The organism is Paraoerskovia marina (assembly GCF_900105445.1).
Classification (GTDB): domain Bacteria; phylum Actinomycetota; class Actinomycetes; order Actinomycetales; family Cellulomonadaceae; genus Paraoerskovia; species Paraoerskovia marina.
Genome location: NZ_LT629776.1, coordinates 1 through 57546 on the forward strand (window position 1 = coordinate 1; position 57546 = coordinate 57546).

At 71.5% G+C, this 57546-nt stretch carries 48 protein-coding genes, 3 pseudogenes and 2 riboswitches (1 of these 53 only partly in view); of the genes and pseudogenes, 19 read left to right on the top strand and 32 right to left on the bottom strand.

What is annotated here, in order from left to right:
• Window positions 1–204 (bottom strand): annotated as a pseudogene (locus BLU20_RS00005) (TetR/AcrR family transcriptional regulator); the annotation flags it as partial.
• A 218-nt stretch (window positions 205–422) separates the two neighbouring features.
• On the opposite strand from BLU20_RS00005, the pseudogene BLU20_RS00010 reads away from it, so the two are divergent.
• From BLU20_RS00010 to BLU20_RS00025, 4 genes and pseudogenes are all read left to right on the top strand, one after another.
• Window positions 423–1693: pseudogene (locus BLU20_RS00010) on the top strand (acetyl-CoA C-acetyltransferase); the annotation flags it as partial.
• A gap of 84 nt (window positions 1694–1777) precedes the next feature.
• Window positions 1778–3147 (top strand): annotated as a pseudogene (locus BLU20_RS00015) (3-oxoacyl-ACP reductase).
• Window positions 3144–4052 (top strand): MaoC family dehydratase, encoded by a 909-nt coding sequence (locus BLU20_RS00020; protein WP_083371096.1) that lies wholly within the window; start codon window positions 3144–3146, stop codon window positions 4050–4052. Before BLU20_RS00015 ends, BLU20_RS00020 begins: the two are co-directional and overlap by 4 nt.
• Before the next feature lie 66 nt (window positions 4053–4118).
• A complete protein-coding gene (locus BLU20_RS00025) occupies window positions 4119–4292 on the top strand; it encodes a CsbD family protein (RefSeq protein ID WP_081829562.1) in 174 nt (57 codons plus the stop codon).
• A 103-nt stretch (window positions 4293–4395) separates the two neighbouring features.
• On the opposite strand, the gene BLU20_RS00030 is transcribed toward BLU20_RS00025, so the two are convergent.
• Window positions 4396–5799 (bottom strand): aminotransferase class V-fold PLP-dependent enzyme, encoded by a 1404-nt coding sequence (locus BLU20_RS00030; protein WP_083371097.1) that lies wholly within the window; start codon window positions 5797–5799, stop codon window positions 4396–4398.
• Window positions 5800–5830: 31 nt separating this feature from the next.
• Window positions 5831–5946, bottom strand: a riboswitch (SAM riboswitch).
• Between the two features lie 112 nt (window positions 5947–6058).
• Window positions 6059–6154, top strand: a riboswitch (SAM riboswitch).
• 5 nt (window positions 6155–6159) lie between these two features.
• On the opposite strand from BLU20_RS00030, the gene BLU20_RS00035 reads away from it, so the two are divergent.
• The 3 genes from BLU20_RS00035 (at window position 6160) to BLU20_RS00045 (ending at window position 9011) form a co-directional block, all read left to right on the top strand.
• Complete coding sequence (locus tag BLU20_RS00035) at window positions 6160–6609, top strand: rhodanese-like domain-containing protein (RefSeq protein WP_083372844.1); 450 nt, start codon at window positions 6160–6162, stop codon at window positions 6607–6609.
• Entirely contained in the window at window positions 6606–7883 is a 1278-nt protein-coding gene (locus tag BLU20_RS00040) for an O-succinylhomoserine sulfhydrylase (RefSeq protein WP_083372843.1), read from the top strand. Before BLU20_RS00035 ends, BLU20_RS00040 begins: the two co-directional genes overlap by 4 nt.
• 81 nt (window positions 7884–7964) lie before the next feature.
• Window positions 7965–9011 (top strand): LLM class flavin-dependent oxidoreductase, encoded by a 1047-nt coding sequence (locus BLU20_RS00045; protein WP_083372845.1) that lies wholly within the window; start codon window positions 7965–7967, stop codon window positions 9009–9011.
• Between the two features lie 91 nt (window positions 9012–9102).
• Here BLU20_RS00045 and BLU20_RS00050 read toward each other — a convergent pair whose 3' ends face one another.
• From BLU20_RS00050 to BLU20_RS00075, 6 genes are all read right to left on the bottom strand, one after another.
• Window positions 9103–9633 carry a GNAT family N-acetyltransferase gene (locus BLU20_RS00050; protein ID WP_083371098.1) on the bottom strand — a complete coding sequence of 177 codons (531 nt, stop codon included), beginning with the start codon at window positions 9631–9633 and terminating at the stop codon, window positions 9103–9105.
• Window positions 9634–9643: 10 nt separating this feature from the next.
• Window positions 9644–10147 carry a GNAT family N-acetyltransferase gene (locus BLU20_RS00055; protein ID WP_083371099.1) on the bottom strand — a complete coding sequence of 168 codons (504 nt, stop codon included), beginning with the start codon at window positions 10145–10147 and terminating at the stop codon, window positions 9644–9646.
• A gap of 1 nt (window position 10148) precedes the next feature.
• Window positions 10149–10859, bottom strand: coding sequence for a phosphoribosylformylglycinamidine synthase subunit PurQ (purQ, locus tag BLU20_RS00060; RefSeq protein WP_083371100.1), 711 nt, complete (start codon window positions 10857–10859; stop codon window positions 10149–10151).
• Window positions 10859–11119: a phosphoribosylformylglycinamidine synthase subunit PurS gene (gene purS / locus BLU20_RS00065; protein WP_029251918.1), complete on the bottom strand. Its 261-nt coding sequence runs from the start codon at window positions 11117–11119 to the stop codon at window positions 10859–10861. Before purS ends, purQ begins: the two co-directional genes overlap by 1 nt.
• Before the next feature lie 150 nt (window positions 11120–11269).
• On the bottom strand, window positions 11270–12205 hold the full coding sequence (locus BLU20_RS00070; RefSeq protein WP_083372846.1) for a phosphoribosylaminoimidazolesuccinocarboxamide synthase: 936 nt from the start codon (window positions 12203–12205) through the stop codon (window positions 11270–11272).
• Between the two features lie 51 nt (window positions 12206–12256).
• A complete protein-coding gene (locus BLU20_RS00075; protein ID WP_157270187.1) occupies window positions 12257–14881 on the bottom strand; it encodes a substrate-binding domain-containing protein in 2625 nt (874 codons plus the stop codon).
• Window positions 14882–15019: 138 nt separating this feature from the next.
• On the opposite strand from BLU20_RS00075, the gene BLU20_RS00080 reads away from it, so the two are divergent.
• The 3 genes from BLU20_RS00080 (at window position 15020) to BLU20_RS00090 (ending at window position 20536) form a co-directional block, all read left to right on the top strand.
• On the top strand, window positions 15020–16027 hold the full coding sequence (locus tag BLU20_RS00080; RefSeq protein WP_157270189.1) for a LacI family DNA-binding transcriptional regulator: 1008 nt from the start codon (window positions 15020–15022) through the stop codon (window positions 16025–16027).
• Window positions 16028–16150: 123 nt separating this feature from the next.
• Window positions 16151–18448 carry a glycoside hydrolase family 6 protein gene (locus tag BLU20_RS00085; RefSeq protein ID WP_083371103.1) on the top strand — a complete coding sequence of 766 codons (2298 nt, stop codon included), beginning with the start codon at window positions 16151–16153 and terminating at the stop codon, window positions 18446–18448.
• Window positions 18449–18532: 84 nt separating this feature from the next.
• Entirely contained in the window at window positions 18533–20536 is a 2004-nt protein-coding gene (locus tag BLU20_RS00090; RefSeq protein WP_083371104.1) for a cellulase family glycosylhydrolase, read from the top strand.
• Between the two features lie 81 nt (window positions 20537–20617).
• On the opposite strand, the gene BLU20_RS00095 is transcribed toward BLU20_RS00090, so the two are convergent.
• Window positions 20618–20971, bottom strand: a complete 354-nt coding sequence (locus tag BLU20_RS00095) for a DsrE family protein (RefSeq protein WP_083371105.1) — start codon at window positions 20969–20971, stop codon at window positions 20618–20620.
• A 120-nt stretch (window positions 20972–21091) separates the two neighbouring features.
• Here BLU20_RS00095 and BLU20_RS00100 point away from each other — a divergent pair, with 120 nt between their 5' ends.
• Window positions 21092–21685, top strand: coding sequence for a TetR/AcrR family transcriptional regulator (locus BLU20_RS00100; RefSeq protein WP_157270191.1), 594 nt, complete (start codon window positions 21092–21094; stop codon window positions 21683–21685).
• Window positions 21686–21691: 6 nt separating this feature from the next.
• Here BLU20_RS00100 and purD read toward each other — a convergent pair whose 3' ends face one another.
• Complete coding sequence (gene purD / locus BLU20_RS00105) at window positions 21692–22990, bottom strand: phosphoribosylamine--glycine ligase (protein WP_083371106.1); 1299 nt, start codon at window positions 22988–22990, stop codon at window positions 21692–21694.
• 375 nt (window positions 22991–23365) lie between these two features.
• On the opposite strand from purD, the gene BLU20_RS00110 reads away from it, so the two are divergent.
• Window positions 23366–23665 carry a GIY-YIG nuclease family protein gene (locus tag BLU20_RS00110; RefSeq protein WP_083371107.1) on the top strand — a complete coding sequence of 100 codons (300 nt, stop codon included), beginning with the start codon at window positions 23366–23368 and terminating at the stop codon, window positions 23663–23665.
• 196 nt (window positions 23666–23861) lie between these two features.
• Here BLU20_RS00110 and BLU20_RS00115 read toward each other — a convergent pair whose 3' ends face one another.
• Both BLU20_RS00115 and BLU20_RS00120 read right to left on the bottom strand, forming a co-directional pair.
• Window positions 23862–25157 carry an adenylosuccinate synthase gene (locus tag BLU20_RS00115; protein WP_083371108.1) on the bottom strand — a complete coding sequence of 432 codons (1296 nt, stop codon included), beginning with the start codon at window positions 25155–25157 and terminating at the stop codon, window positions 23862–23864.
• Between the two features lie 115 nt (window positions 25158–25272).
• The gene (locus BLU20_RS00120; protein WP_029251907.1) at window positions 25273–25713 is read right to left on the bottom strand and encodes a DUF3151 domain-containing protein; all 441 of its coding nucleotides are present in this window, start codon (window positions 25711–25713) and stop codon (window positions 25273–25275) included.
• A 63-nt stretch (window positions 25714–25776) separates the two neighbouring features.
• Between BLU20_RS00120 and BLU20_RS00125 the strand changes: the two genes are divergently transcribed.
• A complete protein-coding gene (locus BLU20_RS00125; RefSeq protein ID WP_029251906.1) occupies window positions 25777–26139 on the top strand; it encodes an STAS domain-containing protein in 363 nt (120 codons plus the stop codon).
• Here the strand turns inward: BLU20_RS00125 and BLU20_RS00130 are convergent.
• Window positions 26127–28409: a SpoIIE family protein phosphatase gene (locus BLU20_RS00130; protein ID WP_231959239.1), complete on the bottom strand. Its 2283-nt coding sequence runs from the start codon at window positions 28407–28409 to the stop codon at window positions 26127–26129. The two genes, BLU20_RS00125 and BLU20_RS00130, sit on opposite strands and share 13 nt — an antisense overlap.
• Before the next feature lie 165 nt (window positions 28410–28574).
• Here BLU20_RS00130 and BLU20_RS00135 point away from each other — a divergent pair, with 165 nt between their 5' ends.
• Window positions 28575–28970, top strand: coding sequence for an STAS domain-containing protein (locus BLU20_RS00135; protein ID WP_043109142.1), 396 nt, complete (start codon window positions 28575–28577; stop codon window positions 28968–28970).
• A 123-nt stretch (window positions 28971–29093) separates the two neighbouring features.
• Here the strand turns inward: BLU20_RS00135 and fbaA are convergent, their stop codons facing one another.
• Window positions 29094–30113, bottom strand: coding sequence for a class II fructose-bisphosphate aldolase (gene fbaA, locus BLU20_RS00140; RefSeq protein ID WP_029251903.1), 1020 nt, complete (start codon window positions 30111–30113; stop codon window positions 29094–29096).
• A gap of 181 nt (window positions 30114–30294) precedes the next feature.
• On the bottom strand, window positions 30295–30942 hold the full coding sequence (locus BLU20_RS00145) for a TrmH family RNA methyltransferase (RefSeq protein WP_029251902.1): 648 nt from the start codon (window positions 30940–30942) through the stop codon (window positions 30295–30297).
• Window positions 30943–30972: 30 nt separating this feature from the next.
• Between BLU20_RS00145 and BLU20_RS00150 the strand changes: the two genes are divergently transcribed.
• On the top strand, window positions 30973–31755 hold the full coding sequence (locus BLU20_RS00150; protein WP_083371110.1) for an HAD-IIA family hydrolase: 783 nt from the start codon (window positions 30973–30975) through the stop codon (window positions 31753–31755).
• Between the two features lie 22 nt (window positions 31756–31777).
• Here the strand turns inward: BLU20_RS00150 and pyrE are convergent, their stop codons facing one another.
• The 3 genes from pyrE to BLU20_RS00165 form a co-directional block, all read right to left on the bottom strand.
• Window positions 31778–32359 (bottom strand): orotate phosphoribosyltransferase, encoded by a 582-nt coding sequence (gene pyrE / locus BLU20_RS00155; RefSeq protein WP_083371111.1) that lies wholly within the window; start codon window positions 32357–32359, stop codon window positions 31778–31780.
• Entirely contained in the window at window positions 32356–33636 is a 1281-nt protein-coding gene (locus BLU20_RS00160; RefSeq protein ID WP_083371112.1) for a PP2C family protein-serine/threonine phosphatase, read from the bottom strand. The genes pyrE and BLU20_RS00160 overlap by 4 nt, the downstream gene beginning before the upstream one ends.
• 82 nt (window positions 33637–33718) lie before the next feature.
• A complete protein-coding gene (locus BLU20_RS00165; RefSeq protein ID WP_083371113.1) occupies window positions 33719–34483 on the bottom strand; it encodes an SDR family NAD(P)-dependent oxidoreductase in 765 nt (254 codons plus the stop codon).
• Between the two features lie 74 nt (window positions 34484–34557).
• Here BLU20_RS00165 and BLU20_RS00170 point away from each other — a divergent pair, with 74 nt between their 5' ends.
• Both BLU20_RS00170 and BLU20_RS14255 read left to right on the top strand, forming a co-directional pair.
• The gene (locus tag BLU20_RS00170) at window positions 34558–35349 is read left to right on the top strand and encodes an exodeoxyribonuclease III (RefSeq protein ID WP_083371114.1); all 792 of its coding nucleotides are present in this window, start codon (window positions 34558–34560) and stop codon (window positions 35347–35349) included.
• Window positions 35350–35451: 102 nt separating this feature from the next.
• Window positions 35452–35991, top strand: a complete 540-nt coding sequence (locus BLU20_RS14255; RefSeq protein WP_157270195.1) for a DUF4190 domain-containing protein — start codon at window positions 35452–35454, stop codon at window positions 35989–35991.
• Between the two features lie 95 nt (window positions 35992–36086).
• Here BLU20_RS14255 and BLU20_RS00180 read toward each other — a convergent pair whose 3' ends face one another.
• The 7 genes from BLU20_RS00180 to clpB all read right to left on the bottom strand — a co-directional run bounded on the left by BLU20_RS00180 (window position 36087) and on the right by clpB (window position 48852).
• Window positions 36087–37379: a hypothetical protein gene (locus tag BLU20_RS00180; RefSeq protein ID WP_083371116.1), complete on the bottom strand. Its 1293-nt coding sequence runs from the start codon at window positions 37377–37379 to the stop codon at window positions 36087–36089.
• A gap of 134 nt (window positions 37380–37513) precedes the next feature.
• Window positions 37514–39937 (bottom strand): GH36-type glycosyl hydrolase domain-containing protein, encoded by a 2424-nt coding sequence (locus BLU20_RS00185; RefSeq protein WP_083371117.1) that lies wholly within the window; start codon window positions 39935–39937, stop codon window positions 37514–37516.
• 49 nt (window positions 39938–39986) lie between these two features.
• On the bottom strand, window positions 39987–42203 hold the full coding sequence (locus BLU20_RS00190) for an NTP transferase domain-containing protein (RefSeq protein WP_083371118.1): 2217 nt from the start codon (window positions 42201–42203) through the stop codon (window positions 39987–39989).
• Between the two features lie 205 nt (window positions 42204–42408).
• Window positions 42409–44028, bottom strand: a complete 1620-nt coding sequence (locus tag BLU20_RS00195; RefSeq protein ID WP_083371119.1) for a beta-N-acetylhexosaminidase — start codon at window positions 44026–44028, stop codon at window positions 42409–42411.
• A 50-nt stretch (window positions 44029–44078) separates the two neighbouring features.
• A complete protein-coding gene (locus BLU20_RS00200; RefSeq protein ID WP_083371120.1) occupies window positions 44079–44693 on the bottom strand; it encodes a TetR/AcrR family transcriptional regulator in 615 nt (204 codons plus the stop codon).
• A 138-nt stretch (window positions 44694–44831) separates the two neighbouring features.
• A complete protein-coding gene (locus tag BLU20_RS13855; RefSeq protein WP_172828960.1) occupies window positions 44832–45992 on the bottom strand; it encodes a CAP domain-containing protein in 1161 nt (386 codons plus the stop codon).
• A gap of 256 nt (window positions 45993–46248) precedes the next feature.
• A complete protein-coding gene (gene clpB, locus BLU20_RS00210) occupies window positions 46249–48852 on the bottom strand; it encodes an ATP-dependent chaperone ClpB (protein ID WP_083371122.1) in 2604 nt (867 codons plus the stop codon).
• Window positions 48853–49022: 170 nt separating this feature from the next.
• On the opposite strand from clpB, the gene BLU20_RS00215 reads away from it, so the two are divergent.
• Together BLU20_RS00215 and BLU20_RS00220 are read left to right on the top strand one after the other, a co-directional pair.
• Entirely contained in the window at window positions 49023–50531 is a 1509-nt protein-coding gene (locus BLU20_RS00215; RefSeq protein WP_083371123.1) for an AlkA N-terminal domain-containing protein, read from the top strand.
• Window positions 50531–51061, top strand: a complete 531-nt coding sequence (locus BLU20_RS00220) for a methylated-DNA--[protein]-cysteine S-methyltransferase (protein WP_083371124.1) — start codon at window positions 50531–50533, stop codon at window positions 51059–51061. The genes BLU20_RS00215 and BLU20_RS00220 overlap by 1 nt, the downstream gene beginning before the upstream one ends.
• 60 nt (window positions 51062–51121) lie before the next feature.
• On the opposite strand, the gene BLU20_RS00225 is transcribed toward BLU20_RS00220, so the two are convergent.
• From BLU20_RS00225 to BLU20_RS00255, 7 genes are all read right to left on the bottom strand, one after another.
• On the bottom strand, window positions 51122–52165 hold the full coding sequence (locus tag BLU20_RS00225; protein WP_083371125.1) for a cation diffusion facilitator family transporter: 1044 nt from the start codon (window positions 52163–52165) through the stop codon (window positions 51122–51124).
• A gap of 86 nt (window positions 52166–52251) precedes the next feature.
• Complete coding sequence (mnhG, locus tag BLU20_RS00230) at window positions 52252–52704, bottom strand: monovalent cation/H(+) antiporter subunit G (RefSeq protein ID WP_083371126.1); 453 nt, start codon at window positions 52702–52704, stop codon at window positions 52252–52254.
• Entirely contained in the window at window positions 52701–53093 is a 393-nt protein-coding gene (locus BLU20_RS00235) for a monovalent cation/H+ antiporter complex subunit F (protein ID WP_029251884.1), read from the bottom strand. Before BLU20_RS00235 ends, mnhG begins: the two co-directional genes overlap by 4 nt.
• Entirely contained in the window at window positions 53090–53767 is a 678-nt protein-coding gene (locus BLU20_RS00240; protein ID WP_083371127.1) for a Na+/H+ antiporter subunit E, read from the bottom strand. Before BLU20_RS00240 ends, BLU20_RS00235 begins: the two co-directional genes overlap by 4 nt.
• On the bottom strand, window positions 53764–55338 hold the full coding sequence (locus BLU20_RS00245) for a Na+/H+ antiporter subunit D (RefSeq protein WP_083371128.1): 1575 nt from the start codon (window positions 55336–55338) through the stop codon (window positions 53764–53766). The genes BLU20_RS00240 and BLU20_RS00245 overlap by 4 nt, the downstream gene beginning before the upstream one ends.
• Window positions 55335–55844, bottom strand: a complete 510-nt coding sequence (locus BLU20_RS00250; protein WP_029251881.1) for a Na(+)/H(+) antiporter subunit C — start codon at window positions 55842–55844, stop codon at window positions 55335–55337. Before BLU20_RS00250 ends, BLU20_RS00245 begins: the two co-directional genes overlap by 4 nt.
• Window positions 55841–57546, bottom strand: partial view of a Na+/H+ antiporter subunit A gene (locus BLU20_RS00255; protein ID WP_083371129.1) — the 3' portion only. It continues 1378 nt past the right edge of the window; the window shows 1706 of its 3084 coding nt (coding positions 1379–3084); its start codon lies beyond the right edge, outside the window; it ends in the stop codon at window positions 55841–55843. Before BLU20_RS00255 ends, BLU20_RS00250 begins: the two co-directional genes overlap by 4 nt.

The window sequence follows — 57546 nt, forward strand, 5'->3', positions numbered from 1 at the left end:
TGCAGGCCCACCTTGTCGTCGAAGTACCGGTAGATGATCGACTTGGATGTGCCCGAGGCGGTGGCGATCTCGTCCATCGACACGGCGGGTCCGTTCTTGTGCACGACCTTGCGCGCGGCATGGACGAGCTCGGCGGCGTGCGGCGCGGTGGTCGTCCCATCGGGTGGAGCGGCCGTCCACCGTGGCAGGCTGGTTGTTGCCCACGCGTTCCTCCTGCTGCCCGACGTCGGTGTCGTCCCTACGCTGGGCACGCAGGGAGGGAGCCTGTGACTGGGCTCACCTGGAACCGAGAGTATCAGGTACTGTGGGTCTTGGACACCTCGTGAGGCGCCATCCCGCCCCGAGGACGACAACCGACGCAAGGGAGCCCAGGCTGTGGCCACGAGCAAGAACCAAACGACACCCCGGCAGCAGAGGCCGTCATCGTCGGCGGCAACCGGATCCCCTTCGCCCGCGCGGGAGGCAAGTACTCCTCCGCGAGCAACCAGGAGATGTTCACCGCGGCGCTCGAGGGTCTCGTCGCCCGGTACGGACTGCAGGGCGAGCGCATCGGCGAGGTCGTCGGTGGCGCGGTGCTGAAGCACGCCCGGGACTTCAACCTCGTGCGCGAGTCCGTCCTCGGCTCGTCGCTCTCCTCCCAGACACCCGCGTACGACCTGCAGCAGGCGTGCGCGACCGGCCTCGAGGCCGTCGTCACGATCTCCAACAAGATCAAGCTCGGCCAGGTCGAGTCCGGCATCGCCGGCGGCACCGACACCGTCTCGGACGCCCCATCGCCGTCAGCGAGGGCCTGCGCCGTGCACTGCTCGAGGCCGGCCACGCCAAGACGCTCGGCGCACGCCTCAAGGCGTTCGCGGCCATCCGTCCCGCCGACATCGCACCGCTGACGCCGAGCACCGACGAGCCGCGCACCGGCATGTCGATGGGTGAGCACCAGGCCGTGACGACCGCGACGTGGACATCACCCGCGAGGCGCAGGACGAGATCGCGCTGGCGAGCCCACCAGCACCTCGCCGCCGCGTGGGACTCCGGGTTCTTCGACGACCTCGTCACCCCGTTCCGCGGGCTGACGCGGGACCAGAACCTGCGTGGCGACAGCACGATGGAGAAGCTCGCCGGGCTCAAGCCCGTCTTCGGCAAGAACCTCGAGGGGCACCGAGCCGACCATGACGGCAGGCAACTCGACCCCGCTGACCGACGGCGCCTCCGCCGTCCTGCTCGCCTCGCGCGAGTGGGCCGCCGAGCGCAACCTGCCCGTCCTCGCCAAGGTCGTCGACGCCGAGACCGCCGCCGTCGACTACGTGCACGGCACGAGGGCCTGCTGATGGCTCCGCCCACGCCGTCGCGCGTCTGCTCACCCGGCAGGAGCTCACGCTCCAGGACTTCGACTTCTACGAGATCCACGAGGCCTTCGCGTCGACCGTGCTCACCACGCTCGCCGCGTGGGAGGACGCCGACTACTGCCGCACCGAGCTCGGCCTCGACGCCCCCTCGGCTCGATCGACCGCGAACGCCTGAACGTCAACGGCTCGTCGGTCGCCGCGGGACACCCGTTCGCCGCCACCGCGGGCGGATCGTGGCCACCGCGGCCAAGCTGGTCGCAGAACGAGCCGCCGAGACCGGCAGGCCCGCACGCGCGCTGATCTCGGTCTGCGCCGCCGGCGGCCTCGGGGTCGCGGCGATCATCGAGTCCGCGGCCGACGGCTCGGTCTCGACAGGCTCGGTCTCGACAGGCTCGACCAGCGCGACCAGCACCACCGGAACGGAGGCGTGAAACATGGCTGACTCCTACCTCAAGGCCGTCAACTCCGGCGTCACCAAGACGCTCGCCAAGAAGCTCGGCCTGCCGCGTCCGGCCGTGCTGCGCCGCTGGGCGCCGGGCCAGCCGCTGACCACGGGCCCGGTGCTCGTCGTCGGCGGGCGCCGGGCGTGGAGGACGACGCCGACCGCGTCGCCGCCGCACTGCTCGGCTGGACCTCGACGTCCGCCAGGTGCCCGCGGGCTCGACGCCCGACCCGGCGCTGCGGTGGGGCGCGATCGTCGCCGTCATGACCGAGGCCCAGAAGCCCACCGACCTCTCCGAGACCGTGCTCGCGATCGGCGCGAACCTGCGCAACCTCGCCGGCAACGGCCGGGTCGTCACGATCTCCCGTGCCACCGTGGCCGGGGACGCCCCGCGCTCTCCGCGACCCGCAACGGCGTGGACGGGTTCCTGCGGTCGCTCGCCAAGGAGCTGCGCGGCGGGGCCACGGGCAACGGCATCCAGCTCACCGAGGCCGCGCAGGTCGGCGACCCGTCGGTGCTGGCCGCGCTGCACTTCTTCCTCTCCAGCAAGTCGGCGTTCGTCGACGGGCAGCTGCTGGAGGTCGGTGACGGCCCGTCCTGGGACGCCACGGACTTCGACTGGACTCGCCCGCTCGCCGGCCGCGTCGCCGTCGTGACGGGCGCGGCCCGCGGGATCGGGGCGGACGTCGCCCGCACCCTGGCTCGCGACGGCGCGCACGTCGTCGTCGTCGACGTCCCCGCCGCGGGTGACTCGCTCGCCCGGGTGGCCAACGAGGTCGGCGGTACCGCGCTGCAGCTCGACGTCACCGCACCCGACGCCGGCGCGCGGATCCTCGAGCACGCCCGCGCCCGCCACGGCGGCCTGCACGTCCTCGTGCACAACGCCGGGATCCTGCGGGACAAGCTGCTCGCCAACATGAAGCCGGAGAAGTGGGACGCCGTGATCGCGGTGAACCTCGACGCCCAGCTGCGCATCAACGAGTACCTGCTCGGGGCGAACGGCTTCTCCGAGAACCCCACATCGTCTCGCTCGCCTCGACGTCCGGGATCGCCGGGAACCGCGGGCAGACGAACTACGGGTTCTCGAAGGCCGGTGTCATCGGGCACACGCGTGCGACTGCACCGCTGATCGCCGCGGTCGGCGGCACGGCCAACGCCGTCGCCCCGGGGTTCATCGAGACCGACATGACGGCCTCCATCCCCGCGATCGCACGGCAGGTGGCGCGTCGCGCGTCCTCGCTGCAGCAGGGCGGTCAGCCGATCGACGTCGCGGAGGCCATCGCGTTCCTCGCGTCGCCGGGCTCGACGGGCGTCAACGGCCAGGTGCTCCGCGTGTGCGGGCAGAACCTGGTGGGCCAGTGACCGTCGAGGAGCTCGGGCAGATCCCACCGCTCGGCGGGTCGTTCGTCCGTGGCGCGTCCGGCTCGGGCGTCGCCGCGGCGCGGCGCGTGCTGCCCGGGTCGGACGCGCCGCAGACCACCACGCTGCCGGACACCACGCTGCGGGTGGCCGAGGTCTCCACTTCGGGCGACGACGTCGCGCGCCGCCTGGCCGAGTACGAGCGGCTGGTCGGCGAGCGCCCGAGCGAGACGATGCCTGCCGGGTTCCTTCACGTGCTCGGGTTCCCGCTCGCGACGGCCCTGATGGTGCGGCCCGAGTTCCCTCTGCCGCTGCTCGGCATGGTCCACGTCGAGAACCACGTCAGCCTTTTCCGTCCCGTCGAGCTCGGCGAGTCGGTGACGGTGACGGCCCGGGCGGAGGGCCTGCGCGGTCACCGTCGCGGGACCCAGGTCGACCTGGTCACCGACGTGACGGTCATCGGGGACGACTCCCCCGCGTACACGGGCGTCTCGACGTACCTGGCCAAGGGTGTCCACCTCGCCCCGGCTCCCGAGGAGACGGAGCGACCCGAGTTCGTCCCGCCGCTCCCCACGGCACGGTGGCGGCTCGACGCCCGGGTCGGCAAGGCGTACGCGACGGTCTCGGGCGACCGGAACCCCATCCACGTCTCGGTGCTCGGCGCCAAGGCCTTCGGGTTTCCCCGCACCATCGCCCACGGCATGTACACGGCGGCGCGCGCCCTGGCGCAGGTCGGGCCGGCGCGGGGCGACGCCTACGACTGGGACGTGCAGTTCGCCCGTCCGGTCGTGCTGCCCGGCGTCGTGGACGTCTCCGTCCGGCCGGGCACCGAGGGCGTGTGGTCCATCACCGGATGGAATGCGCGCAAGCGTCTGCTGCACCTCAACGGGTCGGTGACACCACGCTGACGGTCTCGGCGTGCGAGTTCCGTACGACCTCCTTACGGTCGGTCTCACCGACGAAAGGAGCAGCACATGGGTATCGGCGACAAGATCTCGAACGCAGCAGAAGACGCTCAGGGCAAGATCAAGGAGGGCGCCGGCAAGGCGTCCGACAACGAGCGTCTTGAGGCCGAGGGCAAGGCCGACCAGGCCTCCTCCGACGTCAAGCAGGCAGGCGAGAAGGCCAAGGACGCCTTCAAGCACTGACGCTGACCACGACGGCCCCCACCCGCTGCGGGTGGGGGCCGTCGTGCTGCCAGGTGAGGGTGCGAGGCCGGGCGGCGCCGGACCGTCGTCTCGCCGCTCGCGGCTACTCCGGCAGCGGGCCGCATCCGGCGGACTCGGCGACGAAGCCGGCCGCTGCCGTGGCGAAGAGACCGGAGAGCCCGGAGCCGGCGGGCACGGGACGAGGGTCGTCGACGACGGTCCAGCAGCCGTCCACGACGGTGTACTCCACCTGCGTGCCCTGGGCGACGAACGTCTCGAGGGCACGGATCAGGCGCTCGACCTCCTCACCCGCGGTACCGACACCGACCGAGGCGCGAATGGCCCCGCCGGTCAGCCCGAGCCGTGAGAGCAGCGGGTGGGCGCAGAACCGTCCGTCACGCACACCGATGCCGTGCTCGGCCGAGAGGTAGGCGGCCACGAAGCCTGGGTCGTGCCCCTCGACGGCGAACGTCACGACACCGACCGGGTCCTCGGCGTCGGGCCAGAGGCTGACGACCTCGACCCCCTCGATCGCCGACAGGCCGTCGACGAGGCGCCGTCGCAGCACGGCCTCGTGCTCGGCGAGCTCGGCCGGGTCGACCGCCGCGAGCGCGTCGCAGGCCGCCGCGAGCGCCACGGCGCCGATGACGTTGGGCGACCCTGCCTCGTGGCGGGCCGGTGCGGACTGCCACCGGGTCTCGTCGAGCCCGACCTGACGCACGGCCCCGCCACCGGCCAGGTAGGGCGTGCCCGAGTCGAGCCAGTCGCGGCGGCCGACGAGCGCGCCCGCGCCGAACGGCGCATAGGTCTTGTGGCCGGAGAACGCGATCCAGTCGGCGCCGCTCCGGGCGAGCGAGACCCTGCGGTGCGGGACCAGCTGGGCGCCGTCGAGGACGACCCGGGCTCCGGCGTCGTGCGCGATCTTGACGACGTCCGCGAGGGGCAGAGACTCCCCCGTGACGTTCGACGCCGCGGTGACGGCGAGCAGGACGTAGGGGGTCCGCGCGAGCTCGGCGCGCAGGGCCGCGAGCGTGCCGGAGACCGTCGGTGCGGCGGTCAGCACCGTCGCGCTCCCGCGCTGCCAGGGCAGCAGGTTGGCGTGGTGCTCGAGGTCGAGCACCAGGACCCGACCCGGCAGGCCGTCGGGCCCCGCGGGGACGCAGCCGGCGAGCAGGTTCAACGAGTCGGTGGTGTTGCGCGTGACGACCGTGACGTCGTCCGGCCGTGCGCCGACGAAGTCGCCGATGGTGCGCCGGGAGGCCTCGTACAGGGCGGTCGAGACCTGCGAGAGGTACCCCGCACCGCGGTGCACGCTCGCGTACAGCGGCAGCACCTCGGCGACGCGCTCGGCGACGCTCGCCAGGGCGGGGGCCGAGGCGGCGACGTCGAGGTTGGCGTACCGGATCGGGGCGGCACCGACCCGCGGGACGAGGGTCTCGGCGCCGGTGACGGGGAGCACGGGGTCCAGGTGGTCACAGACCGTGGTCCCGAGAGTTGGTGCGCTCACTGCAGTCCTCCAAGATCCGGGACGCCGCGGCGTCCCACGCTTGCCGCGCACCACCTGGTGAACGGCCGGGTCGTCACCCGGGGCACCCCACCGTGGGAGGAGGGTTGCCGGCCAGCAAACCGGGGTTTCGCGCTGGCACTCATGACCTGCCTCCAAGAATGGCGAGCCGGTCCGGGCCTGTCAAAAGCCGATCTCGCATCGTGGGCATCAATTCTGAGACGGCGTGTTGACGCCCGTCCGCCGTGACGTACGATCCCTCCAACCATCCAGAGCGGCTGAGTGACTTGGCACGATGACGCCGCAGCAACCCCCCTGGCCCTCAGGGCGCGGGTGCTACCGCCACGACCGATGGAGGAGCTCATGAGCACCCCGGACATCCGACCCGCCGACGGCTTTGCCGGTCACATCACCCCCCAGGACGCGTGGGAGATCCTCGCCACCGACGAGCGTGCGGTGCTCGTCGACGTCCGCACCGAGGGCGAGTGGCGCACGATCGGCGTCGCCGACGTCTCCTCGCTCGACAAGGAGACCGTGTACACCCCCTGGGTCACCCAGCTCGGCCCGAACCCGCACTTCCTCGACCCCATCCTCGAGGCCGGCGTGACGCCGGGCGACGGGCGCACCCTCGTGTTCCTCTGCCGGTCGGGCAACCGCTCGATCGGTGCCGCCGCCGCCGCGACCGCGGCCGGTCTCGGCCCCGCGTACAACGTGCTCGAGGGCTTCGAGGGCGACGCCGACGCGCTCGGCGTCCGCAACCAGAACGGGTGGCGCGTCGCCGGCCTGCCGAGCACCACGTGGACCTCCGCATGAGCGCGCCCTACGGGTCCGTCGCGGGCCCCTCGGGCCCCGGCGAGGTGCCCGGAGGCCGTGCGCGCGGGCCTCTGCCCGCGAGCGCCCGTCCGGCGACGCTCGCCGTGCGCGGCGGGCACCGCCGCTCCGAGTTCGGCGAGACCAGCGAGGCGCTGTTCCTCACCCAGGGCTACGCCTACGAGTCAGCCGCCGAGGCCGAGGCCGCGTTCACCGGCGACGCCGACCGCTTCATCTACTCCCGGTACGGCAACCCGACGGTGCACACGTTCGAGGAGCGGATGCGCCTGATGGAGGGGGCCGAGGCCTGCTTCGCCACGGCGACGGGGATGTCGGCCGTCTTCACGTCGCTCGCGGCGATCGTCGGCCAGGGATCGCGCATCGTCGCGGCCCGCGCCCTCTTCGGCTCGACCCTCGTCATCTTCGACGAGATCTTCGCGCGCTGGGGTGTGCAGACCGACTACGTCGACGGTCACGTCCTCTCCCAGTGGGAGGAGGCGCTGTCCACGCCGGCGGACGTCGTCTTCTTCGAGACCCCGTCCAACCCGATGCAGGACATCGTCGACGTCCGTGCGGTCTGCGACCTCGCGCACCGTGCGGGTGCGCTCGTCGTCCTCGACAACGTGTTCGCGACACCGCTGATGCAGAAGCCGCTCGAGCTCGGTGCCGACGCCGTGGTGTACTCCGCGACGAAGCACATCGACGGCCAGGGACGTGTTCTCGGCGGGGCGATCCTCGGGTCGTCGGACTACATCGACGGCCCCGTGAAGACGATGATCCGCAACACCGGCCCGTCGCTGTCGCCGTTCAACGCCTGGACGCTGCTCAAGGGCCTCGAGACCCTCGACGTCCGGGTCCGCGCGCAGAACGCCGCCGCTCACCGGCTCGCCGAGCAGCTCGAGTCGCTCCCCGGGATCGCGGCCGTGCGTTACCCGTTCCTCGACTCACACCCGCAGGCCGACCTGGCCCGCGCGCAGCAGACCGGCGGCGGGACGGTCGTCACCTTCGACCTGGACGTCCCCGCCGGCACGGACCCCGAGACGGCGAAGAAGCGGTCGTTCCAGTTCCTCGACGCACTCCGCGTCGTCGACATCTCGAACAACCTCGGCGACACGAAGTCCCTGATCACGCACCCGGCGACGACGACGCACCGCAAGCTCGGACCGGACGGCCGCGCGGCCGTCGGAATCGCCGAGACGACGGTTCGTCTCTCGGTCGGGCTCGAGGACCCCGCGGACCTGATCGAGGACGTCGAGCAGGCGCTCGCCGCGGGCTGACGCGATCGCCGCCCCGGGGGGCCGCGCGAACGTGACGGACGAGACGGAACATCGGTGCCGGACGCGGCGTTGTACCCGGCGATGACTACCACGCCGCGCCTCTCCGTCCTCGACCTCGTCCCCGTCCGCACGGGCCAGTCCAGCGCGGAGGCGATCCACGCCTCGCTGTCGCTCGTCCAGCTCGCCGACCGTCTCGGGTTCGAGCGCTACTGGTTCGCCGAGCACCACAACATGCCGGCTGTGGCGGCGTCGACGCCCCCGGTGATGATTGCCGCGGCCGCCTCGCGCACCGAGCGCATCCGCGTCGGCTCGGGCGGCGTCATGCTGCCGAACCACTCCCCGCTGGTGGTCGCCGAACAGTTCGCGGCCCTGGAGGCGATCGCCCCCGGGCGGATTGACCTCGGCATCGGGCGGGCACCAGGCTCCGACCCCGTGGTGACGTACCTGCTGCGGGCCACCGGGCCGACGTCGGACGTCGAGAAGTTCCCTGAGCACGTCGACCAGATCCTCGCCCTCACCTCGCCCGACGGCGCGAGCCTCCGCCTGGGCGACGGCAAGGACTACCACGTGCGCGCGACCCCGGCCGCGACGAGCGCACCGACGGTCTGGCTGCTCGGGTCGAGCGACTACTCGGCTCGTCTGGCCGCCGAGCAGGGACTGCCCTACGCGTTCGCGTCGCACTTCTCGGGCCAGGGCATCGACGGCGCGCTCCGCCTCTACCGCGAGAACTACCGGCCGAGCGAGGCCTTCCCCCGCCCGACGACGTTCCTGACGTTCAACGTCTCCGTCGCCGACGACTCCGACGAGGCGCACGCACGCGCGCTCCCGCAGCTCCGCTCGATGGCCCGTCTGGTGACCGGCAAGCCGATGGGCCCCCAGGAGACCGTCGAGCAGGCGCAGGCCGCCCCGCTCGACGCGGCCGGCGAGCAGGCGATCGCGGCGATGCGCGACCGCTGGGTGATCGGCACGCCGGCCGAGGCCGCCGGCCGTCTGCGCGGCCTGGCCGACCGGTACGAGGTCGACGAGCTCATGCTCGTGCCCGTCTCCGGATCGCGCGAGTCCGACCCCATGGACGCCGCTCCGGGTCGGGCAGCGACCCTCGAGCTGTTGGCCGACGCGCTGCGCTGAGCACGGTCGGGCCGGTCAGGGCAGGGGCCGCACGGGCTCCTCGGGGCTGGTCGTCCTGGAGCGTGTCGACGAACCCTCGCACCGGATCCGGTCAGAGAGGTTTGGCGAAGCAGAGCGCCGGACCGTACATGTCGTACGGCGGCGCGGAGAAGCGGTCGTAGGGCGGGTACGGCTCGACGGGGCGAAATCCGTGCCGACGATACGTGGCGATCGCCTCGGGCTGCGACGGTCCCGTGCCCAGGACGAGGGACTTCGCCCCGCGATCTCGTGCCGTGCCGACCAGGTGCGCCAGGAGCATCGAGGCCACCCCACGTCGTCGGGCACCGGCCCGGACGAAGACCCGGGTCACCTCGAGCGCTCCCTCGGGAGCACCGACCTCGGGCGTGCGCAGCGCGGCATGCCCGGCGGGTCGGCCGTCGACGTCCGCGACCAGGGTGAGGAGAACGGCCCGACCGGTCGCGGCGTCGTCGGCGTCCCAGGCGGGCCGGCTCGCGAGATGTCCGAACAGGAGCGGGTAGAGGCGGAGATCGCTCTGCTCGGTGAACTCACGTCGCAGGCCGACGGCCTCGGGTGCGCCCCACGGGACGGCGCGAATCTCGGTCGTGCCGCCCGGCTTCAGCACGCCGTCCTCGTCACAGCTGCTTGGCGAAGCAGAGTGCGTCGCCGAACGAGTCGTACGGCGGGTACGGCGTGATCGGTGCGTACCCGAGGTTCACGTACGCGGCCGCGGCGTCCAGCTGGAGCGGACCGGTCCCGAGGACGACGGACGCGAACCCCTGCTCGCGGGCAGCGCTCTCGGCGGTCTCGACGAGCCGGGTGGCGACGCCCGACCGTCGCGCCCGGTCCCGGACGTAGACTTTGGCGAGCTCGACCGACCCGGCGGGTGCGCCGTCATCCGGGGCCCGGAGCGCCGCGTGCCCGACCGGGACCCCGTCGCGGAGCGCGACCAGCGTCAGCACGACGGACCGCCCGATCGCCGCGTCGTCGGCGTCCCACACGTCGCGGGGCGCGAGATGGCCGAACCCGTCAGGGTAGAGCCGCAGGTTCGTCCGCTCGAAGAACTCCCGACGCAGCTCCACCGCCAGCGGGTTGGACCACGCGACCTCGCGGATCCGTGTCCCCGGGTCCGTGACCACGTCAGGCGTGGACGAGCGAGCTCAGGATCGAGGTGAAGAAGCCGAGCCCGTCGACCCCGGCGCGCGCGCCGTCGTCGGAGTCCGGGCCGAAGCCCTTCTCGACGGCGTGCTCCGGGTGCGGCATGAGTCCGACGACGTTGCCCGCGGCGTTCGTGACCCCGGCGATGTCGCGGCGCGACCCGTTCGGGTTGCCACCGAGGTAGCGGAACGCCACCCGGCCCTCGGCCTCGAGCTCGTCCAGCGTGCGCTCGTCGGCGACGTACTGGCCGTCCTGGTTCTTCAGGGGCACCGTGATCGTCTGGCCCGCTGTGTAGTCGCGCGTCCACGCGGTCTCGGCGTTCTCGACGCGCAGCTGCTGGTCACGGCACACGAAGTGCAGGTGGTCGTTCTTGATCATCGACCCCGGCAGCAGGTGCGCCTCGGTCAGGACCTGGAAGCCGTTGCAGATGCCGAGGACGGGCAGACCGCCCTTCGCGGCGTCCACGAGGATGTCCATCATGGGTGCGAAGCGGCTAATCGCCCCGGCGCGCAGGTAGTCGCCGTACGAGAACCCTCCGGGGAGCACGACGGCGTCCACACCCTGCAGGTCGGCGTCGCCGTGCCAGAGGGAGACCGGCTCGCCGCCGGCCAGTCGCACAGCACGCGCCGCGTCCCGGTCGTCGAGCGTGCCCGGGAACGTGACCACGCCGATGCGGGCGGAGTCGAGAGCCATCAGGCGGTCTCCTCCGAGGCGTCGGCCACCCGGACGACGTCCTCGATGATCGGGTTGGAGAGCAGCGTCTCGGCCGCCTCGCGCGCGGCGGCGAGGACCTCGGGCGTCACGGCACCCTCGACCTCGAGCTCGAACCGCTTGCCCTGACGGGCCCCGGTGAACTGGGTGAATCCGAGGCGCGGCAGCGCCCCGACGACAGCCTTGCCCTGCGGGTCCAGGATCTCGGGCTTCGGCATGACCTCGACGACGACGCGTCCCACGGTGGCTCCTCGAGCGCTCGGGATGGTGGCGCCTGGCCGCGGACTCCACCACGGGGGCGGGCCGGACCACGACACCGGGATTCCGCGCACATCCTACCGGCCCCGCGTCGTCGTCCCGCTCGCGTCTCACTCACCGTCGACGGCGGTGGGTCAGGACAGACGCGAGCCCGTCAGACGCTCGTAGGCCTCGAGGTAGCGGTCGCGCGTGCGGTCGACGACATCGTCCGGCAGCGTCGGCGCGGGCGCGTCCGAGGCCTTGTCCCAGCCTGAGGCCGGCGACGTCAGCCAGTCGCGGACGTACTGCTTGTCAAAGCTCGGCTGGGCGCGACCGGGCTCCCACAGGTCCGCCGGCCAGAATCGCGAGGAGTCGGGCGTGAGCACCTCGTCGCCGAGCGTGATCGCGCCGCTCGTGGGGTCGATGCCGAACTCGAGCTTGGTGTCGGCGAGGATCACGCCGCGCTCGCGGGCGATCTGCTCGGCCCGGGCGTAGACGGCGAGGGTGAGCTCGCGCAGCCGGGCCGCGACGTCGTCGCCGACCGTGGCCGCGACCTGCTCGAACGTCACGTTCTCGTCGTGGTCGCCCAGCTCGGCCTTGGTGGCCGGCGTGAAGATCGGCTCCGGCAGCCGCGACCCGTCGACGAGACCCGACGGCAGCGGCACGCCGCAGACGTTCTGGCCCGCGCGGTACTCAACCAGCCCCGAACCCGTGAGGTACCCGCGGACCACGCACTCGACCGGGAACATGTCGAGGCGGCGGCAGATCATGGCCCGCCCCGCGACGTCGGACGGCACGAGCCCGTCCCCCGGCTCGACCGTGACGTCCGTCGAGACCACGTGGTTGGGCACCACGTCGGCGAGCTGGTCGAACCACCACAGGCTGAGCTGCGTCAGCACGGTCCCCTTGTCCGGGATGCCCGGGCGCAGGAGGTGGTCGTAGGCGCTGACCCGGTCGCTCGCGACGACGAGGACGACGTCCCCCAGCGGGTGCACGCCGCCGTAGCTCGGCAGGTCGGGCTCGTAGAGGTCACGGACCTTGCCCGAGTAGACGTGGCGCCAGCCGGGCAGTTCCGCGGATTCGGCGGGCATGTTCAGGGACGCTGCAGAGTTCACGCCCCCAGTTTCCCACCACCGCGGGCGTCAGGACTCACGACGACGGTGCCTGAGACGGGCGCGCTCCTGCGACAGGCCCGCGCGCAGCTCGCGGAGCACCTCCTCCGCCGTGGTGTACGGCATCAGCGACGTCACCGACGCGCACTGCGCGTCGTCGCCGAGGAGCTGCTGGAGGGCGGCGGCACGCCGGGCCCTCGACCCGGGCGAGTCTCCGTCCATCAGCACGAGCAGCTCACGGTCGCGCACGCACAGGCTGTCCCCGGGCTCGAGCACCGAGCGCACGACGGAGCGCGTCACGTCGCTCGCCTCGGGGACGTCGACCGCGACGACGCCGGAGTCGTAGGCCGCAGGACCACGGGCCCGCCCGATGGCCCCGTCGAGCCGGTCGGCGAAGAGCTCGGGGTGCACGGTCCCCGTACGCGGGTCCACGAGAGCCCGGCTCCGGAGCTCCGCCTCGCGACGCTTCGCATCCGAGTTGTCGACGAGGATGCCCACCATCCGGGCCCTCCGGCCGGCGTCGTCGTCGACCGTCCTGGCCCGGCACAGCATCCACCGGTACTCCCCGTCCGCCCCTCGCAGGCGGTGCTCCAGGACCAGCGGGTCGCGGTCCCCGGCCAGCTGGGCCGCGATCGCGATCTGCACCTCGCGCAGGTCCTCCGGATGGACACGCCCGGTCCACTCGTCGATGCGCTGCCCGACCTCGTCGTCCGTGTGGCCCAGCAGGGCCTTCCACCGGGCCGAGTAGAAGACGACGCCGGAGACGACGTCCCAGTCCCACGTCCCCTCCAGCGCCGCGTCCGCGGCCAGCGCGTACCGCTCCGCGGAGGCCCGGACCTCGAGCGCGAGCCGCCGCTCCCGGTCGGCGGCCCTCTCCAGCGCGGCCTGCTGCTCGCGGGACGCCGCGGCCTTCTCCTCACGGTCCAGCGCGACCGCCAGCATCACCGCCCAGTGGTCGAACTTGTCCCGGGCGCTGGTGGCGCGGGTGTCGACCGCGCCGTCGATCATCAGCACGCCCCAGTTGCTCGACTCGAAGGTCACGGGGATGACGAACGTGATCGGCGCACCTGCGGCCTCGGTCCCCACGAGAGCCGGCGGAGGGAATGCCGACCGCGGGATCCGGCGGCCGATCATCGGCCGCGCCTCCGGCGTCGTGAGGGTGGTCCCGACGACCTCCAGCTCGCGACCACCGCCCGCACCCTGGCGTCCCGCGGTGTCGGCCCACAGCGCCAGGGTCGCCGCGCCACGGTGGCCGCGCGGCATCCAGTCGAGTCCGCGCAGCTCGTCGCGGTCGGCGTGCATGAGGTCGAGGTCGAGCTCGTACTGATCGGCGATCATCCGTTCGAGCCGGCCGGAGCGGTGAAGACTCACCTGGGCACACCCGGTGGTCACGGCCGTGACGAGGTCCGTCCCGACCGCACGGACGGCCCGGACACGAGCTGCCGAGGCCCGCGTCGGGCGCGGCGCACGGACCCGGTCGGCGACCGCGTCCTCCACCGCGCGGATCGCGGGGATCAACCGCTCCAACGCCTCGGGATGGGGTCGCAGGGCCGCCGTGGCGTCCGCGATCGCCTGGAGTGCCCGCGCCCCGGGTGCCCGGTCGGACGCACCGCGGTCGAGGACCTCGCAGACCGCGTCGTGCCAGGCGTCGACGGTCGGGACCACACGGCCGGACGTGGACTCGCCGTCCCCGGAGACCCCGAAGATCGAGCGGGCGGTCGTGAGCAGGCGCTCGCGGGGGCAGGCTTCGCCCTCCTCGGCCCGGTCGGCGCCGCGTCCGCCACCGAGGCATCCGCAGGACTCTCGGGTGACCAGCGTGGCGGCGCAGTGAAAGTCGCCGCGGACGTCCTCGCCCCCGATCCTCGCGAGCAGGAGGCGCGCCGCCAGCGCGCCGACGCGGTCGTGGTGCGGCTCGACCGTCGCCAGACGCGGTCGGACGCGCGCTCCCGAGTCGGAGTGGTCGAAGCCGACGACGGCCTGGTCCCGCGGAAGACTCAGCCCCTGCGCCCGCAACGCGGCCGAGAACCCGACGGCGTTGCGGTCGGTCGCGGCGACGACCGCCGTCGTGGGGAGGCCTGCCTCCACCGCGAGCCGACCCGCCACGGCCGCGCTGACCTCCTGGTTGTCGGCCGTGCGGTAGAGCCAGGCATCGGTGGGAGCGATCCCATGCGCACGAAGCGTCGAGCGGTAGGACTCGTACCGCTCGACGATGTCCGGCTGGAGCAGGCTTCCGACGAACCCGATCCGTTCGTGACCGTGGCCGATCAGGTGCTCGACGGCCAGCCGCACGCCCCCGGTGTTGTCGGGGGTGACCACCGGGGCCGAGACCCCCTCGGCGCGCTCGCTGAGCAGCACGAGCGGCACGCCCGACGCCTCGACGGCGCGCAACGTCTCGTGGTCGACGGCCGACGTGACGGCGACCACGCCGTCGAAGCGGTCGAGGCCCACGGGGTACCGCGCCGTCGGGCGTTCCGGGAACTCGTCCCGCTCGAGGTCCGAGGGGTAGGTCTGCACCGCCACGACGCGATGCCCGCCCTCGCGGGCGCTCTGCGCGATCCCGCTCAGGAGACAGCCGAAGTAGTACCCGCCGACGACCGGTGAGAGGACACCGAGCGTCCATGGGCCGCCACCCCTCGACCTGCGCGTGCTCGCCATCGCCACGCCCCCGTCCACGTCGTCGTCAACGTCCGTACCGCTATACAAGCCTGCCGATGCGGTGCATGCTTCGTGACCGTGGTCACTTCATCTCGCCCGAATCGTCCGCTTGCTACCGGTCGTCCGACCATAGCCGACGTGGCGCGCGTCGCAGGGGTCTCGACCGCGGTGGTCTCGTACGCCGTCAACGGACGTCCAGGAGTCTCGGGCGCGACCCGCGACAGAGTGCTCCGGGTCGCGGACCAGCTCGGGTGGCGGCCGCACGCCGCGGCGCAGTCGCTGCGTGCCCGGTCCGAGGTCGTGGCGATGCTCGTGACCACACGGCCGCACCCGCCGTCGACTCACCTGTTCGAGCTCGTGGTCGGTGCGCAGCAGGTGCTCAACCGGGCCGGGGTCGAGCTGGCGCTCCACCTCGAAGCCACGCACGCCGAGGCCGGTGCCGCCGCGACGCGCTGGTGGGCGGAGCGCCGCTTCGACGCCTTCGTCATCCCGGACGTGACCGACGACGACGCCCGGGTCAGCGCGCTCCGCCGGCGGCACGCGCCGGTCGTGCTCGTCGGCGGGGGCAAGCCGTCGCCGTCCGTCGCCGTCGTCGACGCAGGCAACGACGGGTTCGTCGAGGCCGTGGAGCTGCTGCACGCCCTCGGACACCGGCGGATCGGATACGTCGGCGGCAGCGAGGCGTTGCGCTCGACCGCCCGTCGGATCCGGGTCCTGCGCCGCGTGGTCGAGTCCGCCGAGGGCGAGTTCTTCGTCGCGACCGGGGACGGTGACGACGGCACCGCGACCGTGATCCACCGGATGCTCTCCGCCGACGACGCCCCCACGGCCCTGGTGACCGACGACGACCACGGTGCGCTGATCGCGCTCGACACGGCTCGGCGCCTGGGCCTCCGGGTCCCGTGGGACCTCTCGGTGATCGCAGGGTCGGACTCCACGATGTGCCAGCTGGCCGAGCCGCCGATCACCGCACTCCCGTTCCCCGGGGCTGTGCTGGGCGCCGCGATCGGCGCCGCGACACTGGGGCTGCTCGGTGCGGCCCCGGCGACGCCGGACGACGCCGCGCCCGTACTCGACGCACGGACCCCGGCACCGCCGCAGGTGATCCTGCGGGCGACGACCGCACCACCCCCGAGAAGTACCTAATCGATTAGGTCTATTTCACCCGGGTGAGACTCGTGTCACGTTGCACGGGTCGCTGCGGACGAACCCGCGGCGGTGCGTGCCCCGGGACTCCGGGGTACGGACGCTCGACCCCGGGAGGACCTCGTGTCACGTTCCCCTCAACGACTGCGCAAGGGCGCGTCAGTCGTCGCGACCGCCGCGCTCATCGGCGCCGGCGCGTTCGCAACCCAATCCGCCGCGGCAGCCGAGCCGCGCGTCGACAACCCGTTCGTCGGGGCGACGCAGTACGTCAACCCGTTCTGGTCCGAGGCCGTGGTCGACGCCGCGGCCGAGGTCGACGACAGCGCGCTCGCGAGCGACATGCTCGCCGTCTCGACCCAGCCGACCTCCGTCTGGATGGACCGGATCAGCGCGATCGCCGGCAACGCCGACGGCCCCGGCCTGAAGTTCCACCTCGACGAGGCGCTCGCCCAGAAGGAGCCGGGCGTCCCGATGGTCTTCAACCTGGTCGTCTACGACCTGCCGGGGCGCGACTGCTTCGCGCTCGCGTCGAACGGCGAGCTGCCCGCCACGCCCGCGGGCATGGAGCGGTACAAGACCGAGTACGTCGACGAGATCGTCGACCTGCTCGACCAGCCCGAGTACGAGGACCTGCGGATCGTCGCGACGATCGAGCCGGACTCGCTGCCCAACATGGTCACCAACTCCAACCACCAGCCCTGCCAGGTCGCGGCGCCGTACTACCGGGAGGGGATCGCGTACACGCTCGACGCCCTGCACGACGTCGGCAACGTGTACTCGTACCTCGACGCCGCCCACGCCGGATGGCTCGGGTGGGACAACAACGCCCAGGGGTCGGCCCAGGAGTTCGCCGAGGTCGTCGAGTCCACGGACGCCGGGTGGACCTCGATCGCCGGCTTCGTGACCAACACGGCCAACTCGACGCCGCTCGACGAGCCCTTCATCACGTCCGACGTCAGCCTCGGCAACCTGCCGATCCGATCCGCCGACTTCTACGAGTGGAACCCCGACTTCGACGAGCTCGACTGGACCGCGCACCTCTACGACCTGATGGTCGCGCAGGGCGCACCGGCCGACATCGGCATGCTGATCGACACCTCCCGCAACGGGTGGGGCGGCCCGGACCGGCCCACGGTCGCGAGCTCGTCGACGGACATCTCCACCTACGTCGAGGAGTCCCGCGTCGACCGCCGCACGCACCGCGGCGCCTGGTGCAACCCTGCGGGTGCCGGCCTCGGCGAGCGCCCCACGGTCGCCCCTGAGGGCTACGACGAGTCGCACCTCGACGCGTTCGTCTGGGTCAAGCCTCCGGGCGAGTCGGACGGCTCGTCCGAGGAGATCCCGAACGACGAGGGCAAGTCCCTCGACCGGATGTGCGACCCGACCTACTCGGGCCCGCAGGTCGGTGGCAACCTGACCGGCGCGCTCCCCGGCGCACCGCTGTCCGGCAAGTGGTTCCAGGCACAGTTCAAGATGCTCGTCGCCAACGCCTACCCGGCGATCGGTGACGAGGGCCCCGTCGACCCCGACACCGAGGCCCCGACCGCCCCGACCGGCCTGACGGCCGGTGCCACCACGGCAACGTCCGTCGCCCTGAGCTGGGACGCGTCGTCCGACGACACGGCCGTCACCGGCTACGAGGTGCTCGTCGACGGGACCGTCGCCGCGACCAGCTCGAGCACGTCGACCACGCTGACCGGTCTGTCCGCGGACACCTCGTACGAGGTCGCGGTCCGAGCCCGGGACGCTGCGGGCAACCGCTCCATCGCCTCGACCGCCGTGACGATCACGACCGACGAGGCAGCCTCCGGCACCGACACGACGGCACCGACCGTCCCCGCCGGTCTGGGCGCGAGCGACGTCACGGCCTCCGCCGCCACCCTCAGCTGGTCCGCGTCGTCGGACGACACAGGCGTGGCCGGGTACGAGATCCTGCGCGACGGCGCCGTCGTCGCCACGGTGACGACCACGTCGTACACCGACACGGGCCTCTCGGCGGACACCGCGTACTCCTACGCCGTCCGTGCCTCCGACGCCGCGGGCAACACGTCGGCTGCGTCGGCCGCCGTGTCCGTGACCACCGACGCTGCTCCTCCGGCCGGTGCCTGCACCGTGTCCTACGCCGCGCCCAACGCCTGGAACGACGGTCTGACGGCCAACGTCACGGTGACCAACACCTCCGGGTCCGCGGTCTCCGGCTGGGAGGTCGGGTTCACGCTCCCGGCCGGCCAGACGATCTCCAACGGATGGTCCGGACAGTTCACGACGTCCGGCAGCGACGTGACCGTCGGCGCCATGCCGTGGAACGGCACCTTGCCCGCCGGCGGGTCCGTGTCGTTCGGGTACAACGCGAGCCACGGTGGCTCGCCGACGGCCCCGACGGGCTGGACGCTCAACGGGAACGAGTGCACCACGCTCTGACCCTTCGTCGGTGCGGCGCCGGGCACCCGGCGCCGCACCTTCCCGCACACGACGACGTGTGCACGACACCCCAGGAGAACTGACGTGAGAACACCCCACACACTTCGGCGTGCCACCCTCGGGCGCGCCGCTCTCGCCACCGCGGCGACGCTCGCGCTCGCGGCCACGGGCCTGCCGGCCGCCTACGCGACCACCTCGGCCCCGGCCGCCGCGCCGTCGGCCCTGGCCTCCTCGCCCGCCACCGACGGCGACGACTGGCTGACCACCGACGGCAACAAGGTGGTGGACGCCGACGGCAAGGAGGTCTGGATGACCGGTGCCAACTGGTTCGGCTTCAACGCCACGGAGCGCGTCTTCCACGGCCTGTGGTCCGGCAACATCGAGACGATCACGAAGGAGATGGCGGAGCGCGGCATCAACCTCGTCCGCGTCCCCGTCTCGACGGAGCTGCTCGTCGAGTGGAAGAACGGCGAGACCGTCGTCCCGAACGTCAACACGGCGTCGAACCCCGAGCTGGTCGGGATGAACAACAAGGAGGTCTTCGACTACTGGCTCGAGCTCTGCGAGAAGTACGGGCTGAAGGTCCTCGTCGACGTCCACAGCGCCGAGGCCGACAACTCCGGCCACTTCGCACCCATGTGGTACACCGACTCGGTCAGCACCGAGGACTTCTACGCCGGCTGGGAGTGGCTGGCGCAGGAGTACAAGGACAACGACACGATCGTCGCGGCGGACCTCGAGAACGAGCCGCACGGCACCCAGAAGCAGGACCCGCGCGCCAAGTGGGACGACTCGACCGACCCGGACAACTGGAAGCACGTCGCCGAGACCGCGGCCGAGAAGATCCTCGCGATCAACCCGAACCTGCTGATCCTCGTCGAGGGGAACGAGGCCTACCCGCGTGACGGGGAGAACTGGGAGTCGCAGGACGAGGACGACTACTACTTCAACTGGTGGGGCGGGAACCTGCGGGGCGCCGCGGACCACCCGGTGGAGGTCGCCGGAGACCTGAACGACCAGATCATGTACTCCCCGCACGACTACGGGCCCCTCGTCTTCGAGCAGGAGTGGTTCGAGGGTGACGACTGGGACCGCGACTCGCTCGAGGCGGACGTCTGGGACCCGAACTGGCTCTACCTCCACAAGGAGAACACCTCGCCGCTCCTGATCGGTGAGTGGGGCGGCTTCTTGGACGGCGACAAGAACGAGAAGTGGATGCTCGCGCTCCAGGAGACGATCGTCGACTACGAGCTCCACCACACGTTCTGGTGCATCAACCCGAACTCCGGCGACACCGGCGGCCTGCTCCTGAACGACTGGGCGACCTGGGACGAGGAGAAGTACGCGATCCTCGAGCCGACGCTCTGGCAGGAGGACGGCAAGTTCGTCTCCCTCGACCACCAGGTGCCCCTCGGCGGCGTCGACTCGACGACGGGCATCTCCGTGAGCGACGTCGCGGGCGGGTCGTCCGGCATGCCGGACACCACGGCACCGACCGTCCCGCAGGACCTTGCTGCGAGCGACGTCACGAGCACGACGGCGGAGCTCACCTGGAGCGCCTCGACGGACGACGTCCGTGTCACGCGGTACGAGGTCCTCGACAGCGCCGGGACCGTGGTCGGGACGCCCTCCGGCACCTCCTTCACGGTCGACGGGCTGACGCCGGAGACCGAGTCGTCGTTCTCGGTCCGGGCACGGGACGCCGCCGGCAACCGGTCTGCACCGTCCGACGCCGTCACCGTCACGACGCTCGCCGGGCCGCCCGAGCCCGAGGGTGGCTGCACCGTGGAGTTCGACGCGAGCAACCGGTGGTCGTCCGGCTACACGGCAGACATCCAGGTGCAGAACGACGGCGACGCGGCCTGGTCGGCGTGGGAGCTCGAGTTCGAGGCTCCGGCCGGCCAGTCGCTGGCCAACGGGTGGTCCGCGACGTGGACGCAGACCGGCTCGACGCTGTCGGCGACCTCGATGCCGTGGAACGGCACCGTGGCTGCGGGCGGGAGCGTGAACCTCGGCGTCCAGATCAACGGTGGTGCGGGCACGCCCGACGCCTTCACCGTCAACGGCGAGGCCTGCAGCATCGGGTAGCACCGCCACCGTCGTGGAGCACCCCTGACACGACGACGGCCACCTCGCGCCTGCGAGGTGGCCGTCGTCGTCCGCGGCGGATCAGAAGGTCAGGACCGTGCGCCCCTCGACGACGAGGTTGCGGATGCTCGCGTGGCCGTTGTTGTCGGTCAGGAGCGGGTAGCCCGCGGCGACGATCGCGTCCTCGGACTTGTGCGCCTTGGCGCAGAAGCCGCAGGCACCTGCGACCTGGTCGCGCAGAGACTCGAGGAGCCCGTGGAGCTTGTTGTCCTCCGCGGTCATCGCCGCGATGGAGTCGACGCCGGAGCCGTCGAAGACGATCTTGACGTCGTCACCCGCCTGGACGAACTCCTGGGCGGTGCCCAGCGCGCGGTAGACGGCGGCGCTGTCGTTGGCGATGTCGGTGAAGATCACAATGGCGGCAGAGTGCGTCATGGTCGTCCCTTCCTCTCGGCCGACCCCTGGTGGGTCGGTCACGATCGATGGAACAGACAGACTGGTCTGTCTATTCCCCCATCAAGGCCTCTACGCCGCGGCGGCGGTATCGTCGCCGTCGTGAGCACCCCGCAGACCCTCCCCGCGCCCGGCGTCCGCTCACGACTCCTCGCGGCCGCCGACGAGCTCTTCTACGCCGAGGGCATCCACGCGGTCGGCATCGACCGCGTCATCGCGGAGGCGGGCGCCGCCAAGGCCTCCCTCTACCACCACTTCGGTGGCAAGGACGGGCTCGTGGTGGCGTACCTGGACGCCCGCAGCGAGCGGTTTCACGCCGGGCTCGGCGCACGGCTCTCCGACGCGGGCGGACCCGCTCGCGCCCGCATCGGACGTGTCTTCGACGGACTGTGGGAGAGCGCGTCGGGCACCTCGTTCCACGGCTGCCCGTTCATCAATGCGGCCGCCGAGTACCCGACCGCGGACCACCCGGTCCGCCACGCCGTCCGACGGCACCGCGAGCGCTTCGCCTCCACGCTCGGCGAGCAGCTCCAACTCGGCGGGACGCAGGCCGACCCTGCGCTCGTCACCGCCCTCGCGCTGGCGTACGACGGTGCGATGGTCACCGCCCAGGTCGAGTCACCGAGGTCGGCCCGCGCAGGCACCGAGGCGATCCTCGACGCGCTGCTCGGCAAGGCGTCGACCACCGCGCGCTGACGAGCCCTACGGTGCGGCGACCTCGCCCGCGGCCGCCTTCGCGGCGATGTCAGTGCGGTGCTGGGAGTCGGCGAGGCCGATCAGCGCCACGCCCGCGTACGCGCGCTCCCGGGCGGCGTCGAGGTCCCGGCCCTGCCCGACGACCGACAGGACCCGGCCGCCCGCACTCACCAGCGGGTGCTCGGGGCTGACCGAGGTGCCGGCATGCAGGACGTGGACACCCTCGAGCGCCTCCGCCTCCGCGACACCCGTGATCGGGTCGCCCTTGCGCGGGCTCGCCGGGTAGCCCTCTGCCGCGACGACGACGGTGACGGCCACGTCGTCGGACCACCGCAGACGCGGCAGGCCGGCCAGCTCGCCCCGCGCGGCCGTCAGCATGACCGCGGAGAGCGGGGTCTGCAGGCGGGAGAGGACGACCTGCGTCTCAGGGTCGCCGAAGCGTGCGTTGAACTCGACCACGCGCGTGCCGCGGCTCGTCAGCGCGAGACCCACGTAGAGGATCCCGGAGAACGGCGTGCCACGCCGGGCCATCTCGTCGACCGTCGGCTGCGCGACACGCTCCACGACCTCGTCCACGAGACCCTCAGGGGCCCAGTCGAGCGGGCTGTAGGCGCCCATGCCCCCGGTGTTGGGACCCTCGTCGCCGTCGAGCGCTCGCTTGAAGTCCTGGGCCGGCGACAGCGGCACCACCGTCTCGCCGTCGCAGACGCAGAAGAGCGAGACCTCGGGTCCGTCGAGGTACTCCTCGATGACGACCCGCCCGCCCGCACCGCGCGCCTCGAAGCACTCTGCGGCATGAGCCAGCGCCTCGCCACGGTCGGAGGTGACGACGACGCCCTTGCCCGCCGCGAGCCCGTCGTCCTTGACGACGTACGGAGCACCGAAGGCGTCGAGCGCCTCGGCGACCTGGTCCAGGGAGGTGCACACGTGCGCCATCGCGGTAGGGACGGACGCCGCAGCCATCACGTCCTTCGCGAACGCCTTCGAGCCCTCGAGCTGCGCGGCAGCAGCACTCGGCCCGAAGACCGGGACCCCCGCGGCGCGCACGTCGTCCGCGACACCGGCGACCAGCGGCGCCTCGGGGCCGACGACGACGAGGTCCACCTGCAGCGAGCCTGCGAGGGTCGCCACGGCCGCACCGTCGAGCGGGTCCACCCCGTGGAGCGTCGCGTGCTCCGCGATGCCGGGGTTGCCCGGGGCGGCGTGCAGCTCATGTGCATCACCCCCGGCCCCGTCCTGCTCGTGCGCGAGGGCGTGGACGATGGCGTGCTCGCGGGCACCGGTTCCGACGACGAGGATCTTCACGGGCGACGAGTCTACCGATCCCCGCGCGCCGGTTTTCGACATGCTCAACCCGCGTCGGTCGAGCCCGTCGAGACCACGTCGGTCGAGCTTGTCGAGACGCGGATTGCTTCGACAAGCTCAACCACCGTCCGCCGGTCGAGCTTGTCGAGACCCCGCACCCGAACGCAGTCGAGACCCCGTCGGTCGAGCCCGTCGAGACCCGGATGGTTTCGACAAGCTCAACCACCGGTCGTCGGTCGAGCTTGTCGAGACCCCGCACCCGAACGCAGTCGAGACCCCGTTCCAGGGCTGCATGCCACCTGTGGACAACCTTCGTCGTCCACACCCTCAGCAAGACGCCGGGATCGACCGCGACTCCTGAGCAACGATGCTGAGATGCCCCACACGTACATCCTCGAGTGCGCCGACGGCTCCTTCTACGTCGGCAGCACGGTCGACCTTCCACGACGCCTCGCGCAGCACCAGAGCGGCGACGGCGCGCAGTACACCCGACGCAGACGCCCCGTCCGGCTCGTCTACAGCGCCGAGTTCGACCGCGTCGACGAGGCGTACGCCTGGGAGAAGCAGGTCCAGGGCTGGGGTCGAGCGAAACGGATCGCGCTCATCGAGGGCAGGTTCGCCGACCTCCCGGGGCTGGCGCGGTCTCGACAAGCTCGACCGACGACCGGTGGTTGAGCCCGTCGAAACCACACCGGTCTCGACAAGCTCGACCAGCGACCGGTGGTTGAGCCCGTCGAAACCACACCGGTCTCGACGAGCTCGACCAGCGACCGGTGGTTGAGCCTGTCGAAACCACACCGGTCTCGACAAGCTCGACCAGCGACAGGCTCGACCGGCGGTGGTCTCGACAGGCTCGACCGACGCGGAAGCGCTACGCGCGCCCGTGGATCAGGTCGTGAATCGGGATGATCTCGTCGCGGCGCGGGCCGACGCCGATGGCGGAGATCCGGCTGCCCGACATCTCCTCCAGGGCGTGCACGTACTTCTGCGCGTTGACGGGAAGTTCGTCGAACGAGCGGCAGTGCGAGATGTCCTCCCACCAGCCGTCGAACTCCTCGTAGATCGGCTTCGCGTGGTGGAACGCGGTCTGGTCGATCGGCATCTCGTCGTAGCGCACGCCGTCGACGTCGTAGGCGACGCAGACCGGGACCTTCTCCATGCCGGTGAGCACGTCGAGCTTGGTCAGCACGATGTCGGTCAGGCCGTTGATCCGCGAGGAGTATCGGGCGATCACGGAGTCGTACCAGCCGCAGCGGCGCGCGCGACCGGTGGTGACACCGAACTCGCCGCCGGCCTTCTGCAGGTAGGCACCCTTGTCGTCGAAGAGCTCGGTGGGGAACGGGCCCTCGCCCACCCTGGTGGTGTACGCCTTGATGACGCCGATCACCGAGTCGACACGGGTCGGGCCCATGCCCGAGCCGGTGACCGCGCCGCCGGCGGTGGCGTTCGACGAGGTGACGAACGGGTACGTGCCGTGGTCGACGTCGAGCATCGTGGCCTGGCCACCCTCGAAGAGGACGGTCTTGCCGGCGTCGAGTGCCTGGTTGAGCACGAGACCGGTGTCGGCGACCATCGGCTTGAGCCGCTCCGCGTGGACGAGCAGCTCGTCGAGCGTCTCCTGGACACCGATCTCACGACGGTTGAAGACCTTCACGAGCATGTGGTTCTTCTGGTCGAGCGCGCCCTCGATCTTCTCGGCGAGGATCTTCTCGTCGAAGAGGTCCGTCATGCGCAGCCCGACACGGTTGATCTTGTCGGCGTACGCGGGGCCGATCCCGCGGCCCGTGGTCCCGATGCGGCGCTTGCCGAGGAACCGCTCGGAGACCTTGTCCATCGTGCGGTGGTAGCCGGCGATGACGTGCGCGCCCTGGGAGACGAGGAGGCGGGAGACGTCGACGCCGCGCTCGATCAGTGCGTCGAGCTCCTCGAAGAGCACCTCGATGTCGACGACGACACCGTTGCCGATGACGGGCGTCACGCCGGGCGAGAGGATGCCCGAGGGCAGGAGGTGCAGGGCGTACTTCTCGTCGCCGATGACGACGGTGTGCCCGGCGTTGTTGCCGCCGTTGAACTTCACGACGTAGTCGACGCGAGAGCCGAGGAGGTCGGTCGCCTTCCCCTTCCCCTCGTCACCCCACTGCGCTCCGACGAGCACGACGGCTGGCATACGATCCCTGCTTTCAGTTCTCCGGTGGTGCGGGGTTGCTCCCGCAAAGAGTCACGACCCGCGCGGGCGGGCCGACGAAAGTCTACTCGTCGGGGCCGCCCGCGGTCGTGGTGGGTTAAACGAGGGTGCGGACCTCGTCCTCAGATGTCCCCGAGTTGGTCAAGAACTCCTGGCACCGTGTCGCCTCCGCGTCCTCGCCGATCTCCTCGGCGGCGTCGGCCAGCGCGAGGAGCGCGCGCAGGAATCCCTGGTTCGCGGTGTGGTCGGCCGGGATCGGGCCCTGGCCGCGCCATCCGGCCCCGCGAAGCGCGTCGAGCCCGCGGTGGTACCCGGTCCGGGCGAACGCGTACGCGGTGACGGGGTCCTCAGCGTCGAGCGCACGCTCGGCGAGCACCGCCCACACGTACGACGACGCGGGGTACCGACGCGCGACGTCGTCGAGCGACGCTCCGTCGATCAGAGCGGCACGCGCCGGGACGTCCGGGTGGGAGTCGGGCAGGCGCACCGGGTCGGGGCCGAGCAGGTTGCGGGAGGCGGGGCTGTTTGCAGTGGTCATTGCCCCATCGTCGCAGGCATGTCGGCTGCGCGGCACGGCGCGAGGTTGTCTAGAGTGCTAGGCATGATCGAGATCGCAACGTCGCCGGCGACGACCACGCTCGTCATCACGGGGGACCTGGATCTCGTCGAGCGTGACCAGTTCCCGGAGATCGCCGCCCGGGTGGTCGGCCTTCGACGCCAGCTCCTGGTGATCGACATGTGCCGGGTCACGTTCATGGACTCGACCGGCGCGGCCTTCCTGATCTCGCTCGCCGACTCGGGGCGCAAGCGCGGCGGGGCGACGGTGCTGCGCGGGTGTGACGACCGTGACCTGTTCGTGCTCGAGGTGTGCGGCGCCCTGGACCTGTTCCGGATCGACTCCGAGCACCACTGCTCGTCGGCGACGACGACTCCCCCGCGGGACGAGTTCCCTCAGTCGTCCTGAGGCTCGACCGGGGTCGGGCCGCTCGCCGGGTCGCTCTGCGCGGGCTTGCCGGACCCGAAGTCCGGCAGCCCCTCGGTGCGCATCGTCGCCCAGACGATCTTGCCGGCCGACGACGGACGCCAGCCCCACTCGGCCAGGCGCTCCACGATCTGGATCCCGAACCCGCCGACACGGTTGGCGTGACCGTCGGTGGAGACGGGCGGCGCGGGGTTGGAGTCCTCGATCTCGATCCGTAGCCCGTCCGGGGTGTCGAAGAGCCGGAGCGCGATGTGACCCCACCCGTGCACGACCCCGTTGGCCACGAGCTCCGAGACCACGAGCTCCGCACTGACCGGACTGCCCAGTCCCCAGGCGGCGCACGTGCGCGCGACGGCGTGACGCGCACGACCGATCGAGGCCGGCTCGCTCGGCAGGAGCCACCGACGGCTGCGCGGGCTCGAGGAGTCGCCCGACCGGGTCGTCTCAGAGCCGGGGATGCGGACGACGACGAGCGCGACGTCGTCCTCGGGCGCCTCGGCCAGGCGGGAGAGCAGCTCCTCGCCGATCCCCGCGGCGTCGTGCGCCTCGATCGTGGCCGCCGTCTCGACGAGCGTGTCGAGACCGACCCGCAGAGATCGGTCCCGTCGCTCGATCAGTCCGTCGGTGTAGAAGAGCAGCGTGTCCCCGGGCTGCACGTCGACCGGCGCGGTCTCCCGCGGCGAGGAGCCGAACCCGACCAGGGGGCCACCCCCGTCGTCGAGCATGATGACCTCGCCGTCGCGGACCCGCAGCGGCGGGAGGTGACCAGCGCGCGAGTACTCGAACGTCCAGCGCTCCGGGATCGCGACGTCGGCCTCCTCGTCGTGCGAGGCGGCGTGCCGCTTGAAGGTGGCGTACACGAGACTCGCGGACCGCGGGATCCTCATGCCCGAGACGAGCGCGTCGACGCGGTCCAGGACCGGTCCCGGGGTCGTGCGCTCGTAGGCGTAGGCGCGCGCGACCGAACGGAGCTGTCCCATGGTGGCCGCTGCCTCGACGTCGTGCCCCACGACGTCGCCGACGACGACCCCGACGACGTCCTGCGTCACCTGCAGGATGTCGTACCAGTCGCCGCCCACCTGTGCGTGGTCGGAGTTCGGTGCGTAGTACGTCCAGACGTCGAGCCCGGAGACGTCCGCCTGCTCCGGGAGCATCGAGCGCTGCAGCGTCTCGGCCAGGCGGTGCTCGCGGGCGTAGAGCCGGGCGTTGTCGATCGCGAGGCCGGCGCGGCGGGCCGTCACGCCGAGGACCGTGCGCACGTCTCCGGAGCGCTGGTCCTCGTCGTCGAACGGGATCGCGACGAGCAGACCGAGGACGCGCCGTCGGCCCGGGACGGCGTGCACCGCCACCGACCGGTCGAGCAGGTGATGCCCTGCGTGCTCCTCGAGGTCCTCCGCGAGCCAGCGCGACGCAGATCCTCGCGGGTAGTCGCCGTGCGGGTCGAACGTCAGGACGCCCTCGAACGTGCCGTTCAGAAGTTCTTGGACGGAGTCCTCGACGTCCGCCAGCAGGTTCTGGGCCCCGCTGCCCGGCCGCAGTGCATCGCCGAGGGCGTCGGTCTCCCCCGTCTCCGGGTGCGACTGCCGGCCGCCGCGCCGCTTGCTCGTGCGCCGCATGTGCATGTGTCCGCGGCCCGAGGGCGGGGCGGTCACGTCGAGCCGGTCGGCGAGGACGAGCCCGCCGTCGTTCATGTAGATGCCGGCCCAGGCGACGACGCGGCCGGTGAGCTGGTCGGCCAGCTCACGCATCGCGTACGGGCTCTCGACCTCGGAGAGCACCTCGGTCACGCGCGAGATGGTGTGCAGCGCGGTGCGCTCACGCCGCGCGTCCTCGAGCGACACGCGCTGGGCTCGTTCGCGGCGGACGTGTGCGGAGACGTCCTGCAGGACCGCCACCCAGTACGCGTCGTCGACGCCGCCGGCGGCGATCGGGTCCAGACTGACCTGCGTCCACACCTGGCGGGACCGGCGGCTCGTGTGCAGGGTGACCTGGACGGACCGGCCCGCCTCCAGGGCGGAGACGACCGTGACGTCCTGGTCGGTCTCGACACGCTCGAGGGCGAAGTCGACCGCCGGGCGGCCGATCACCTCGGACGCCGGAGCGTTCACGTACTCGCAGAAGGCGTCGTTGACCCAGAGGATCCGTGCCTCGTCGAGCCACGGTCCGGCGATGCACATCGCGACGCTGGAGGACGCGAGTGCGGCGGCGCGGGCCTCCGCCGGGAGCGAGAGCTCCCCGCCGGGGCTCGGCACGGGACCAGGAAGAAAGGGACGAACGGCAGATTCAGCCGTCGATCTGTCAGACATGACCGCCCTGTCCTCTCTGTTCACCCGCGCGTTGCTGTCGCAAGGTGCCATTCAACCGTAGATTAGTCCCCCAGGAGACCCCGACACCGGGGTCACGTCGAGAGGAGCACCGTGTCCGACGGTCCCAACACCGCACCCGGCGCACTAACGGACGGGGCCGGCACGCAGCCGGGCGACCCCGCGAGCGTCCACGTCATCGTCGGGACGAACCGTGCGCGGATCGTCCTGTCCGGGGAGATCGACGCCGATCTCGGGGCTGACCTCGCCGAGGCCACTTCGCACGCCGAGGCTGCCGGCCTGCCCGTCGAGATCGACGCGCACCACGTCACCTTCATGGATTCCTCCGGAGTCGCCTTCCTCGCGCGCCTCGCGTCCCGGAACCCGCACCCCGTCCGCGTCCTGCGGGCACCCCCGACGGTCCGGTTCCTGCTCGAGGTGACCCGCATCGGCGAGCTGCTGGAGATCATCGACGAGGACCCCGGGTTCGAGGTCAACGAAGACCGCTGAGGCGGGCCCGACCGCGGCGCAGCGTCGCGCCCGCACCCCGAAGAACACCTCTCGACCCTGCCGCAGACGACACGAGGGCCCCGCACCGGTCGGTGCGGGGCCCTCGTGCGACTCAGGGAGTCGTCACATCTTGTTGCCGGCCGAGCGCAGCTGCTGCGCGGCCTCGACGATGCGGGCGGCCATGCCGGCCTCTGCCTTCTTGCCCCAGGCGCGCGGGTCGTAGGCCTTCTTGTTCCCGACCTCGCCGTCGACCTTCAGGACGCCGTCGTAGTTCTCGAACATGTGGCTGACGACGGGACGCGTGTAGGCGTACTGCGTGTCGGTGTCGATGTTCATCTTGATGACGCCGTTGTCCACAGCCTCGGAGATCTCCTCGGCCGTCGAGCCGGAGCCACCGTGGAACACGAGGTCGAACGGGTTCTCCTTGCCGATCTTGGCGCCGACACCGTCCTGGATCTCCTTGAGGAGGGCCGGACGCAGCTTGACGGCACCCGGCTTGTAGACGCCGTGCACGTTGCCGAAGGTCAGCGCGGTCAGGTAGCGACCGTTCTCGCCGGCACCGAGGGCCTCGACCGTGGCGAGGCCGTCCTCGACGGACGTGTAGAGCTTCTCGTTGATCTCGGCCTCGTGGCCGTCCTCCTCGCCACCGACGACGCCGACCTCGATCTCGAGGATCGTGTTGGCGGCGACGGAGAGCTGCAGGAGCTCCTTCGCGATGACCAGGTTCTCGTCCAGCGGGATGTTCGAGCCGTCGAACATGTGCGACTGGAAGGTCGGGAGCTGGCCGTCCTTGACCTGCTGCGCCTCCAGCTCGAGGAGCGGGCGGACCCAGCTGTCGAGGTTCTGCTTGGTGCAGTGGTCGGTGTGCAGCGCGATGTTGACGCCGTAGTGCTTCGCGACCTCGTGGGCGTAGGCGGCGAGCGCCAGCGTGCCGGAGACGCGGTTCTTGATCGTCGAGCCGGAGGCGTACTCGGCGCCACCGACGGAGACCTGGATGATGCCGTCCGACTCCGCCTCGGCGAAGCCCTGGATGGCGGCGGTGATGGTCTGCGACGAGGTGATGTTCACGGCGGGGTAGGCGAACGAGCCTGCCTTCGCCCGGTTGATCATCTCGGCGTAGACCTCGGGGGTTGCGATAGGCATCTGCAGATCTCCAAACGACGGGAGGGGGCGCGGGTGCCAACGGCGGGGCGTGAGCACCCAGGGGTTCGTTCATCATTCTGCCATGCCAGGCCCACGTGTCGGCATCCGTCCGGCGCTCGGACGGATTGCTCCCACCGCGACCGATTCGCGTTGTTTCGGACTCCCGACGACGCGGCTCGCGCTACGGGGAGGGGTGCGGGACGTGCTGCAGCACCCAGCTGTGCATCGCGATCGCCCCGGCCGCGCCGGCGTTGATCGAGCGTGTGGAGCCGTACTGGGTGATGTGCACGACGACGTCGCACGCCTCCTGCATCGGGGGCGTCAGCCCCGTGGACTCCTGGCCGAGCACGAGCACGCAGCGCTCGGGCCAGACGAAGCCCTCCATCGGCACCGAACCGGGCACGTTGTCGACGCCGACGACCGCGAGGCCCTCCCCGCGAGCCCGCTCCACGAACCCCTCGACGTCCGGGTGGTGCTCGACGTGCAGGTAGCGGTCGGTCACCATCGCCCCGCGCCGGTTCCACCGACGTCGTCCGACGACGTGCACCCCGGCCACGTTGAAGGCGTTCGCCGTCCGCACGACGGAGCCGATGTTGAAGTCGTGCGCCCAGTTCTCGATGGCGACGTGCAGCGGGTGGCGCCGCGTGTCGAGCTCGGCGACGATCGCCTCGACGCTCCAGTACCGGAACTCGTCCGGGACGTTGCGACGGTCGCCCTCGGCCAGCAGCTCGGCGTCGTACCGCGGGTCGTCCGGCCACGCCGCCTCTCCGCCGGGCCACGGGCCCACCCCGACCAGGTCTTCACGTGGTGTTGGATCGACGTCGGCCATGCGGACATTGTCCCCGAGTAGTCTGAAGTCATGACAGAGCCGCATCGCGAGATCACCAGCTGGCTGACCGACATGGACGGCGTGCTCGTCCACGAGGGGCACGCCATCCCCGGCGCGCCCGAGTTCATCCGGGCCCTGCGCGACGCAGAACGACCCTTCCTGATCCTCACGAACAACTCGATCTTCACGGCGCGCGACCTCAGGGCGCGCCTCGCCTCGTCGGGCATCGACGTTCCCGAGGAGTCCATCTGGACCTCGGCCCTGGCCACCGCGCAGTTCCTCGCCGACCAGAACCCCGGCGGTTCCGCCTACGCGATCGGCGAGGCCGGGCTGACGACGGCCTTGTACGAGGCGGGGTACACGCTGACCGAGTCCGACCCGGACTACGTGGTGCTGGGCGAGACCCGCACCTACTCGTTCGAGGCGATCACCAAGGCGGTCCGCCTCATCAAGGGCGGATCGCGGTTCATCTGCACCAACCCGGACACGACCGGCCCCTCCGTCGAGGGCCCGCTGCCCGCGACCGGCGCCGTGGCCGCGATGATCACCGCGGCCACCCAGCGCGACCCCTACTTCGTCGGCAAGCCCAACCCGATGATGTTCCGCTCGGCCCTGAACCGGATCGACGCCCACTCGGAGCACACCGCGATGGTGGGCGACCGGATGGACACCGACGTCGTCGCGGGGATCGAGGCGGGGCTCTACACCTACCTGGTGCTGACCGGCTCGACGAAGATCGAGGACGTCGACACCTACCCGTTCCGTCCGAGCGAGGTCAAGGACTCCGTCGCCGACCTCGTCGACCTGGTCTGAGTCGACCTGGTCTGAGTCCGGCTCAGGCGAGCCCGAGGTCCTGCAGGTCGAACAGGTAGCGGTACGGCACGCCGAGCGCCTCGATCTTCTCCCCGGCGCCCGTGGCACGGTCGACGATCGTCGCGCAGGCCACCACCTCGGCACCCGCCTCCCGGCACGCCTCGATCGCCGCGATCGGCGATCCACCCGTCGTCGTGGTGTCCTCGAGGACGACGACGCGGCGTCCCGCGATGTCGGGCCCCTCGACCTGGCGCTGCATGCCGTGCGCCTTGGCGGCCTTGCGGACCACGAACGCGTCGAGGTCCAGGCCGCGCGAGGCGAACGCGTGCAGCAGCGCCGTGGCGATCGGGTCGGCACCGAGGGTCAGACCGCCCGCCGCCTCGACGTCGGCCGGTCCGAATCCCCACTCCTCCAGCGCGTCGAGCATCACGTGCCCGATCAGCGGTGCTGCACGGTGGTGGAGCGTCGTCCGGCGCAGGTCGACGTAGTAGTCGGCCTCCTTGCCGGAGGAGAGCGTCACCTTGCCATGCACGACGGCGAGGTCGCGGATGAGCTCACGGAGCTGTTCGCGGGGCGTGGGGCCGAAGGAGTCTGCGTTCGTCACGAGGCCAGGGTATCGGTGCCCGGAGGGTCGACGCGGAGGACGACCAGCGCGACGTCGTCGTCCTCGAGCTCCGGCAGGCAGGCGGTGAGGACCGCGTCGGAGAGGCGTCGCGGGGACGCGTCGTCGAGCCGGGCGACGACGTCGCACAGTCGGCCCAGCGAGTCGGTGATCATCTCTCCGCGGCGTTCGATCAACCCGTCGGTGAACACGAGGATGCTGTCACCCGGCCCGAGCCGGAGACGTCCGCTCTCACGCGCCGTCGGCAGGCGGAGGCCGAGCAGTGCCCCGACCGGTGCGTCGACGAGGTGCGTGGGACCCGCCGCCCGGTGGACCACCGGGGGCAGCGACCCGGCGCGCGCGCAGAGCACGTCGCGGTGTCCGCCGGCCTCCTCGGGGCCGACCGCGACCACGCTCACGGCGGTGAGGTCGCCGAGGTGCAGCCCGGCGGCGATCTTCTCGGCCCGGTCGAGGATCTCGCCGGGCGGCCCCGCGGAGTCGTAGGCGACCGTCCGTAGCACCCCGCGCAGCTGTGCCATCGAGACCGCGGCGACCATGTCGTGGCCCATCACGTCGCCGACGACGACGATCGTCCAGCCGTCCGCACGGACGACGACGTCGTACCAGTCGCCGCCGAGGTTCGAGTCGGCCGGCGCGGGCCGGTACCGCACGTCGACGGACAGGCCCGGAGTCGGCGGCGGCTCGGTCAGCACGGAGTCCTGGAGCTGGAGGGTGACCTGGCGCTCCCGCGCGACCTTGCGGCCGATCTCCTCGACCGAGCTCCGGATCGCCAAGGCGCGGGGGACGGAGTTTTCGGCGGGGACCTCCTCGATCTCCGCGGGCCGGAAGATCGACGTGACGTCCTCGAGGCGGAGCACGACGTGCGAGACCTCGTAGGACTTCGTGTGGACCGGCATCGCGGTGGGGAGGATGTATCGCTCCCGGTGCGAGCCGTCCGGCCCGACGACGTCGAGCTTGTGGGGTTCGACGATCTCGTACCGGCCCGACTGGACGACGCGCTTGATGGCGGCGACGACCGTGTCGACGCTCTGTGGTGTCGCCAGTCGCTGAGCAGGGTCGATGTCCAGGAGGTGGCGCCCGATCAGCACCGACCTCGGCAGGCCCCGGCTCTCGACGTACGCGTCGTTGACCTCGAGGACCACGAGGTCCCGCGAGAGGACCATCTTGGGTGCGACGAGGGAGGCGAAGACCGCGTGATAGTCGACCTCGGCAGCCGCTCCGGAGGGCAAGATGCGCGCGTCCTGCACATCACGACCCATGCGCCGAAACCTACCAACCGGTTGCTCGAGAGCGGTCTCGACGCCCAGCCGTCGAACGTGTCGGTCTTACGGGCTGAGCAATCTATCGTCGACGGGCCCGACCCGACGAGATCCCGCGCACCGCACCGCGCGGCAGCATGCGGAGCAGTCCGGCCGCCAGCGAGTACCGGATCGAGGGGGTCGAGATCACCGCGCCGCGCCGGACGTCGGCGAGCGCCCGCGCGACGACGGCGTCGGGCCGCAACCAGACGACCTCGGGGTAGGCGTCCATCCGCATCTTCGCGCGCTCGTGGAACTCGGTGTGCACGAACCCGGGGCAGAGCACCGTCGCCGACACCCCCGAGCCCGCGAGCTCGACGGCGAGCCCCTCCGTGAACGTCCGCACCCAGGCCTTGTGCGCGGAGTACGTGCCGCTCGTCATCAGCGCCGCCACGGACCCGACGTTCAGGACCGCGCCGCGTCCGTGCTCGACCATCTGCTCGGCAGCGGCCCGCGACAGCACCATCACCGCACGCACCATCACGTCCAGCGCCGCCAGCTCCTCGTCGACATCGCCGGTCACGAACCGCTGGTGCAGCCCGTAGCCGGCGTTGTTGACGAGCAGGCCGACGCGGCGCTCCGTCGCCCGCAGCCGGTCCGCGACCCGCTCGACGTCCTCGGCGACCGACAGGTCGGCCGGCAGCACCTCGACGTGCACGCCCGCCGCGGCGTAGAGCTGCGCAGCAAGGCGCTCAAGCCGCTCGACGTCGCGCGCCACCAGCACCAGGTCGTGCCGCGCCGCGGCGAGCTGCCACGCGAACTCCAGGCCGAGGCCGGCGCTCGCGCCGGTGATCAATGCTGTCCCCATGGACCACAGCGTACGGGTGAGACGACGGCAAGCGGAACGTCCGCCGTCGTGCGTCGCCCGGATACGCTGGGCCAATGCGCATCGCCACCTGGAACGTGAACTCCGTCCGCACCCGCGCCGAGCGCGTCGTCGCCTGGCTCGAGCGGACGGGGACGGACGTCCTCGCCATCCAGGAGACCAAGTGCAAGGAGGAGCAGTTCCCGCACGCGGTCTTCGAGGCCGCCGGGTACGAGGTGGCGGTCGTCGGCCTCAACCAGTGGAACGGCGTCGCGATCGCGTCCCGCGTGGGGATCGACGACGTCGAACGCGGCTTCCTCGGCCAGCCGGGCTTTGGCGACCCGGAGGTCGTCGAGCCGCGCGCGATCGGCGCGACCTGCGGCGGTGTGCGCGTCTGGTCGCTCTACGTGCCGAACGGGCGCGAGCTCGACCACCCGCACTACGCCTACAAGCTGCGCTGGCTCGAGGCCCTGCAGCGCGAGGCCACCGAGTGGGTCGCGGCGTCCCCCGACCTGCCGCTCGCCCTCATGGGCGACTGGAACGTCGTCCCCTTCGACACCGACGTCTGGGACGTCGCGGCGTTCGCCGGCAAGACCCACGTCTCCCCCGCCGAGCGGGACGCGTTCGCCGCGTTCGCGGACGCGGGTCTCACCGAGGTCAGCCGTGAGCACCTGCCGGCCGAGAACACCTACACCTACTGGGACTACCAGCAGCTCGCGTTCCCCAAGAACAAGGGCATGCGGATCGACTTCGCCTACGCCTCCCCCGCGCTGCGCGCCCGTGTCGACTCCGTGACGATCGACCGCGACGAGCGCAAGGGCAAGGGGGCCTCCGACCACGTGCCGGTGATCCTCGACCTCGCCGACTGACCCGCCCCAGACTCCAGCGTCGCGCCACCGCGCGATCGCGGGTCTCCGCCACGTCGCGAAACAGCCAAGGACACGGTCGGCGCCCGTGGCTACATTGACGCCATGAGCAACCCGTACGAGCCGCCGCAGCCCGACGACGCCAACCGACGGCCGGACCCGACCGAGCCTCCGCCGTCGCCCGGGTCCACACCGCCCGCGTCGCCCCCGCCCGGGGGTGCCCCGGGCTACGGGACTCCACCGCCGCCGTCGGGAACCCCCGGGCATCAGGCTCCGCCGCCGTACTCGCAGCCAGGAACTCCCCCGCCCTACGCCGGGGCGCCCTACGGGAGCGCCCCGTACGCACAGCCCTCCTACGGCACGGCCCCCGCCCCGCAGAAGACCAACGGGATGGCGATCGCCTCGCTCGCGACCTCGGTCGCCGGGTTCGTCATGCTCTGCGGCATCCCCTGCCCGGTGGGACTCGTCCTCGGGATCGTCGCCCTGCGACAGGTCAAGGAACGCGGGGAGCAGGGCCGCGGGATGGCACTCGGAGGCGTGATCGTCGGCGCGATCGGCACGGCGTTCCTGGTCTTCGCGGTGATCTTCTTCCTCTTCGTCATCGGCGTCGCGTCGACGGACACCGGATACTCGAGCACCTACTGACACGACTCCACAGCTCGCGCGCTACGGCACCGCGAATACCTCCGCAGCCTCGGCGAGGACCTCGGTGGGCATCCGGGCCGTCGCCAGGCCGATGCTCAGAGGGTGGGGACCGCCAGCGCGCGTGCGACCTGGCGGAGCCCGGCAGGGCGGTACGTCGTGCCACAGATCTGCGACCCGTCCGCGAGCATCAGCCACACCTGCCGCGGCCTCATCAGGCGGGGAACGCCGAGGACGACAGCTGCGACCTCGGCACCGGGCACGGTCAGGTCCGCGGAAGCCCCCGCGGGACGGAGGACAAGGCAGTCACCGACGGCGGCGACCGTCACCTCCCCGGGAGGGGCCGTCGTCGGACCGAGAGGTGCGACGTCGTCGGGCACGAGGTCGACCAGCTCCGCAGCACCCGTCGCAGCCAGGTCCGCGGCACGACGCGACGCGCGTGACGCCGCACGACGACGGTGGGTGACGACCAGGACGACCCACGGCACCAGGACCACCGGCGCCGAGATCACCAGCACGAGCACCGACGACGTGACGATGCCGGGAACGGCGACGAGGACCAGCGGGAGGGTCGCAAGCGGCCAGCACACGCTCCCCGGGCGCACGACGGGAAGCGCGCCGATCCCGTGCACCGAGCGCCATGCACGCCACCGGACCACGTCGTCGGCAATCAGCTCGCGCACGCGCTGGGCGTCGACGAACCGGCGCCAGTACCGAACGGACCCGCTCGCGGTGGCGAGGAGCAGGAGCCCCGGGGCGAGAGCGCCCCGCCAGTCGGTCAAGCCGCCCTCGGCCGCGGCCGCGAGCAGCACGGCGCCGAAGATCGCCGCGAACGGATACACGACGAGTCGCGCGAGCTGGCCCGGGCTCATGGGGTCGATCTTCCACCCGTCCCGGGACGTGGAGGAGACGACCTCCGCGTCCGGCCAGCGGCGCGTCCGGAACGGGCTCGACGCGTCCGCCGCCGGATCACCCGCGGGAAGGTCCTGCACGCCCGGGAGGTGCAGCGACCGTGCCCACCGACCGCGCGCCCGGCGCACCGCGGTCCAGCGACGGCGGTAGGCCAACCATCCGCCGGCGAGCAGCACGAGAAGCACCACGAACGGCACGAGCCCCGCGACGGAACCCCGACCGTCGGACACCTCTTGTGCCTCGCGGCCGAGGAGGGCGAGGAAGAGCATCCCCGCGCCGACGAAGAGGCCTGAGACGAGCAGGCGGAGGAGTCCCTCGTCGCGGCGAGCGAGCACGTTCATCGCCGCGACATGCTGGTCGACGGCCTCGGCGAAGGTGCCGGGCCGCACGCCGGGGCCGTCGAGCGGGTCGGCGAGCACCGTGCCGAGGTCAACCTTCACCTCGTCGATGAACGCGTCGTCGATGCTGGTGCCTGCCATTGACCAGCCCCCCGTGCTCTCACGACGCATGATCCTGGCATGCAGCACTCCCCCGGTTCCAACGGGTATCGCACCGTGGATCCGGGGGAGCGCAGCGGAACGAACGGGTCTGCGTCGTCCCGTCGAGGTGGGGTTCAGCCCAGGGTGACGACGACCTTCACCTCGGCGCCCTCAGGCTGCGCGGGGATCGGCAGGTCGGCCGGGTGGTCGACGCCGTCGATCGTCACCGAGGCGACGCCCTTCGAGACGTGGTCGGGGTTCTTGACCTCGATCTCGTAGACGGCGCCGCGCCACTCACGACGCACCTCGAACCCGTCCCAGTCCTTCGGGATCGCGGGGTCGACGATCAGGCCGTCGAGCGCGAGGCGGATGCCGAGGATGTACTTGGTCGCGGCCGTGTACATCCACCCGGCGGTCCCGGTGAGCCACGGGTTCTGTGCCTTGCCGAAGTCCTCGTGGTCGCGGCCGTAGAGGAACTGCACGTAGGCGTACGGCTCGGCTCCACGGACCTCGATGTTGTCGTTCTGGTTGTACGGCAGGATCGAGTCGTAGAAAGCGACGGCCTCGTCGCCTCGTCCGAGCATGGCCTCGGCGATGATCGGCCACGCGTTCGGGTGGCTGAAGATCGACGCGTTCTCCTTGATACCCGGGTAGACGCGCGTCAGGAAGCCGACGGTGTCGTCGATCTCCGTGAACGCCGGCCAGGCGAGGTGGTTGCCGTACTCGGAGCCGAGCAGCTCACGGACGGAGTCCATCGACTGCTCACCGCGCTCCTGGCTGGTGATCCCGGCGATGACGGGCCATGCCTGGTGCTCGAGGAAGATCTTGCCCTGCTTGTTCTCGTTCGAGCCGACCTTGACGCCGTCGCGGGTGTAGCCGCGGACCCACCACTTGCCGTCCCACAGCTCACGGTCGGCGACGGCGGTGATCCGGGCCAGCTCCGCCTCGTACTTCTCGACGTCCTCGGTCCGGCCCAGCGGGCGCGCGATCTCGAGGAACGCGCGGATGGCCCAGGCGTGCAGGAAGGTCACGAGCGCCGTCTGCCCGCCACCGAGGTTGAGGCAGTCGTTCCAGTCGGCGCGGAGCCCGAGCGCGACGCCGTTCTCACCGACCTGCTCCGTGGAGAAGTCGAGCGCCCGCTTGAGGTGCTCGTACACCGTGGCGGGGGTGCCCTCGGCGAACGGGATCTCCTCGTCGAGGAAGTCGAGCCGCCCGGTCTCCTTGACGTACTCCACGACCGACGGCACGAGCCACAGGTGGTCGTCCGAGCAGGTGTCCTCGAGGCCGTGGATCAGGTCCGCGGTGCTCGGCGTCGGCACGATCGTCGGCGAGGGGACGTCCGGGAGCTTCGGGGCGTCCGGGTCGAACGCCTTCGGGTCGAACAGGTGCAGCCCGTACCCGGCCTCGGTCTGCGCCCGCAGGAGCTCGACGATGCGCTGGTGCGTCTTGGTCGGGTTGGAGTGGATGACGCTCATGACGTCCTGGGCGGTGTCCCGGTATCCCAGGCCCGCACGACCGCCGACCTCGACGAACGACGCGAACCGCGACCACACGACGCAGGTCTCCGCCTGGAGCAGCGTCCAGGTGTTGATCATCGTGTTCATGCCCTCGTGGGGCGTGCGGATGCGGAGCTTGTCCTGCTTGTCGGTCCAGTGCTTGCGCAGGCGGGCGCGCTCGGCGTCGACCGTCGCGAGGTCGGCGTACTTGGCCTGCATGGCGCGCCCGGCCTCGTCCCGCGAGCCGTAGCCCAGCAGGTAGACGACGCGCTTGGTCTCCCCCGGCTGCAGCGTGATCTTGTGCTGCAGCGAGCCGCAGTGGTTCTGCGTGGTCCCGGACTTGTTCGACCCCTCGCCGCGCTCGATCGCGATCGGGTTCGACTCCGACCGGTAGGAGCCGATGAAGTTGTCGCGCAGGGAGTCGTAGGACGACGGTGTCTCGCTGGAGGCGAAGTAGTGGTGCGTCCAGGGCTCGTAGTAGAAGTCGTACTCGATGATCCCGTCCTCGTACGAGGAGCCGGACGCGTAGAGCGACATCTGCAGGTTCTGGTTGTCGATCGTGATCGTGTGGAAGCTGAACTCCACGTACGACCCGACGGTCAGCGTCCGTACCTCGTCCGAGGTGTTGGTGACCTTCACGTCCCAGAGCTCGACGTCGTCGTCCAGCGGGATGACGATGGTCTGCTCGGCCTCGATGCCCTTGTACTTCGCCTCGAACGTCGAGTACCCGAGTCCGTGGCGCGTGGTGTACTCGGCCCCGTCCTCGTGACCGTCGGCCTTCAGCGGCTTGCCGACCGGCTGCCAGGAGACGGACCAGAAGTCGCCGTCGGCGTCGTCGCGCAGGTAGACGTAGTGGCCCGGTCGGTCCAGCGGGACCCCGTTGGGACGGAAGCGGGAGATCCGCCCGTACTGGGAGGACTTGTAGTACGAGTACCCGCCGCCGTTGTGAGACAGGACGGTACAGAAGTCCTTCGTGCCCAGGTAGTTCGTCCACGAGACCGGGACGTCCGGTCGGTCGATGACGTACTCGTCGCGGTCGGTGTCGAAATGGCCGTAGCGCATCGGGGGTGGTTCCTGTCTCTCAGTTCGGGGCGTGCTCGGCGAGTACGGGTCAGATGCCGGCGGTGACGAAGGTCTTGAGCCAGTCGAGCAGCTCGGTCGCCTTCTCCGGCGAGTCGGCCTCGACGAACATCCGCAGCACCGGCTCGGTGCCGGAGAAGCGCAGCAGGGCCCAGTTGTCGTTCTCCAGCAGGATCTTGGTGCCGTCGAGGTGCGAGACGCTGACCACCGGGTACTCGCCGATGTGCGTCAGGGGCTCGGCCTCGAGACGGCGCGGCACCGCGATCCGCATCTCAGGGGTGGCGGGGACCCCGGCCTCGAGCGTGTAGAGGCGGCCGGTGATCTCGTAGATCATCTCGCGCAGCTCGGAGATCCGCTTGCCCGTGCGGGCCAGCATCTCGACCACGAGCGCGCACGCGAAGATGCCGTCCTTGCCGAGGATCCAGCCGCGGATCGTCAGACCGCCCGACGACTCGCCGCCGAGGACGGCTCCGATCTTGTCCATCCCGGCGGTGACGTGCTTGAAGCCGACGCGGCACTCGAACGACTCCTCGCCGAAGTGCGCGGCGAGCCGGTCGAGCAGGTGCGTGGTCGCGAGGTTGCGGACGACGCCGCCCTTCTCGCCGCGGACCTCGTGCAGGTACCAGTAGAGGAGGAGCAGGAGGTCGTTGCTCGAGATGTACTCGCCGGTCTCGTCGACGATGCCGATCCGGTCGGAGTCGCCGTCGGTCGCCATGCCGAGGTCGTAGCGACCGCCGCCCGACTCGATCATCGAGATCAGCGTGGACAGTCGCTGCAGGTCCGGGGCCGGCGCGATCCCGCCGAACAGCGGGTTGTGCGCGGCGTGGATGAACTCGGCGCGCACGCGCATGTCGTTGAGGATCGTGCCGAGCGTGCCCTGGCTGGTGCCGTACATCGGGTCGACGATCACGCGCAGGTCCGAGCCCCGCACGGACTCGACGTCGACGATCTTCTCGATCGCGTCCACGTAGGGCTCGGTGAGCACGCGGTCCGTGATCATGCCGGTACGGCGCGCCAGGTCGATGTCGAGGGTGATGACGTCGTCCACGGACAGAGCGTTGGCCTCGTCCTGATAGCGGTCGGTCTCCTCGTCCAGCGGCAGCGACCCGTCGCGGCGGAACACCTTCATGCCGTTCCACTCCGGCGGGTTGTGCGACGACGTGATGATGATGCCGTAGGCCGCGTCGAGGTACGGGGCGGCGAACGTCACGAGCGGTGTCGGGACGTCGTCGGGCAGGAGCGTGACGGGGATGTTGTTCCCGGCGAACACCTCGGCTGCGGCCTCGGCCGACTCGCGCGAGAGGAAGCGGCGGTCGCCGCCGATGACGACGCCGTTGGTCTCGAGTCCCTGGCGCACGACCTCGTTCGCGACGGCCTGGCACAGGCGACGGACGTTCGCGAGCGTGTAGCCCTCGCCGATGACGGCGCGCCACCCGCCGGTGCCGAAGACGATCTTGGTGTCGGTGTTCTTCTTGGGGATGAAGAGCCGCTTGAGGACGACGTCGGCCGCCTCCGCGAGCTCGTCCTCCGAGTTGACGCCGCGCACCTCGTCGGTGTCGTAGATGCGGTAGCTGGAGATCTTCCGGTCGGCGCCGATCACGCGACGCGCGACCTCGGTGAGGCGGTGCTCGCCCTCGGCCGCCAGCGCCTCGATCTGCGAGAACAGCAGCCCCGGGGCGGCGACGTAGGCGCCGACGTTGACCTCGGTGAGCCGACCCTCGGTCGCGGTGCGGTCCTCCTGCTCGAGGATGGCGCTGATCGCATGGTCGGTGGTGCGCTCGATGCGGCCGTACCCGGGCTCGGGGTTCTCGACGACGGCGGTCAGGAGCGAGAGGTCGGCGCCGGTCAGCGTGTGGCGGGTGAGCAGGCCCCGCAGCGACTGGGCGCGCAGGAGAGGCGTGTCCGCGTAGGTGACCAGCACGGCGGCGTCGCCCGCCTGGTCGCCGAGCGCATGCCCGATCGCGGTTCGTGCGGCGAGGGCGGCGTCGCCGGTCCCCCGGGGGCTGAGCTGCGTGACGTACGTGAGGTCGTCGCCCAGAAGGCCTGGAATCTCTGTCTCGTCGGGTGAGATGACGACGACGATCCGGTCGGCCGGGATGACCTTGCGGACGTTGACGAGCGCGAGCTCGACGACCGTCGAGTCACCGAGCGGGTGGGTCAGGAGCGCGCGGGACTGCTCGTCGTGGCCCGCGGCGAGCACGACCGCCGCACGCGCGCTCTGCGTTGTTACCTGCTGCGACCGGGTCATGTGCCGTCCTCGGTGTCGGTGACGCGTCCGGCACGACCGGGCAGACCGTGCCTCCTCGGGCCATCGTAACGCTTTAGGCCACCGTCCTTGCAAAGTACGGGCGGTGAACTTTTGCGAACCCTCCTGGCCGATGACGCGACGCAGCGCCCGTGCTTACCCCGTGGAGGCCTGCACCCTGGTCAGGGTGTCGACGCAGGCCCCTCCGCTACAGGGCCCTGAACCAGTCGTGCCCGCGCGTCTCCCAGGCAGGGGCGACCGCCGCGACGCGGGTCGCGTGGTCGGCGTACGACGACGCCCCGGCGGGCGACCAGGCCCGTTCGGCCAGGCCGGCGAGCCTCGGCAGGAGCAACAGGTCGAGGTCCCGCGCGTCGGTGACCGACTCGCACCAGATCGCCGCCTCGACGCCGGCGACGGCCTCGGCGGGCAGTGCGTGGACGGCCGTCGACGGCTCCCAGGAGTAGAAGTCCTCCACGGTGCCGGGGGCGTAGGCAGGAAGTCCGAGCCGTGCGCGGTCCGCCTCCTGCGCCGGGTCGTCCGAGGGTGCCGAGTACTGGCGGTCGAGATAGGCGTGCGCCGTCGGCGAGACGATCGCCCGGGTGCCCTGGTCCAGCGTGCGCCCGACGTCGGCCGGCGCCTTGGAGAACATCTCGACCAGCACGTCGAGCAGTGCCGGGTCGACGTGGTCGAACTGGCTGCGGTCCACCGTCGTCCCGTCCGTAGGCACGAAGTCGATCCAGTGCTGGGCGAGCGCATCCGGACCCAGAAGCCCGCGGGACGCCTCCTGCCAACCGACCACGCGCCGCCCGCGGGCCACGACCTCGGAGGCGAAGCGGGTCACGAAGGCTGCGTGGACGTCGTCGGGCATCCCGACCGCCTCGTCACCACCGATGTGGACGTACCGGGACGGGAAGACGTCGACGACCGTGTCGAGGACGTCTGAGAGCACGGCCCACGTGGCCTCGAGGTCGGGGTCGAGGGTCGATTGTCCTGCCTCCCCGTCGGCACGCTCCCCCGCGGTGGCGGGTCGATCCCCGAGGAGCTCGGGGTAGGCGGCGAGCATCGCCGCCGAGTGCCCTGGCACGTCGATCTCGGGGACGATCGCGACCCGCCGGGCGGCGGCGTACCGGACGAGGCCCCGCAGGTCCTCGACGGTGTAGAAGCCTCCGCGCCGGTCCCCCACCGCGCCGCGGGCACCGACCTCGGTCAGCGCCGGACGTGCCGGGACCTCGATCCGCCAGCCCTGGTCGTCCGTCAGGTGCAGGTGCAGCACGTTCATCCGGTGCATCGCGAGCAGGTCGATCACCCGGCGGACGGTCGCGACGTCGTGGAAGGTCCGCACGACGTCGAACGAGAGCCCGCGCCAGGCGTAGCGCGGGGAGTCGACGACGCGGACGGCCCCCAGGGTGCGCGCACCCGTCTCAGGGTCCGCAGGGGCGGCGACCAGCAGCTGGCGCAGCACCGTGAGGCCCCGGAGCACACCCTCGGCTCCGCGCCCGCGCACACGCACACCGTCGTCGGTGACCGCGAGTGCGTAGGACTCGCTCACGGCGGCCCGCCCGTCCGCCCGGACACCCTGCGGAACCCCGAGGGCCGCGAGCTCGGGGTCGTCGACCGCCACCTCGCACACGATCGCGCCGGCGTGCACGGCGCCGGACCCGGACGTCACGTCGAGACGCAGACCCGTCTCGACGGCGAGGTCGTCGGCGAACACGTGCGCCATGGCCGCGGCCAGAGGGTCCGTGACGACGACGGGCGTCGCGTCCGACAGCACGAAGGAACCGTCGGCCTCGGTGACGGACAGCGGGAGCGGGACGACAGGGAACATGACAGCCTCTCAGACGATTTTCGGGACGACCACGGGAGCGGGGTCGTCGTTCAGACCTCGACGCGGCCCAGGAGCCACAGGTGTGCGCGCAGCGCCGCGGCCATGTCGACACGCTCGTCGGGGCGGTCACGGTCCATCAACCACTGCACCTGGAGCCCGTCCATCAGCGCGACGATCGAACGCGCTGTCGCTCCCATGTCGGTCGACGCGGGCAGGCGGTCGTCGTCGACCATCCGGGCGAGCTCCTCGGAGATCCGCTCGATCAGGCTCTGGTACCGCTGCTGGAAGTAGGCGTGCGCCGGGTGATCGGGAACGGTCGCCTCGATCGAGAGCATCGCGTAGAGCTCGATCATCCCCGGCTGCGACTGGTTCCGCTGGACCATCTGGACGAGGGCGGCGAAGAACCCGACCCCCTCCGACCGGTCCTCCGCGAGCCGGACCTCGTCGAGCTCGTCCCGGTGCTCGAGCACCGCCGCGAGCAGCGTCTCCTTGGTCGGGAAGTGGTGCAGGAGCCCCGGGTGCGAGATACCGACGCGCGAGGAGATCTCCCGCAGAGACGCCGCGCGGTAGCCCACCTCCCCGAAGAGACCTGTGGCTGCTTCGATGATCTCGAGGCGCTTGCGCCGACCCTTCGCATACCCGCGCACGGGCGCGACCTCCGACATCGAACTCCTTCGCGACACATGACCGGTGCGCGACGAGTTGAGACTGACGCGTCGTTTGTGACGATATCGCGACCAACCTACCCCGTCGCCACGAGAAAGCGACCATCCGGTAGGTGCGAGACGATCGCGGGCAGCACCCTAGTAGCCGAACTCCTGCGCCCAGTAGACGCCCGTCTGCCCCACACCGATCGTCCGGAACGAGCAGTTCACGATGTTGGCCCGGTGACCCGCGCTCGCCATCCACTCCTTCATCACCTGGGTCGCGCTCGTCTGGCCGCGGGCCAGGTTCTCGCCGCCCGGGGCCGAGTACCCGGCCGCGCGGATCCGCTGGTCGAACGTCCGTCCGTCCAGGCTGGTGTGCGAGAAGTAGCCGTTGGCCGCCATGTCGTTCACGTGGCCCTGCGCCGCGGCGCTCAGCGCGCCGTTCGAGCTCACGGGTCCGCACCCTGCCTGGGCCCGGTACCAGTTGGTCTGCTGCACGATCCCGCCCGACGGTGCTGACGGGGCAGCGGGTTCCGTCGCCGGCGCGGACGACGACGTGGACCCGGACGACGGGGAGCCTCCCGAGTTCGCCGAACCGCCCGACGAGCCCCCCGACGAACCCGTCGATGCACGAGCACGGGGTGCCTGGTTCAGCGCCGCCATCGTGGCCGAACCGGCGACGCCGTCGGCAGACAACCCGTACGCGGCCTGAAACTGGCGCAGCGCGGCGTCCGTGCCCGCCCCGAAGTCCCCGTCCGCGTAGAGGTTCCAGCCGTGGGCCTGGAGCCGCTGCTGGACCGCGACGACCGCCGCGCCCGTCGAACCCCGACGGGGAGGGCCGGAGCTCAGGTCATCCTTCGGCTCGGACCCCTGCTCCGACGCCGACTCCTTGCCAGAGTTGCCGTTCGACGGTCCGTCGTCGCTCTCCTGCGCGGCAGCCGCCTTCTCGGCGGCAGCGTCCGCCTGAGCCTTCTTCTTCGCCGCAGCCTTCTCCTTCGCCTTCGTCTCTGCCGCAGCCTTCGCTTCTGCCTCGGTTTCCGCCTTCTCGGCAGCGGCGCGCTGGATCTCCTCCAGCTCTTCCTGGCGCTCGATCTCGGCAGCGATCTCCCGACCGTGCTCGCGGCGCTCGGCCGCCGACGCGAAGACTGCCTCCGCCTCGGGCGTGGAGTGCGCGGCCGGAACCCCCGGGATCTCGACGACGGGCGCGCCGGCACCCGCGTCGACGGCCGCAGTGCCGCTCACGAGGAGCGCGACGACCCCGATGGAGAGCCACGCGCGGTGGCGCGTGTGCTGCACAGGCAGGTGCTCAGAACTCATCCTCGACCCCCGGATTGCCGCTATGACCCGGTGTGATCACCGGACCGCCACGACTCACGCTATGGAGGGTCGGAACGTTTCGCCTGTTGAGATGTTGACTTTTCTCCCGGTTGCGTGCTACCGGAGAATGACGTACTGCGCCGGTGCCGGAGACACGCCGAGCACGCGGTGATGTCTCCCGACCCGCGAGGGAGGAGACACATCACCGCGTGCTCGACGGCGCAGCGTGGCCGGCCGGTGCTGACCACGCCCGAGATCAGACGACGCTGAGCGCCAGACCGGGCTCGTCGCCGTCGGACGGACGGTCGACACGGACCGTCGACCCGTCCGGGACCTGGCCGGCGAGCAGGAGCCGTGCGAGCCGGTCGCCGATCTCGCGCTGCACCAGGCGACGCAGCGGCCGCGCACCGTAGGCGGGGTCGAACCCCTCGAGCGCGAGCCATTCCCGCGCGTCGTCGGTGACGTCGAGCGTGATCCGGCGGTCGGCCAGCCGTGCTGCGAGCGCCGACACCTGGATCTCGACGATCCGACCGAGCTCGGTGATGTTCAGCGGGTCGAAGATCACGACGTCGTCGAGCCGGTTGAGGAACTCCGGCTTGAACGAGGCACGGACCGCGGTCATGACGGACTCCCGCTTGACGCTCTCGTCCAGGGTCGGGTCCACGAGGAACTGCGATCCGAGGTTCGAGGTCAGCACGAGGATGACGTTACGGAAGTCCACCGTGCGGCCCTGACCGTCGGTCAGACGGCCGTCGTCGAGCACCTGGAGCAGGATGTCGAACACCTCGGGGTGGGCCTTCTCGACCTCGTCGAGGAGCACCACGGAGTACGGACGACGCCGCACGGCCTCGGTGAGCTGGCCACCCTCCTCGTACCCGACGTACCCCGGGGGCGCGCCGACGAGCCGTGCCACGGAGTGCTTCTCCGCGTACTCGGACATGTCGATGCGCACCATGGCGCGCTCGTCGTCGAACAGGAAGTCGGCGAGCGACTTGGCGAGCTCGGTCTTGCCGACCCCGGTGGGCCCGAGGAACAGGAACGATCCCGTGGGGCGGTCAGGGTCGGCCACGCCGGCCCGCGAGCGCCGCACCGCGTCCGAGACGGAGGCGACGGCGGCCCGCTGACCGATCAGCCGGTCGGCGATCACGTCCTCCATGTGCAGGAGCTTCTCGGACTCGCCCTGGAGCATGCGCCCGGCGGGGATGCCGGTCCAGGACGAGACGACCTCCGCGATCTCGTCGGCGCCGACCTTCTCGGCGACCATCGGGTCCTGCGCCTCGCTCGCGTCCTTGGTGGCCTCCTCGTGCTCAGCCTCGGCGAGCTGACGCTCGACCTGGGGAATCTCGCCGTACAGCAGGCGTGCGGCGCTCTCCAGGTCGTTCTCGCGCTGGAACCGCTCGGCCTCGGTGCGGAGCTCGTCGATCCGCGCACGCAGCTCACCGATGCGGTTGTGCCCCGCCTTCTCCTGCTCCCACCGGGCCGTCAGCCCCGCGAGCTCCTCGCGACGGTCCGCGAGGTCGGCGCGCAGCTTCTCGAGACGGTCGACCGAGGCGTCGTCGTCGGACTCCTTGAGGACGACCTCCTCCATCTCCAGGCGCGTGACGGCACGCTGGAGCTCGTCGATCTCGATCGGCGAGGAGTCCATCTCCATCCGCAGGCGGGACGCGGCCTCGTCGACGAGGTCGATGGCCTTGTCGGGCAGCTGGCGGCTGGTGATGTAGCGGTCGGAGAGTGCCGCGGCGGCCACGAGCGCGGAGTCGGCGATCGTCACCTTGTGGTGCGCCTCGTACCGCTCCTTGAGGCCGCGCAGGATCGCGACGGTGTCCTCGACGGTCGGCTCGCCGACGTAGACCTGCTGGAAACGGCGCTCCAGCGCGGGGTCCTTCTCCACGTGCTCGCGGTACTCGTCGAGGGTGGTCGCACCGACGAGGCGTAGCTCGCCGCGCGCGAGCATGGGCTTGAGCATGTTGCCCGCGTCCATCGCGCCCTCACCACCGGCGCCTGCCCCGACGACGGTGTGGAGCTCGTCGATGAAGGTGACCACCTCGCCGTCGGACGCCGTGATCTCCTCCAGCACCGCCTTCAGACGCTCCTCGAACTCGCCGCGGTACTTGGCACCCGCGACCATCGCCGCCAGGTCGAGCGAGATCAGCCTCTTGCCCTGGAGCGACGTCGGGACGTCGCCCGCGACGATGCGCTGGGCCAGCCCCTCGACGACGGCGGTCTTGCCGACGCCCGGGTCACCGATCAGGACGGGGTTGTTCTTGGTCCGGCGGCTGAGCACCTGGACGACGCGGCGGATCTCGGCGTCGCGGCCGATCACCGGGTCGAGACGGCCCTCCCGCGCACGGGCGGTCAGGTCGAGCCCGTACTGCTCCAGCGCCTTGTACGTCCCTTCGGGGTTGGGGCTGGTCACCCGCCCGTTGCCGCGGACCGACGGCAGCGCGGAGCGCAGCGAGTCCGCCGACGCGCCGGCGTCCGCCAGGATCTGCGCCGCCGGGGACGAACCGGCCGCCAGGCCGATCAGGAGGTGCTCGGTGGAGACGTACTCGTCACCGAGGGCCTCAGCCTCCTTCTGCGCGAGGTCCAGTGCGGCAGAGGTGCCGCGGGACGCCGTCGGCTGCGCGACCGCCGACCCGCTCGCGGCCGGGAGCGCGACGAGCTGGGCGCGCACCTTCTGGCCGATCGCCTGCGTGTCCGCGCCGACGGCGTCGAGCAGTCCGCGGGCCACACCGGTGTCCTGCGCGAGCAACGACCCCAAGAGATGGACGGGCTCGAGCTGGGGGTTCTGGGCGGCCGACGCACTCTGGATCGCGTCGCCGATCGCCTGCTGGGACATGGTGGTGAACTTTGCGTCCATGAGTACTCGCTTTCGTCGCAGGGAGTCTCGGCTGGATGCGCGAGACCGTCTGGTGGCGTCAACCTCGACAAAGTTGAGTCTATTCCGCTCAACCCTGGATCGGCCACTCGGTCACGGCGAGGTCCGATTCCCGCTAGCGCCCGCACCGCTCAGGGGCACACGATGGAGCCGTGACCATCCAGACCACCGGCGTACCGACGTCGTTCGACGAGCGCTACCGCGCCATCGCCGCGCGCGACCGCCGGTTCGACGGTCAGTTCATCACCGCCGTGCGCAGCACCGGCATCTACTGCCGCCCCTCCTGCCCGGCGCGGACACCGAGGCCGGAGAACGTCACCTTCTACCGCACCTCCGCCGCCGCGCACGAGGCGGGCTACCGCGCCTGCAGGCGATGCCTGCCGGAGGCCGTCCCCGGCACGCCCGACTGGAACATCACCCACGACGTCGCCGCCCGTGCGATGCGGCTGATCACCGACGGCGTCGTCGACCGGGACGGCGTCGGCGGCCTCGCCGCACGCCTCGGGTACTCCGAGCGCCACCTGGGCCGGCTCCTGCACGCCGAGCTCGGCGCCGGACCCCTCGCACTCGCGCGTGCCGCCCGCGCGCAGACCGCCCGCGCCCTTGTCACTGGCACTGACCTCCCTCTCGCCGACGTCGCGTTCGCCGCCGGATTCGGCAGCATTCGACAGTTCAACGACACCGTCGCCGAGGTGTACGGGCTCACGCCGACGGCGCTGCGCGCGACGCGCCGTCGTGCGGAATCACCCGGGCGGCACGACGGCGGGACGAACCTCACCCTGAACCTCCCCGTCCGCGAGCCGTACGACGACGGGGTGTTCGGCTTCCTGGCGGCGCGCGCCGTCGACGGCGTCGAGACGGTCGTCGGCAAGCCCGGCGGGCCGTGGGAGTACAGCCGGGCTCTCGCCCTGCCCCACGGCGACGGGCTCGCGACGGCGCGCTGGGACGGTCGGTTCAGCGTACGGCTCGCGCTCACCTCGCTGGCCGACCTCCCGGTCGCCGTCGCGCGCCTGCGCCGACTCTTCGACCTGGACGCCGACCCCGCGGCGGTCGACGCCGTGCTCGCCGCCGACCCCGCCCTCGCACCGCGCGTGGCCGCCGTGCCCGGGATCCGCGTACCCGGCGCGGTCGACCCGCACGAGATCGTGATCCGCGCGATGGTCGGCCAGCAGATTAGTGTCGCCGCTGCACGCACGCACCTCGGCCGCCTCGCCGAGCTGGGTGCGCCGCTCGACCCACCCGCAGCACGCGACGCGCCCGACACCGCGCCGAGGCCGGCCCGGCAGTTCCCGACGGCCGCCGCGATCGCCGAGCACGGCCGCGACCACCTCCGGGGCCCACGGCGACGGATCGAGTCCGTCGTCGCCGTCGCGGGCGCACTGGCCGACGGATCGCTTGTCGTCGGACCCGCCGAGGATCCTGCCGAGCTGCGTGCCGCCCTGCTCGCCCAGCCCGGGATCGGGCCGTGGACGGCCGACTACGTCGCGATGCGCGTCCTCGGCGACCCCGACGTCCTGCTCCCCCGCGACGTCGCCCTGGCCGCAGGCGCCAGTGCGCTCGGGCTGCTGCCGCTCACCCCCGAATCCACCGCGCACTGGTCGCCGTGGCGCTCCTACGCCGCGCTCCACCTCTGGCGCACCCCGACCCGGAAGGCCTTCTGATGACCACCGCCGCCGCCACCGCCTGCACCCTCGACACCCCGGACGGACCGTTCAGCGTCGTCACGCGCGCCGACGGCGCCGTCCTCGCCTCCGGATGGACCGACGACGTCGGCTCCCTCGTCGCGCTGATCCACCCGACCCTGCGCCCAGCCGAGGTCCGGCCAGCGCGGGAGGACGATCCCGCCGTCGGGCATGCCGTCTCCGCCGTCCGCGCGTACTACGCGGGCGACATCGCCGCACCGGGCCGGGTCGCCGTCGTGCAGGTCTCGGGCCCCTTCCGCGAGGCCGCCTGGGAGACGCTGCGCGACGTCGAGCCCGGTGCACCCGTGACGTACACCGAGTACGCCGAGCGGTCGGGGCGTCCGGCGGCGGTCCGCGCGGCCGCCGGGGCTTGCGCGATGAACGCCGCCGCGCTGTTCGTCCCCTGCCACCGCGTCCTGCGCAGCGACGGCTCGCTCGGAGGGTTCCGGTACGGACTCGCGATCAAGGAGTCGCTGCTCGCCCGCGAGGCCACCGATCGCCCGGCGTGACCCAACGCACCGCCGGGCACGGGGCGGACGGCACGGCCGTGCTCGGCGTGGTCGTGCGTGTCAGGTGGTCGGGAGCGACGGGTCGTCGGGCAACGAGAGCGTCAGCACGCACCCGGCGACGAGCGGCCGGCCCACGATCTGCCGTTCCAGCTCCGCGAGCCGCCGCGCGACGTCCGACTCGGCGTCGTCCCCGGTCAGGTCCACGGCCGCGACCAGGTAGACCGACCGCGGCCCCACGTACTCAACCCGCAGGTACGTGACGCGCAGGACGCCCGGCAGCCGTGTCAACGACTCGGTGACGTCCGTCCGCACCCGCGGATCGACTCCCTCACCGACGAGGAAGCGTCGGTTACGGTCGATCAGCACCACCGAGACGACCGCCAGCAGCACACCGACGGCGATCGACCCGATCGCGTCCGGGATCGGAGAGCCCGTGATCTGATGGGCGAGGATCCCGGCGAACGCGATCAAGAGACCCGCGAGCGCTGCCGCATCCTCCGCGAAGACCGCCCGGACGGTCGGGTCCGAGGTCCTCAGGACGTGCGCGGCGACCGACCTGTCCGCGGACTTCGCCTCCCGCCGCACCTGGCGGAACGCCTGCAGGAACGAGATGCCCTCGAGGACGAACGCGACCGCGAGCACGGCGTAGGCGATGCCGTAGTCGCCCGCCGGCTCCGGGTGCACGAGCTCCTGGATGCCGTGCGTGATGGAGACGCCCGCACCGACCGCGAACAGCCCGATCGCCGCGAACATCGACCAGACGTAGGCCTCGCGGCCGTAGCCGAGCGGGTGCTCGCGGTCGGCAGGACGGCGTGCGCGCTTGTCCGCGACGAGGAGGAACACCTCGTTGCCCGTGTCCGCCCACGAGTGGACCGCCTCGGCCACCATCGAGGCCGACCCCGTGACGACGGCGGCGGCCGACTTGGCGATCGCGATCAGCAGGTTCGCGCCGAACGCGATGAGCACGGTGAGCGTGCTCTCCGACGACTCGCCGGCCTCCACGACCCGGGGACTCGGAGCGGCAGTGGCGGGCGGGCCGCCTGCGGTCGAGCCGGCCGCTGTCGATCCGGGGAGGGCCGAGCCGTGCTCGGTGTCGTCGCTCATCCGTCTGGTCTACCACGCCACCGACGCCGAGGTAGGTCGGTGCGCGCGAGGTCGACCCTGCCAGGGTCGACCTCGCGTGGGAAGCCCTACCTCGCGGAGTCGGGGGGCGCGGAGTCGGGGGCGTCCGAGTCGGGCGTCGCGGCGTCGGACGCTGAACCGTCGGCTGCGCCGTCCTCCACGACCACCGCCTCGCGTGCCGCGGCCTCGTCCGTCGAGAGATCGTCGATCTCGAGCTTCGACGTGTCGACCTTGCCGGTGCGGAAACCCGCACGCCCGACCATGTGGGCCGCCACCGGCGCGGTGAACAGCTGGAAGATCACGACCAGCAGGAGCATCCCGGCCGTCGACCACGAGCCGAGCCGCAGACCGACACCCGCGAGCAGCAGGATCAGACCGAGCACCTGGGGCTTCGTCGCCGCGTGCATCCGACCAAGCAGCGTGTCGAACCGCGCGACGCCCAGACCGGCGACGAACACGAGGAACGCACCGAGAAGCAGGAGCACCGCCGCGACGACGTCGCGCACCACCTCGGCCGTCATCGGACCACCCCGTCCGGTCGGCCGCCGTCCTGGTCGGAGTCACGGAGCATCTCGCGCTCTCGCTCCTGCTCGGCCATCCGCTCCGCGTCCTCGGCGGCGATCTCCTCGGCGGTCCGCACCCGGCCCTCTCCCTGCGGCTCGACCGCGGCGAACCGCGAGATCGTGACGGAGCTGACGAACCCGACGAGGGAGAGCACGACCAGCAGCGGGACGGTCTCCACACGCTGCGAGTACGCCGCCTCGATGGCGATCGCTCCGACGAGGGCTGCCGTGAAGACGTCGAGCCCGACGGTGCGGTCGAGCATCGACGGGCCGCGCTCGACGCGGACGAGGGCGAGGACCGCGCCGACGGCGATCAACGTGACGCAGACGATCGCGACGATGGTCATCGGCTCTCCTCCGGTGGGTTCTCGGTCTCGACAGGCTCGACCGGCGTTCCCGGCTCGGCCCTGGTCTCGACAGGCTCGACCGGCGCTCCTGACTCGACCGGCGCTCCCGGCTCGACCGGCGAGGGCCCGAGCCCCGCCGCCTCGAGCTCGTCCGTCGAGGCGAGCGCCCGAAGCACACGCTCCTCGATCTCGGCGACGTGCGCCCGGACGGCGTCCGCACCGCCCGAGGACCTGAGGTCGAGGACGTGCACGTAGAGGGTCCCGGTGAGCCGGTGCGCCTCGACGATGACGGTTCCGGGGACGAGGGAGACGAGGAGGCTGGCGATGGTCAGGTACAGGTCTCCGGCGTTCCGCATGGGCACGCGCACGACGGCGCCGCGCGGCTGCCAGTTGAGTCGCAGCGCCTGGACGGCGACCTGGGCGGAGGCGGTGACGAGGTCGCGGGCGAAGAAGCCGAGCAGTCGGAGCAGGGCCAGGGGCCGGACGCGTCCGCGGTACTCGATCGACGGGAGCGGGAGGGCGACGACCACGAAGATCCCGAGCGCGGCACCTGCGAGCACGTTGGCCCAGGAGAGGTCGCCCCAGAGCAGCACCCAGACGAGCGTGAGCCACAGGACGGCGGGCCACTGCCGCGCGGCGGTGCCCAGCCGGATCTTGCGTGCGTGCGCGATCATCCCTCGCCTCCGATCTCGACGGTGTCGTCGGCGTCGGGGTCGTCCGAGACCCCGTCACCGCGGGTCGCGCCGTCGGGGAAGACCGCCTCGACGTAGGTGTACCCGTCGGTGAGGGTGTCGGCGGCCCGGTCGGTGTACCCGTAGAGCGGACCGGCGACGAGCGTCAGGCCGACGCCGAGCGTGACGATCCCGGCCGTGGGCCCGACCATGCCGCGCGGGAGACGGACGGGCTGGATGTCCTCGGGCGCCGTCTGCCAGAAAGCCTTGTTCCACGCCTTGACGATGGCGTACAGGGTCAGGAGCGACGTGAGCACGCTGCCCGCGACGAGGATCCAGGTCAGGACGGTGCCCTGCCGGACTCCTTCCTCGATCAGACCGACCTTGCCGAGGAATCCGGAGAGCGGCGGGATCCCGGCGAGGTTCATGGCCGGGATGAAGAAGAGGATCGCGAGGCCGGGGGCGATCCGGGCGAGCCCTCCGAGCCGGTCGAGCGACGTCGTGCCGCCCACCCGCTCCACGAGCCCGACGACGAGGAACAGCGTGGTCTGCACGGTGATGTGGTGGACGACGTAGAAGATCGCCGCCGAGTACCCCGCGGTGGTGCCCATCGCGATGCCGAACACCATGAAGCCGATGTGGCTGACGAGCGTGAAGGAGAGCAGTCGCTTGATGTCGTCCTGCGCGACGGCACCGAGGATCCCGACGAGCATCGTCGCGAGCCCGAGCACCATCAGCACGTCGTCGGCACGTCCGTCGGGGAAGAGCAGCGTCTGCGTGCGAATGATCGCGTAGATGCCGACTTTGGTGAGCAGGCCGGCGAACACGGCCGTGACCGGGGCGGGCGCGGTCGGGTACGAGTCGGGCAGCCACGCCGAGAGCGGGAAGATCGCGGCCTTGATGCCGAACGCGAGCAGCAGCAGGATGTGGATGACGAGCTGGACGCCGGGGTCGACGTCGGGAAGCCGGATCGCGAGCTGGGCCAGGTTCACCGTGCCGGTCGCGGCGTACGTGAGGGCCACGGCCACGAGGAAGATGATCGAGGAGAGCAGGGCGACGACGACGTAGACGGCGCCGGCGCGGATCCGTTCCGCGGTCCCGCCGAGGGTCAGGAGCACGTAGCTCGCCACGAGCAGGATCTCGAACCCGACGTAGAGGTTGAAGAGGTCTCCCGCGAGGAACGCGTTGGACACCCCCGCGGCGAGCACGAGGTACGTCGGGTGGTAGATCGCGACGGGCGTCGCCTCGTCCCCGTCGGCCACACCCTGGCCGAGCGAGTACAGGAGGACGACGAGCATGACGACGCTCGAGACGAGGAGCATCAGGGCGCTGAGCCGGTCGGCCACGAGGTCGATCCCGACGGGCGCGGCCCAGCCACCGACGTTCACGACGACGGGCCCGGAGTCCGCGGCGACGACCAGCCCGACGGCGGCGGCCACCATCAGGGAGAGCGTCGTGACGGAGATGATGCGCTGGGCGCGCGGGTAGCGCCAGAGCGCGAGGGTCAGGCCTGCCGCGAAGAGCGGAAGGACGACGGGCAGCGGGACGAGGGTCTGTGCGGAGTAGTCGATCATCGGTCGCCCTCCCGTCCGAGCCGGCTGGTCTCGTCGCGCACCTCGGGGGCCTCGTCGTCGAGCGTGTCGGTGGCCTCGGCGTCCTCGTCGGCGTACGACGGCGCGTTCTCGGCCGCGCGGCGTGCGATCCGTCGGTCCTCGAGGTCGTCCTGGACCTCGTCGTGACCGTTGAGCTGCCAGGACCGGTAGGCCATCGCCAGGACGAAGGCGGTCAGGCCGAGCGTGATGACGACGGCGGTGAGGATCATCGCCTGGACGAGAGGGTCGCTCATCTCGTCCTCGGGGGTGATGCCGACGATCGGTGCGCCGCCTGCGCGCCCGCCGGCGACGAGCAGCATCAGGTTCACGCCGTTGCCGACGAGGATGAACCCGATGAGGATCCGCGTGAGGCTGCGCTCCAGCAGGAGGTAGATCCCGCCGGTGAAGAGCACCCCGATCGCGAGCACGAGCGCGAGGCTGGGGACGGTGGAGAGCCCCTCGGTCGGGGAGACGTCGGCGAGGTTCATCGCTCTCCTCCTGCCTCGACGCTGTCGGGCTCGAGCGCCACGAGCGGGTTGGACGAGTCGTCGTCGATCCCCTCGGCCTGGCGGTCGACCTCCGCGCCGAGGGACCGAAGGATGTCGAGGACGAGGCCGATGACCAGGAGGAACACTCCGATGTCGAAGAAGAGCGACGTGACCAGGTGGACGTCGCCGATCACGGGGACGTGGATGTCGATGATCACCGACTGCAGGACCTCGCCCCCGAGGAGCAGGGCCAGGAGCCCCACGCCGGCCGAGAGGAAGAGGCCCGTGCCCAGCAGGAGGCCGGGATGCACGGGGGCGGCCTCACCGAGCTCGTAGCGTCCGCCGGCGAGGTACCGCACGAGCAGCGCGATGCCGACGAGCAGACCCGCGGCGAACCCTCCGCCGGGGCTGTTGTGCCCCGAGAAGAGCAGGAAGAGGGCGAAGATGATCATCGAGTGGAAGACGAGGCGGGTGACGACCTCGAAGATGACGGAGCGCCGTTGCGGCGCGAGCGTCCCCTCGGCCATCAGCCAGGAGCGCATCTCCGGCTCCGCGGACGCGGCACCGCCGACCGAGCTCGGCTCCTGCGGGGCGCTGAGGCGACCGAGCCGCAGCTCGCGGCCCGTGTCGGGGGCGTCGGCCCAGACGCGGGGGCGGCCCGGGTCGGGCGGCGCGCTGCGCATCCGGGGGATCTCGCCGCTGCGCCGGCGCAGAAACACCAGGGACGCGACACCTGTGGCCGCCACGAGGAGGACGGAGATCTCGCCCACGGTGTCCCAGGCGCGGATGTCGACGAGCGTCACGTTGACGATGTTCTTCCCGCCGCCGAAGTTCTCGGCCTCGGACGGGAAGTCCACCGAGACGGGGACTGCGGTGCGCGCGAGCGGGGCGATCACGGCGAAGATCATCATGACCACCCCGACCCCGAGGCCGATCGCGAGCCGCACCCACCGGCTTCCCGCGAGCGGACGGTCGGAGAAGTACGGCGGCAGGCGGCGCATCACCAGCACCATGACAGCGAGGGTCACGGTCTCGACGAGGACCTGCGTCATCGCGAGGTCCGGGGCGCCGTGCAGGAGGAAGAGGGCGGCCATCGCGTACCCGACGCCCCCGGCGAGGAGCACCGCCTTCAGACGACGACGGGCGCGGACGGTCAGGATCGTCGCGACGGTGATGATGCCGACGACGACGAGCTGGGCGGGCCGGTCCCACGCCCGCAGCTCGAGCGGGTCTGGCCACGCGAAGAACGCCGCGACGCCCGGCACGAGGATGAGGACGACGAGGATCGCGCCGAGGTAGAACGGCAACGACCCGCGCTGGGTCATGGCGGTGACGTCGGCGGCGAGGTCGTCGAGCCGCCGCATGGTGCGCCGGTAGACCTGGTCGGCCTCGGGGACGTTCCAGGTCGCGGCCTGCAGCCGCTCGAACGTGCCGCGCCACCAGAACAGCAGCGCCCCTCCGGTGAGGATGATCGCGCTGAGGACCACGGGCGCCCCGAACCCCGCCCACAGCACGAGGTGGCCCTCTTCTCCGGCCGGGTACGTCTCCGCGTAGGGCGCGAGCAGCTTGTCGCCGACCTGGGGCATCAGTCCGAGCACGAGCCCGAGCACGGCCAGCACCACGGGCGAGACGGCGAGCAGGGCGGGGGGACGGTTCACCGTCGCGGGGTCCACCGGGGCGAGGTCCTCCGCGCCGGAGTGCG

Coding starts and splice junctions, on each gene's coding strand:
- BLU20_RS00025 (WP_081829562.1), top strand. CDS start 4,119: ATGGGTATCGGCGACAAGATCTCGAACGCAGCAGAAGACGCTCAGGGC.
- BLU20_RS00035 (WP_083372844.1), top strand. CDS start 6,160: ATGAGCACCCCGGACATCCGACCCGCCGACGGCTTTGCCGGTCACATC.
- BLU20_RS00040 (WP_083372843.1), top strand. CDS start 6,606: ATGAGCGCGCCCTACGGGTCCGTCGCGGGCCCCTCGGGCCCCGGCGAG.
- BLU20_RS00045 (WP_083372845.1), top strand. CDS start 7,965: ATGACTACCACGCCGCGCCTCTCCGTCCTCGACCTCGTCCCCGTCCGC.
- purQ (WP_083371100.1), bottom strand. CDS start 10,859: ATGGCTCTCGACTCCGCCCGCATCGGCGTGGTCACGTTCCCGGGCACG.
- BLU20_RS00070 (WP_083372846.1), bottom strand. CDS start 12,205: ATGCCCGCCGAATCCGCGGAACTGCCCGGCTGGCGCCACGTCTACTCG.
- BLU20_RS00075 (WP_157270187.1), bottom strand. CDS start 14,881: ATGGCGAGCACGCGCAGGTCGAGGGGTGGCGGCCCATGGACGCTCGGT.
- BLU20_RS00095 (WP_083371105.1), bottom strand. CDS start 20,971: ATGACGCACTCTGCCGCCATTGTGATCTTCACCGACATCGCCAACGAC.
- BLU20_RS00110 (WP_083371107.1), top strand. CDS start 23,366: ATGCCCCACACGTACATCCTCGAGTGCGCCGACGGCTCCTTCTACGTC.
- BLU20_RS00115 (WP_083371108.1), bottom strand. CDS start 25,157: ATGCCAGCCGTCGTGCTCGTCGGAGCGCAGTGGGGTGACGAGGGGAAG.
- BLU20_RS00120 (WP_029251907.1), bottom strand. CDS start 25,713: ATGACCACTGCAAACAGCCCCGCCTCCCGCAACCTGCTCGGCCCCGAC.
- BLU20_RS00125 (WP_029251906.1), top strand. CDS start 25,777: ATGATCGAGATCGCAACGTCGCCGGCGACGACCACGCTCGTCATCACG.
- fbaA (WP_029251903.1), bottom strand. CDS start 30,113: ATGCCTATCGCAACCCCCGAGGTCTACGCCGAGATGATCAACCGGGCG.
- BLU20_RS00145 (WP_029251902.1), bottom strand. CDS start 30,942: ATGGCCGACGTCGATCCAACACCACGTGAAGACCTGGTCGGGGTGGGC.
- BLU20_RS00150 (WP_083371110.1), top strand. CDS start 30,973: ATGACAGAGCCGCATCGCGAGATCACCAGCTGGCTGACCGACATGGAC.
- BLU20_RS00160 (WP_083371112.1), bottom strand. CDS start 33,636: ATGGGTCGTGATGTGCAGGACGCGCGCATCTTGCCCTCCGGAGCGGCT.
- BLU20_RS00165 (WP_083371113.1), bottom strand. CDS start 34,483: ATGGGGACAGCATTGATCACCGGCGCGAGCGCCGGCCTCGGCCTGGAG.
- BLU20_RS00170 (WP_083371114.1), top strand. CDS start 34,558: ATGCGCATCGCCACCTGGAACGTGAACTCCGTCCGCACCCGCGCCGAG.
- BLU20_RS14255 (WP_157270195.1), top strand. CDS start 35,452: ATGAGCAACCCGTACGAGCCGCCGCAGCCCGACGACGCCAACCGACGG.
- BLU20_RS00180 (WP_083371116.1), bottom strand. CDS start 37,379: ATGGCAGGCACCAGCATCGACGACGCGTTCATCGACGAGGTGAAGGTT.
- BLU20_RS00185 (WP_083371117.1), bottom strand. CDS start 39,937: ATGCGCTACGGCCATTTCGACACCGACCGCGACGAGTACGTCATCGAC.
- BLU20_RS00190 (WP_083371118.1), bottom strand. CDS start 42,203: ATGACCCGGTCGCAGCAGGTAACAACGCAGAGCGCGCGTGCGGCGGTC.
- BLU20_RS00195 (WP_083371119.1), bottom strand. CDS start 44,028: ATGTTCCCTGTCGTCCCGCTCCCGCTGTCCGTCACCGAGGCCGACGGT.
- BLU20_RS00200 (WP_083371120.1), bottom strand. CDS start 44,693: ATGTCGGAGGTCGCGCCCGTGCGCGGGTATGCGAAGGGTCGGCGCAAG.
- BLU20_RS13855 (WP_172828960.1), bottom strand. CDS start 45,992: ATGAGTTCTGAGCACCTGCCTGTGCAGCACACGCGCCACCGCGCGTGG.
- clpB (WP_083371122.1), bottom strand. CDS start 48,852: ATGGACGCAAAGTTCACCACCATGTCCCAGCAGGCGATCGGCGACGCG.
- BLU20_RS00220 (WP_083371124.1), top strand. CDS start 50,531: ATGACCACCGCCGCCGCCACCGCCTGCACCCTCGACACCCCGGACGGA.
- BLU20_RS00225 (WP_083371125.1), bottom strand. CDS start 52,165: ATGAGCGACGACACCGAGCACGGCTCGGCCCTCCCCGGATCGACAGCG.
- mnhG (WP_083371126.1), bottom strand. CDS start 52,704: ATGACGGCCGAGGTGGTGCGCGACGTCGTCGCGGCGGTGCTCCTGCTT.
- BLU20_RS00235 (WP_029251884.1), bottom strand. CDS start 53,093: ATGACCATCGTCGCGATCGTCTGCGTCACGTTGATCGCCGTCGGCGCG.
- BLU20_RS00240 (WP_083371127.1), bottom strand. CDS start 53,767: ATGATCGCGCACGCACGCAAGATCCGGCTGGGCACCGCCGCGCGGCAG.
- BLU20_RS00245 (WP_083371128.1), bottom strand. CDS start 55,338: ATGATCGACTACTCCGCACAGACCCTCGTCCCGCTGCCCGTCGTCCTT.
- BLU20_RS00250 (WP_029251881.1), bottom strand. CDS start 55,844: ATGAACCTCGCCGACGTCTCCCCGACCGAGGGGCTCTCCACCGTCCCC.